The sequence below is a fragment of the Mycobacterium sp. NGS40 genome (assembly GCF_059812735.1).
The window spans coordinates 401,675-459,345 of record NZ_JCALDG010000002.1 but is presented as its reverse complement, the minus strand read 5'-3'; the positions used below and the strand labels follow the sequence as shown (position 1 = coordinate 459,345).

General features: G+C 66.4%; 48 protein-coding genes and 1 pseudogene (2 of these 49 running past the window's edge). 25 read left to right on the top strand and 24 right to left on the bottom strand.

Features of this window, described 5'->3' with window-relative positions; translation table 11 throughout:
* Positions 1 to 9,001, top strand: the 3' portion of a protein-coding gene (locus AC5Y5O_RS05530; RefSeq protein ID WP_500024105.1) for a type I polyketide synthase. It extends 2,015 nt beyond the left edge of the window; only the last 9,001 of its 11,016 coding nucleotides appear in the window; its start codon lies beyond the left edge, outside the window; its stop codon occupies positions 8,999 to 9,001.
* Between the two features lie 10 nt (positions 9,002 to 9,011).
* On the opposite strand, the pseudogene AC5Y5O_RS05525 reads toward AC5Y5O_RS05530, so the two are convergent.
* From AC5Y5O_RS05525 to AC5Y5O_RS05515, 3 genes and pseudogenes are all read right to left on the bottom strand, one after another.
* A pseudogene (locus AC5Y5O_RS05525) lies at positions 9,012 to 9,444 on the bottom strand (PPOX class F420-dependent oxidoreductase).
* Positions 9,445 to 9,447: 3 nt separating this feature from the next.
* The gene (locus tag AC5Y5O_RS05520) at positions 9,448 to 10,566 is read right to left on the bottom strand and encodes an acyl-CoA dehydrogenase family protein (RefSeq protein ID WP_500024102.1); all 1,119 of its coding nucleotides are present in this window, start codon (positions 10,564 to 10,566) and stop codon (positions 9,448 to 9,450) included.
* Between the two features lie 7 nt (positions 10,567 to 10,573).
* Positions 10,574 to 11,734 carry an acyl-CoA dehydrogenase family protein gene (locus tag AC5Y5O_RS05515; protein ID WP_500024100.1) on the bottom strand — a complete coding sequence of 387 codons (1,161 nt, stop codon included), beginning with the start codon at positions 11,732 to 11,734 and terminating at the stop codon, positions 10,574 to 10,576.
* Between the two features lie 198 nt (positions 11,735 to 11,932).
* On the opposite strand from AC5Y5O_RS05515, the gene AC5Y5O_RS05510 reads away from it, so the two are divergent.
* From AC5Y5O_RS05510 to holA, 3 genes are read left to right on the top strand one after another with little or no spacing between them, the layout of a single operon-like run.
* A complete protein-coding gene (locus tag AC5Y5O_RS05510; RefSeq protein ID WP_096291266.1) occupies positions 11,933 to 12,775 on the top strand; it encodes a ComEA family DNA-binding protein in 843 nt (280 codons plus the stop codon).
* Complete coding sequence (locus AC5Y5O_RS05505) at positions 12,768 to 14,378, top strand: ComEC/Rec2 family competence protein (protein WP_243394127.1); 1,611 nt, start codon at positions 12,768 to 12,770, stop codon at positions 14,376 to 14,378. The genes AC5Y5O_RS05510 and AC5Y5O_RS05505 overlap by 8 nt, the downstream gene beginning before the upstream one ends.
* A gap of 14 nt (positions 14,379 to 14,392) precedes the next feature.
* On the top strand, positions 14,393 to 15,343 hold the full coding sequence (gene holA / locus AC5Y5O_RS05500; protein ID WP_500024145.1) for a DNA polymerase III subunit delta: 951 nt from the start codon (positions 14,393 to 14,395) through the stop codon (positions 15,341 to 15,343).
* A gap of 8 nt (positions 15,344 to 15,351) precedes the next feature.
* On the opposite strand, the gene rpsT is transcribed toward holA, so the two are convergent.
* Positions 15,352 to 15,612: a 30S ribosomal protein S20 gene (rpsT, locus tag AC5Y5O_RS05495; protein ID WP_025736070.1), complete on the bottom strand. Its 261-nt coding sequence runs from the start codon at positions 15,610 to 15,612 to the stop codon at positions 15,352 to 15,354.
* A 150-nt stretch (positions 15,613 to 15,762) separates the two neighbouring features.
* Here rpsT and AC5Y5O_RS05490 point away from each other — a divergent pair, with 150 nt between their 5' ends.
* The 8 genes from AC5Y5O_RS05490 to AC5Y5O_RS05455 all read left to right on the top strand — a co-directional run bounded on the left by AC5Y5O_RS05490 (position 15,763) and on the right by AC5Y5O_RS05455 (position 23,694).
* Positions 15,763 to 17,481 (top strand): circularly permuted type 2 ATP-grasp protein, encoded by a 1,719-nt coding sequence (locus tag AC5Y5O_RS05490; protein WP_423790924.1) that lies wholly within the window; start codon positions 15,763 to 15,765, stop codon positions 17,479 to 17,481.
* Positions 17,481 to 18,458, top strand: coding sequence for an alpha-E domain-containing protein (locus AC5Y5O_RS05485; RefSeq protein ID WP_096289240.1), 978 nt, complete (start codon positions 17,481 to 17,483; stop codon positions 18,456 to 18,458). The genes AC5Y5O_RS05490 and AC5Y5O_RS05485 overlap by 1 nt, the downstream gene beginning before the upstream one ends.
* Positions 18,458 to 19,297, top strand: a complete 840-nt coding sequence (locus tag AC5Y5O_RS05480; RefSeq protein ID WP_096289238.1) for a transglutaminase family protein — start codon at positions 18,458 to 18,460, stop codon at positions 19,295 to 19,297. Before AC5Y5O_RS05485 ends, AC5Y5O_RS05480 begins: the two co-directional genes overlap by 1 nt.
* A gap of 157 nt (positions 19,298 to 19,454) precedes the next feature.
* The gene (gene espB / locus AC5Y5O_RS05475) at positions 19,455 to 20,894 is read left to right on the top strand and encodes an EspB family ESX-1 secretion system-associated protein (RefSeq protein ID WP_500024095.1); all 1,440 of its coding nucleotides are present in this window, start codon (positions 19,455 to 19,457) and stop codon (positions 20,892 to 20,894) included.
* 193 nt (positions 20,895 to 21,087) lie between these two features.
* A complete protein-coding gene (locus AC5Y5O_RS05470; protein WP_096289234.1) occupies positions 21,088 to 22,317 on the top strand; it encodes an EspA/EspE family type VII secretion system effector in 1,230 nt (409 codons plus the stop codon).
* A gap of 25 nt (positions 22,318 to 22,342) precedes the next feature.
* Positions 22,343 to 22,660 carry a type VII secretion target gene (locus AC5Y5O_RS05465; protein WP_096289232.1) on the top strand — a complete coding sequence of 106 codons (318 nt, stop codon included), beginning with the start codon at positions 22,343 to 22,345 and terminating at the stop codon, positions 22,658 to 22,660.
* A 41-nt stretch (positions 22,661 to 22,701) separates the two neighbouring features.
* Complete coding sequence (locus AC5Y5O_RS05460) at positions 22,702 to 23,319, top strand: hypothetical protein (protein ID WP_500024093.1); 618 nt, start codon at positions 22,702 to 22,704, stop codon at positions 23,317 to 23,319.
* Positions 23,320 to 23,331: 12 nt separating this feature from the next.
* A complete protein-coding gene (locus AC5Y5O_RS05455; protein ID WP_096289228.1) occupies positions 23,332 to 23,694 on the top strand; it encodes a YbaB/EbfC family nucleoid-associated protein in 363 nt (120 codons plus the stop codon).
* Between the two features lie 27 nt (positions 23,695 to 23,721).
* Here the strand turns inward: AC5Y5O_RS05455 and AC5Y5O_RS05450 are convergent, their stop codons facing one another.
* The 3 genes from AC5Y5O_RS05450 to AC5Y5O_RS05440 form a co-directional block, all read right to left on the bottom strand.
* Entirely contained in the window at positions 23,722 to 25,656 is a 1,935-nt protein-coding gene (locus AC5Y5O_RS05450; RefSeq protein ID WP_500024090.1) for an EspK C-terminal domain-containing protein, read from the bottom strand.
* A 199-nt stretch (positions 25,657 to 25,855) separates the two neighbouring features.
* Positions 25,856 to 26,893, bottom strand: coding sequence for a glycosyltransferase family 9 protein (locus AC5Y5O_RS05445; RefSeq protein WP_500024088.1), 1,038 nt, complete (start codon positions 26,891 to 26,893; stop codon positions 25,856 to 25,858).
* Positions 26,894 to 26,898: 5 nt separating this feature from the next.
* Entirely contained in the window at positions 26,899 to 27,741 is an 843-nt protein-coding gene (locus AC5Y5O_RS05440) for a ribonuclease Z (RefSeq protein ID WP_500024086.1), read from the bottom strand.
* A 149-nt stretch (positions 27,742 to 27,890) separates the two neighbouring features.
* On the opposite strand from AC5Y5O_RS05440, the gene AC5Y5O_RS05435 reads away from it, so the two are divergent.
* Positions 27,891 to 28,319 (top strand): CBS domain-containing protein, encoded by a 429-nt coding sequence (locus AC5Y5O_RS05435; RefSeq protein ID WP_096289220.1) that lies wholly within the window; start codon positions 27,891 to 27,893, stop codon positions 28,317 to 28,319.
* A gap of 91 nt (positions 28,320 to 28,410) precedes the next feature.
* Here AC5Y5O_RS05435 and AC5Y5O_RS05430 read toward each other — a convergent pair whose 3' ends face one another.
* Complete coding sequence (locus AC5Y5O_RS05430; protein WP_370495171.1) at positions 28,411 to 29,013, bottom strand: type II toxin-antitoxin system PemK/MazF family toxin; 603 nt, start codon at positions 29,011 to 29,013, stop codon at positions 28,411 to 28,413.
* On the opposite strand from AC5Y5O_RS05430, the gene lepA reads away from it, so the two are divergent.
* Genes lepA through AC5Y5O_RS05410 form a run of 4 tightly spaced genes read left to right on the top strand, consistent with a single transcriptional unit; the run spans position 28,990 to position 33,308 of the window.
* Positions 28,990 to 30,987 (top strand): translation elongation factor 4, encoded by a 1,998-nt coding sequence (gene lepA / locus AC5Y5O_RS05425; protein ID WP_500024141.1) that lies wholly within the window; start codon positions 28,990 to 28,992, stop codon positions 30,985 to 30,987. The two genes, AC5Y5O_RS05430 and lepA, sit on opposite strands and share 24 nt — an antisense overlap.
* Positions 30,984 to 31,712 carry a sensor domain-containing protein gene (locus AC5Y5O_RS05420; protein ID WP_096289216.1) on the top strand — a complete coding sequence of 243 codons (729 nt, stop codon included), beginning with the start codon at positions 30,984 to 30,986 and terminating at the stop codon, positions 31,710 to 31,712. Before lepA ends, AC5Y5O_RS05420 begins: the two co-directional genes overlap by 4 nt.
* A gap of 43 nt (positions 31,713 to 31,755) precedes the next feature.
* Positions 31,756 to 32,478, top strand: coding sequence for a sensor domain-containing protein (locus tag AC5Y5O_RS05415; RefSeq protein ID WP_207768554.1), 723 nt, complete (start codon positions 31,756 to 31,758; stop codon positions 32,476 to 32,478).
* Between the two features lie 59 nt (positions 32,479 to 32,537).
* Positions 32,538 to 33,308: a sensor domain-containing protein gene (locus AC5Y5O_RS05410; protein ID WP_500024083.1), complete on the top strand. Its 771-nt coding sequence runs from the start codon at positions 32,538 to 32,540 to the stop codon at positions 33,306 to 33,308.
* Between the two features lie 5 nt (positions 33,309 to 33,313).
* On the opposite strand, the gene AC5Y5O_RS05405 is transcribed toward AC5Y5O_RS05410, so the two are convergent.
* From AC5Y5O_RS05405 to AC5Y5O_RS05395, 3 genes are all read right to left on the bottom strand, one after another.
* Positions 33,314 to 33,883, bottom strand: a complete 570-nt coding sequence (locus tag AC5Y5O_RS05405) for a metallopeptidase (protein WP_096289212.1) — start codon at positions 33,881 to 33,883, stop codon at positions 33,314 to 33,316.
* Between the two features lie 83 nt (positions 33,884 to 33,966).
* Positions 33,967 to 36,006, bottom strand: a complete 2,040-nt coding sequence (locus tag AC5Y5O_RS05400) for a glycoside hydrolase family 15 protein (protein ID WP_500024081.1) — start codon at positions 36,004 to 36,006, stop codon at positions 33,967 to 33,969.
* A gap of 74 nt (positions 36,007 to 36,080) precedes the next feature.
* Complete coding sequence (locus AC5Y5O_RS05395; protein ID WP_096289208.1) at positions 36,081 to 37,325, bottom strand: FAD-dependent oxidoreductase; 1,245 nt, start codon at positions 37,323 to 37,325, stop codon at positions 36,081 to 36,083.
* A 37-nt stretch (positions 37,326 to 37,362) separates the two neighbouring features.
* Between AC5Y5O_RS05395 and AC5Y5O_RS05390 the strand changes: the two genes are divergently transcribed.
* The 5 genes from AC5Y5O_RS05390 (at position 37,363) to AC5Y5O_RS05370 (ending at position 41,697) form a co-directional block, all read left to right on the top strand.
* Positions 37,363 to 37,557, top strand: coding sequence for a hypothetical protein (locus AC5Y5O_RS05390; RefSeq protein WP_096289206.1), 195 nt, complete (start codon positions 37,363 to 37,365; stop codon positions 37,555 to 37,557).
* 320 nt (positions 37,558 to 37,877) lie between these two features.
* Positions 37,878 to 38,915 (top strand): sulfate ABC transporter substrate-binding protein, encoded by a 1,038-nt coding sequence (locus AC5Y5O_RS05385; protein WP_096289204.1) that lies wholly within the window; start codon positions 37,878 to 37,880, stop codon positions 38,913 to 38,915.
* Positions 38,912 to 39,793: a sulfate ABC transporter permease subunit CysT gene (cysT, locus tag AC5Y5O_RS05380; RefSeq protein WP_096289202.1), complete on the top strand. Its 882-nt coding sequence runs from the start codon at positions 38,912 to 38,914 to the stop codon at positions 39,791 to 39,793. The genes AC5Y5O_RS05385 and cysT overlap by 4 nt, the downstream gene beginning before the upstream one ends.
* Complete coding sequence (cysW, locus tag AC5Y5O_RS05375) at positions 39,790 to 40,608, top strand: sulfate ABC transporter permease subunit CysW (protein WP_096289200.1); 819 nt, start codon at positions 39,790 to 39,792, stop codon at positions 40,606 to 40,608. Before cysT ends, cysW begins: the two co-directional genes overlap by 4 nt.
* A 15-nt stretch (positions 40,609 to 40,623) precedes the next feature.
* Complete coding sequence (locus AC5Y5O_RS05370) at positions 40,624 to 41,697, top strand: sulfate/molybdate ABC transporter ATP-binding protein (RefSeq protein WP_096289198.1); 1,074 nt, start codon at positions 40,624 to 40,626, stop codon at positions 41,695 to 41,697.
* Between the two features lie 3 nt (positions 41,698 to 41,700).
* Here the strand turns inward: AC5Y5O_RS05370 and AC5Y5O_RS05365 are convergent, their stop codons facing one another.
* Genes AC5Y5O_RS05365 through AC5Y5O_RS05350 form a run of 4 tightly spaced genes read right to left on the bottom strand, consistent with a single transcriptional unit; the run spans position 41,701 to position 45,247 of the window.
* Entirely contained in the window at positions 41,701 to 42,027 is a 327-nt protein-coding gene (locus AC5Y5O_RS05365; RefSeq protein WP_096289196.1) for a hypothetical protein, read from the bottom strand.
* Between the two features lie 46 nt (positions 42,028 to 42,073).
* Entirely contained in the window at positions 42,074 to 42,823 is a 750-nt protein-coding gene (locus AC5Y5O_RS05360) for a sirohydrochlorin chelatase (RefSeq protein WP_096289194.1), read from the bottom strand.
* Positions 42,824 to 42,836: 13 nt separating this feature from the next.
* Positions 42,837 to 43,580 carry a phosphoadenylyl-sulfate reductase gene (locus AC5Y5O_RS05355; RefSeq protein WP_096289192.1) on the bottom strand — a complete coding sequence of 248 codons (744 nt, stop codon included), beginning with the start codon at positions 43,578 to 43,580 and terminating at the stop codon, positions 42,837 to 42,839.
* Entirely contained in the window at positions 43,577 to 45,247 is a 1,671-nt protein-coding gene (locus tag AC5Y5O_RS05350; protein ID WP_500024076.1) for a nitrite/sulfite reductase, read from the bottom strand. The genes AC5Y5O_RS05355 and AC5Y5O_RS05350 overlap by 4 nt, the downstream gene beginning before the upstream one ends.
* A 533-nt stretch (positions 45,248 to 45,780) precedes the next feature.
* On the opposite strand from AC5Y5O_RS05350, the gene hemW reads away from it, so the two are divergent.
* The gene (hemW, locus tag AC5Y5O_RS05345) at positions 45,781 to 46,953 is read left to right on the top strand and encodes a radical SAM family heme chaperone HemW (protein WP_096289186.1); all 1,173 of its coding nucleotides are present in this window, start codon (positions 45,781 to 45,783) and stop codon (positions 46,951 to 46,953) included.
* Positions 46,954 to 46,958: 5 nt separating this feature from the next.
* Here the strand turns inward: hemW and AC5Y5O_RS05340 are convergent, their stop codons facing one another.
* The 9 genes from AC5Y5O_RS05340 to AC5Y5O_RS05300 form a co-directional block, all read right to left on the bottom strand.
* Complete coding sequence (locus AC5Y5O_RS05340) at positions 46,959 to 48,191, bottom strand: sodium-dependent bicarbonate transport family permease (protein WP_096289184.1); 1,233 nt, start codon at positions 48,189 to 48,191, stop codon at positions 46,959 to 46,961.
* 282 nt (positions 48,192 to 48,473) lie between these two features.
* Positions 48,474 to 48,680, bottom strand: a complete 207-nt coding sequence (locus AC5Y5O_RS05335) for a hypothetical protein (RefSeq protein ID WP_096289182.1) — start codon at positions 48,678 to 48,680, stop codon at positions 48,474 to 48,476.
* Positions 48,681 to 49,229: 549 nt separating this feature from the next.
* Positions 49,230 to 50,174: a MerR family transcriptional regulator gene (locus AC5Y5O_RS05330; RefSeq protein WP_096289180.1), complete on the bottom strand. Its 945-nt coding sequence runs from the start codon at positions 50,172 to 50,174 to the stop codon at positions 49,230 to 49,232.
* A 14-nt stretch (positions 50,175 to 50,188) separates the two neighbouring features.
* The gene (locus AC5Y5O_RS05325) at positions 50,189 to 51,691 is read right to left on the bottom strand and encodes a flavin-containing monooxygenase (protein WP_500024072.1); all 1,503 of its coding nucleotides are present in this window, start codon (positions 51,689 to 51,691) and stop codon (positions 50,189 to 50,191) included.
* A complete protein-coding gene (locus AC5Y5O_RS05320) occupies positions 51,688 to 52,608 on the bottom strand; it encodes a ferritin family protein (RefSeq protein WP_096289176.1) in 921 nt (306 codons plus the stop codon). Before AC5Y5O_RS05320 ends, AC5Y5O_RS05325 begins: the two co-directional genes overlap by 4 nt.
* A 25-nt stretch (positions 52,609 to 52,633) precedes the next feature.
* A complete protein-coding gene (locus tag AC5Y5O_RS05315; RefSeq protein WP_096289174.1) occupies positions 52,634 to 53,494 on the bottom strand; it encodes an SDR family NAD(P)-dependent oxidoreductase in 861 nt (286 codons plus the stop codon).
* A gap of 2 nt (positions 53,495 to 53,496) precedes the next feature.
* Positions 53,497 to 54,507 carry an alpha/beta hydrolase gene (locus tag AC5Y5O_RS05310; protein ID WP_096289172.1) on the bottom strand — a complete coding sequence of 337 codons (1,011 nt, stop codon included), beginning with the start codon at positions 54,505 to 54,507 and terminating at the stop codon, positions 53,497 to 53,499.
* Positions 54,508 to 54,682: 175 nt separating this feature from the next.
* Positions 54,683 to 55,765: a GGDEF domain-containing protein gene (locus AC5Y5O_RS05305; RefSeq protein ID WP_096289170.1), complete on the bottom strand. Its 1,083-nt coding sequence runs from the start codon at positions 55,763 to 55,765 to the stop codon at positions 54,683 to 54,685.
* A gap of 136 nt (positions 55,766 to 55,901) precedes the next feature.
* Complete coding sequence (locus AC5Y5O_RS05300; protein WP_096289168.1) at positions 55,902 to 56,255, bottom strand: nitroreductase family deazaflavin-dependent oxidoreductase; 354 nt, start codon at positions 56,253 to 56,255, stop codon at positions 55,902 to 55,904.
* 143 nt (positions 56,256 to 56,398) lie between these two features.
* On the opposite strand from AC5Y5O_RS05300, the gene AC5Y5O_RS05295 reads away from it, so the two are divergent.
* On the top strand, positions 56,399 to 56,869 hold the full coding sequence (locus AC5Y5O_RS05295; protein WP_096289166.1) for a DIP1984 family protein: 471 nt from the start codon (positions 56,399 to 56,401) through the stop codon (positions 56,867 to 56,869).
* 255 nt (positions 56,870 to 57,124) lie between these two features.
* Positions 57,125 to 57,671, top strand: the 5' portion of a protein-coding gene (locus tag AC5Y5O_RS05290; protein WP_279304518.1) for a 3-hydroxybutyrate dehydrogenase. The gene runs 272 nt beyond the window's last position; the window shows 547 of its 819 coding nt (coding positions 1–547); the start codon lies at positions 57,125 to 57,127; its stop codon lies beyond the right edge, outside the window.

Below are 57,671 nucleotides of genomic sequence, written 5' to 3'. Positions count from 1 at the left end.
GAGCTTGCCCGAAGGTGGCCGGATGGTCGCAGTGTTCACCGCCGCCGAGCGTGTCGAGAACCTGACCAATGACTTCCCGAGCCTGTCGGTCGCCGCCTACAACGGCGCGAATACCGTATTGTCAGGGCCTGCAGCGGATTTGGAACTAGCCGTTGCGGGACTGGCTGCCGACGGTGTCCGGTGCGAGTGGCTCGACACCAGCCACGCGTTCCACTCGGCGCTGCTCGACCCGATTCTGGACGAATTCGAGTCGTTTGCGGATCGGTTCGATTACGGTGCACCACAACGGATGTTGATTGACAACCGAACCGGCGCCGCGCTCGGCCGCAGCGTGAAGCTCGACGGTGCCTACTGGCGGCGGCACGCACGCCAACCGGTGCAATTCGCCAAAAGCGCGCACACCCTCGCCGGGCTCAATTGCAAGGTCTTGCTCGAGGTCGGCCCACGACCGGTGCTCACCGCCGCGGCGCTGAGCTGCTGGCCCGAGCCGGCCACCGCGCCGCGGGCGATCGCATCGTTGCGGCGCAACACCGCCGACCACCGACAAATCACCGAAGCCGTTGCCGAGGCGTACGTGTTGGGCCACCTGCCCGAATTCGCCGCCTTGCGGCAGGCGCAGGCGCGCAAACTGGATCTGCCCACCTATCCGTTTGAGCGTCGCCAATATTGGTTCCGCGACGACCGCGACCGCCCCGACCACCAGCAGCAGCCCGGCGGCCCACCTACCGAAGCCGTCCGTCTGCTCGAGGACGGCCGGATCGAGGAACTGGCGGCCCTGCTCGACGCCGACGGCGACGATCCTCAAATCCTGCGCGTGCTGACGAAGCTTGCGGCACAACATAATCAAGAACGAACTACCCGATCTATCGCCGACGACCGTTACGAGATTCGGTGGGAGAAAGTGCCCGCTGCGCCGTCCCGCGCGCAAGCCGGCGAGGAGCTGCTGCTGATCGGTGAGGACTCTCCGGCCCTGCAGCCGTTGGTCGACGAACTCGTCGCCCGCGGACAGCGGTATCGGTTCCTCGGGTTGCCGATGTCCGACGCCGAGGAGGATCAGTTCGCCGATGCGTTGCGCGCTGCGGCACAGGCGGATTCGGCGCTGCGCATTGTCAGCGTTGCGGCGGTGGATGCGGATCTGGGTGGGCAGGCCGCGTCGTCGATGCAGTCACTGTTGCGGATGCAACACCGGATCCTGGGCGGAACGCGGCGCCTTTTCCGTGCCGCCGTCGCCGCCGACCTGCGCGCCCCCATTTGGCTGGTAACGCGCGGCGCGCAGCGGGTCACTGACGGGGACACCGTGGTGCCGGAGCAGAGCTCGCTGTGGGGATTCGGGCGTGCCGCGTCGCTGGAACATCCGCAGCTGTGGGGCGGACTGGCGGATCTGGCCGACGGCACCGTCGACGAGTGGGCCCGTCTCCTCGGCCGGATCTCGACGTCGCAGGATTCGGCGTCGCGTGAAGACCAAGTGGCGCTGCGCGATCAAACCGTCTACGTGCCGCGGCTGGTTCGACGGGACCCACAGCCGAGCGGAACTCCGCTGGAAATACGTGCTGATGCAACGTATTTGGTGACCGGAGGGCTGGGTTCGATCGGACTGGAGATCGCCGGCTACCTGGCCGCCCAAGGCGCCAAGCATCTCGTTCTGACCAGCCGTCGTTCGCCTGGCGAAGCCGCGCAAAAGCGCATCGACGCACTGGCTGCCCAGCATGGCTGCCAGATCCGAGCCATCGCCGCCGATGTCGCCGACGCGCACGACGTCACCCGGCTGTTGGCCGGTCTGCAGCCGCCGTTGGCCGGCATCGTGCACGCCGCCGGTGAGATCGGCACCACCCCGCTGAGTGACCTCGATGACGCCGAAGTCGACCGCGTCTTCGCCGGGAAAGTCTGGGGTGCTTGGCATCTGAGCGAGGCGGCGGCCGACCTGCGGCTCGATTTCTTCCTCAGCACGTCCTCGATCGCGTCGGTATGGGGCGGATACGGTCAGACCGCCTACGGCGCGGCCAACGCGTTCCTCGACGGGCTGGCCTGGCGCCTGCGCGAACGAGGCGTCTCGGGGACAAGCGTCAACTTCGGTCCCTGGTCGGCGGGTATGGCCGACGCCCAGTCCCGTGCGCGACTGGATAAGCGCGGGATCCGTACGCTGTCGCCCGCCGATGCGCTGGCGGGGCTGGCCGATGCCGCCGCGTCGTCGTCGGCGCAGGGCGTGGTGGCCCGGATCGACTGGGCCCGCTTCCTGCCGCTCTACGAGCAGGCCGGCCGACGGGCGTTTTTGACGGAGTTGGAGCGCGAGGTGCCCGGTGCGGTGCCGCCCGTGACGGCGTCGGGGAAGACCGAACTCGTCGAGCAACTGACCAACGCCCCACTGCAGCAACGTAAGCGGCTGCTCACCGATTACCTGCGTGACGCGGTCGCCGAGGTGACGCGGGTCGATGTCGCGGAGATCCGCGAGGACGCGGGTTTCTTCGACCTCGGCATGGACTCACTGATGGCCGTCGAATTACGGCGCCGGATCGAGCACGGGGTCGGCCGGGAGATTCCCATCACCCTGGTGATGGATCACCCGCGGCTGTCCGACGTGGCCGACTACCTGCTCGGCGATGTTCTCGAGCTCAGCGTGCAGTCGTCGCCTCGGCCGGTGGCAGCGGTGACGACGCGCACGGACGAACCGATCGCGATCGTCGCGGTGTCGTGCCGATTCCCCGGCGCGCCCGACCCGGAAGCCTTCTGGGAGTTGCTGTCCAGCGGTGTCGATGCGATCCGGGAAGTTCCGGAGGACCGCTTCGACATCGACGAGTTCTACGATCCGGACCCCGAGACACCGGGCAAGACCTACACGCGCTTCGGCGGATTCCTCGACGAGATCGACGGATTCGATCCGGAATTCTTCGGCATCTCACCGCGCGAGGCGGTTTGGATCGAACCGCAGCAGCGACTAATGCTCGAAACCGTTTGGGAGGGGCTGGAACGCGCCGGGTACGCGCCGGGTGCGTTACGTGGCAGCCGAACCGGCGTCTTCGCGGGGGTGGCCGCCAACGAGTATGCGCACCTGCTGTCCGCGGAGCCGATCGACAAGATCGAGCCGTACTTCATCACCGGCAATGCGCTCAATGCCATTGCCGGCCGGGTCGCCTTCGCGCTCGGGCTCGAAGGGCCCGCGGTGGCCGTCGATACCGCGTGCAGTTCGGCCCTGGTTGCCGTGCATCAGGCGTGCCAGGCATTGCATGCCGGTGACTGCGACCTCGCGTTGGCCGGCGGCGTGAACGTGCTGCTTTCTCCGGTGACCGTGATTGCGGCCTCGCGCGCCCGGATGCTGTCGCCGGTCGGCCGATGCAAGACCTTCGATGCCTCCGCCGACGGCTACGTGCGCAGTGAAGGCTGCGGAATTCTGGTGCTCAAGAGGCGCAGCGACGCGGAGCGCGACGGCGATCGGGTCCTCGCCGTCATTCCGGGCAGCGCGGTCAACTCCGATGGCGCTTCAAGTGGTCTGACGGTACCCAATGGTGGTGCGCAGCAACGACTCATCGGGGCGGCGCTGAGCCGCGCCGGTCTGGTGGGCGGGGATGTCGACTACCTCGAGGCGCACGGAACCGGTACCCCGCTGGGTGATCCTATCGAGGTGCAGGCGGCCGCGGCCGTATACGGAGGTTCGCGCAGCGCGGACCGGCCGTTGCTGATGGGATCGGTGAAGACCAATATCGGACACACCGAGTCGGCATCGGGCGCGGCGGGTCTGATCAAGGTCGTGCTGTCCCTTCAGCACGAATTGCTGCCGCAGAGCTTGCATTTCGACACACCGTCGCCGCATATCCCATGGGAGTCGTTGCCGGTGCGGGTGGTGGACGAGTCGACCCCGTGGCAGGCCAACGGCAGGCCGCGGCGCGCCGGCGTGAGCTCCTTCGGGTTTACCGGCACCAACGCACACGTGTTGATCGAGGAGGCGCCGGCCTGCACCGGATCGGCCGTCGAAGACCCGTCGGACTCGGCGGACGACGCCGCGGTCGTCGACAGCGGCGAGGTCAATGTGCTCGCGTTGTCCGCCCGATCACCGGAAGCGCTGGTGGCGTTGGCGCAACGCTATGAGGCGTGGCTGAGTGCCCACCCGGATGCGGACCTCGCCGATGTGTGCCTCACCGCGGGCACGGGTCGTTCGCATTTCGAGCACCGCGCTGCGCTGGTCGTCGATTCGATCGAGGGCGCGCGTGAGGGCCTGGCCGAACTGGCCGAGAACCGCCTGCGGCCCGGCGTAGTCCGTGGTGAGCACGCCCACCACCCGACAACGGCGTGGTTGTTCACCGGGCAAGGCAGCCAATATCCCGGTATGGCACGCGAATTGTTCGACACCGAGCCAGTTTTCGCCGACACCGTGACACGGTGTGCGGCCGCGATCGAGGATATGCTGCCCCGCCCGTTGCTGGAGGTGCTGTTCGCCGCGGATAGGGAAGCCGGAGAAGCGGTGCGGCACACGTCGTTCGCCCAGCCGGCGCTTTTCGCCATCGAGATGGGCCTGGCGAGGCTATGGCAGTCCTGGGGCGTCGAGCCTGACGTGGTGCTGGGGCATAGCGTGGGCCAGTACGCGGCGGCCTGTGTGGCCGGCGTCTTCAGCCTCGAGGACGGCGCGCGGCTGATGGCCGAACGTGGCCGGATGTTCGGCAGTCTGCCCGAAGGCGGGCGAATGGTGGCCGTGTTCACCGACGCCAAGCAGGCCGAGCAGATCGCCGGCGAGTTCCCGCGGGTGTCGGTCGGCGCTTACAACGGACCCAACACGGTGCTCTCGGGTCCGGGCGACGATCTCGAACAGATCGTCGCCAAGTTCAGCGACGAGGGGGTTCGCTGCACCTGGCTGGACACCAGCCACGCCTTCCACTCCGAACTGCTGGATCCGGTGCTCGACGAATTCGAGTTGTACGCAGCGCAATTCGAATTTGCCGCACCGACGTTGCCGTTGGTCTGCAACCGCACCGGCGCCGTGCTCACGGCCCAGACCCCGCTCGATGCCCAGTACTGGCGGCGACATTCCCGCCAGCCGGTGCAGTTCGCCGAAAGCGTGCGCACCGTGGCGGCGCTCGGCTGCTCGGTGGTGATGGAGATCGGCCCGCAACCGGTGTTGACCGCGGCCGCGGTGCAGGTCTGGCCGGAGCACCTGGCCGCACCGCGCGCGATCGTCTCGCTGCGTAAGGGCGTGGCCGACCGGCGCCAGATCGCCGACGCGCTGGCCGCGGCGTACGTCGGTGGGCACCGCCCCGATTTCGCTGCGCTGCATCGGCCGAACGGTCGCCGACTCGAATTGCCCACCTATCCGTTCCAGCGCCGCCGGTTCTGGCCCAAGTCGTCCGGAATCGCGATCGATGGACCGGCCGTGTCCGGAATTCTGGGTAGTGCGAAAGACCTCGCCTCCGGTGACTCCGTCTACACCAGCAGGTTGTCGGTGAAGTCTCAGCCGTGGCTTGCCGACCACGTCATCTACGGCACCGTCGTCGTCCCCGGGGCGACGTATGCCGCGATGGCGTTGGCCGCGGTCGGTACTCCGGCGCGGGCGAAGGATGTCTTCTTCTACGAGCCGATTATCCTGCCCGAGAAGAGTTCTCGTGAGGTCCAGCTGACACTGCACCCGCACGAGGACGGTGACGGGTGGAAATTCCAGGTACACAGCCGACCGTATGGTGAACGCGGCGCCGAATGGTCGCTGAACGCCGAAGGTGCGGTGGTCGCCGGTGCCGACGGTGAGCCGGAATCCGAAGATGATCCGGTCGACGAAGCGCTCGAGCGGTTGAACCGGATGCGGCCGCAAGAGTTGTTCGAGACCTTCGCCGACCTGGAATTGTCCTGGGGCCCGACCTGGTCGGGTTCGCTGAAGTCGCTGTGGCTCGGTGACGGCGAGGCGATCGGTGACATCGTCGTCGGCGAACAGCTCGCCGAGCAACTCGGGGCCGAGCCGATGCACCCGGTGCTGATGGACCTGTGCACCGGCGTCGCTTTCCCGGCATTCCCGGCACTTCTCGCGGCCGAACAGGGTGTCAACGATCTGTTCCTGCCGCTGCGGTACGGGCAGGTGACCCTGCGGGAGAAGATGCCGCGGCGGTTCTACTGCCGGGCGAAGTGGCATGCCAGCGCGCTGGACAGCGAAACCCAGGTATTCGACCTCGAGTACCTGGACCGAGATGGCCGGCACCTGGGGGGAATTCGCGAGTTCACGGTCAAACGGGCACCCCGCGAAGCCTTGCTGCGCGGCCTGGGTGGCGACGCTACTCGGCTGCTCTACACCCTCGGCTGGCACGAGGTGCCGCTGCCGGTGCCGAGCGACGATGCCGGCAGTGTCAGCGGCACCTGGCTGATCGCCGGATTCGAAGAACTGGCGGGCAAAGTCGCGGGCTGCATTCCCTTCGACCGGAATACTGATCCGGAGCTGCTGGGTGAGCTGTTGGCACAGGCCCACGAGCGTGGTCTGCCGTTCGCCGGAGTCGTCTGGCGCAGCGCCGCGCCCACCGGAACGGAGTCGAGTCCCGAGAGCGCGGCGCGGCTCGAGACGGAGATCGCCAACCTGCTCAGCGCCGTACACACGATGCAACGCGGCGAGGTGAAACTGCCCGGCGGACTGTGGATCACCACCGAACGAGGTGTGGCCACCGAATCCGGCGAGCCGGTTGATCCGGTACAGGCGGCGCTGTGGGGCTTCGGGCGCACCACCATCAACGAGGAACCGGCTCTGCACTGCAAGCTCGTCGACTGTGACGGATCCGAGGAAGCCGTGCAAGCGTTGGCCGGTCTGTTGGCCACCCCGGGCTCGTCCCTCGAGGAGCCGGAACTCGCTTTGCGCCAAGGCAAGCTGCTGGCGTCTCGGTTGTTGCCATGGTCGCGCAGCGGTCATCTCACGGTGCCTCGCTCGTCGGACTATATCCTGGCGCCCACCGAACGCGGCGCGATCGACAACCTGCGGCTGACCGAGGCGGAGGTATCGGCGCCGGACGAGGGCTACGTGCAGGTTCGGGTGGAGGCCGCCGGCCTCAACTTCCGGGATGTGCTCAACGTCCTTGGCCTTTACCCGGGTGATCCGGGCCCGATCGGCGGCGACTTCGCCGGGACGGTCACCCAATTGGGCGGCGGCGTCACCGGACTCGAGGTGGGCCAGCGCGTCTACGGCTTCATGCAGGGTGCGTTCGCCAGCCGGTTCAATGTGCCGGCCCAGTTGCTGGCGCCGATTCCCGACGGGGTGGGGGCGGTGGCCGCGGCGACCATTCCCGCTGCGGCATTGACGGTCCGGCTCGCGTTCGACTGGGCGCAGGTGCAGCCCGGCGATCGGGTGCTCATCCACGCAGCCAGTGGTGGTGTCGGCTTGGCAGCGATCCAGATGGCACAGCAGTGCGGTGCCACCGTCTTCGCCACCGCCAGCACCTACAAGCGCGCGACGCTGCGCAAGCTGGGCGTGCAGTACGTGTACGACTCGCGCACTACGGATTTCGCCGACCAGATCCTCGCGGACACGGACGGTGCCGGGGTCGACGTGGTGCTCAACAGCCTGACGAACGAAGGATTCCTCGAAGCGACCGTGCGGGCCACCGCGCAGAATGGCCGGTTCGCCGAGATCGCCAAGCGTGACATCTGGACGCCCGAGCAGATGGCGCAGGTCCGCCCCGATATCGCCTACGAGATTGTGGCGCTGGACACGGTGACCTTCCAGGAGCCCGAGCGTATTCGTGGCTTGTTGACCGAGGTGTCGGAGGGACTGGGCAAGGGGGAGTGGGCGCCACTGCCCGCCGAGATCTACCCGCTCACCGAGGCGAGGGCCGCGTTCCGGCGCATGCAGCAGGCCCGGCACATCGGAAAGATCGTGGTGCAGATACCGAATCCGCTTGCGCCACGGACAGATCGAAGCTACCTGATCACCGGCGGACTTGGAGCCATCGGCCTGCACACGGCGTCGTATCTGGCCCAACTCGGTGCCGGTGACATCGTGTTGACCAGCCGGCGCCAACCCGATGTGGACGCACAACGCGCAATCGAGGAGATCGCCGAGCGCTTCAAATGCCGCGTCCATGTCTTCGCGGCCGACGTCAGCGACGAGTCCGAGGTTGAGAAGCTGCTGGAGCGGATTCGCGCGGAACTGCCACCGCTCGCGGGTGTGGCGCATCTGGCCGGGGTGCTCGATGACGCGCTGCTGTCTGCACAGAGCCTGGAGCGATTCCGGACGACGTTGGCGCCCAAGGCGTTCGGTGCCTGCCACTTAGACAGGCTGACGAAGGACGACGAGCTGGACTTCTTCATCGTGTCCTCTTCGGTGTCCAGCTTGTTCGGGTCGCCCGGTCAGTCCAACTACGCGACGGCCAACGCCCTGCTCGACGGTTTGGTCGCGCAACGAAGGGCGCAAGGCCTGCCCGCCACGGGTGTCAACTTCGGCCCCTGGGCCCAGGGCGGCATGGCCTCGTCGGAGGCCGCAATCGCGAATATCACCGCGCAAGGCCTGATTCCGCTGGAACCCTCGGCGGCGCTGAGCGCGCTGGCCGAAGTCGTCGCGAACGGGACCGGCCAGGCCACCGTCCTCAAAGCCAACTGGCAGCGTGCCGCGAAGGTGCTGGGCAGTTCGCGCCCACCGATTCTCGACCTCGTATTGCCCAGTGCCGTCGGGGAAGTCACCGGTGACAGTGAGCTGCTCAAGCAGCTGATGGAGATACCCGTGCCGCAGCGCGCGGGCTTCGTGACCGAGTTCCTGCAACGCGAGGTGCAGCATTTCCTGCGGCTCGCGCAGCCGCCGGCGGCGACCAGTCGGTTCCTGGACCTGGGCACGGATTCGCTGATGGCGATCGAACTGCGCAACCGACTGCACAGTCAGTTCGGTGGCAAGTTCACGATCAACGCCACCGCGGTTTTCGACTATCCGACCATCGGTGGTCTCGCCGAGTACCTGGTGGCTCAGCTGCCCGACGCGGAATCGCCGGTCGGACAGGCGGAGTCGAGCACCGAACAGGTCGCGGGGGCAGAGGCGGTCGCGGGGCCGGAGGCGAGCTGAGTCCGGCGGGTCAGCCGCTGATATCGAATCCGGCGACGACCCTGGTCGGGTTGACCCGCACCACCAGTTCGCCGGCCGAGGAGTTACGCCGACCGAGCTCCTCGGCACGCTCGGCGCCCATGTAGCGGCCGCCGGTGCGGGTCGCGATGTCCAGCACGTCGGCCGGATCCTCGCTCACCGTCGCTTCTTTTATCCCAGCCCTGCACCTGTACGAAGGAGTAGGGCTGGTGCGGATCGTCGACACAGATCACGACGCGCGAATCACGAGCCAGCGCTAGCCCTTTCGACGTGTCACGGCCGGTGTTGGACGCCAGTTGCCCATCGTCGACGACGAACCACACCGGGGCGACCAGCGGCCTGCCGTCGGCGGCCACATACCCCAGCATCCCGGTGCGGGTGCCGGCGGAGAGGAACTCGACGACTCTGTCGGACAGCTCGGCCATCCGCTAGAGCCGGGCCAGGTCGTAGTCGCCGAGGTGGTCGATCAGGTTGTGCATGTGATCACCCGAGGTGCCCAGGGTGTGCTCGATGGCAGTGAGCCGAGCGGCGTAGTGGCTCACCGGATATTCGGCGGTAACTCCGATTCCACCGTGCATCTGGATCGACTCCTGCGCGATGTGTCGGCCCGACCGGCCGATCTGCACCTTGGCCCGCGACGCGATCAGCGGGTCGAGGTTGCCGTCGGCGATCGACATCGCCGCGTACAGGCTCATGCTGCGCGCCATCTCGAGCGAGACGTACATGTCGGCGGCTCGCTGCGTAAGCGCCTGGAACTTGTTGAGCGTGACGCCGAACTGCTTGCGCGTCTTGAGGTAATCGGTGGTCAGCCGCACCGCTTCCTCCATCGCCCCGACCGCCTCGGCGCACAGCGCCGACTGGATGCGAACGAGGGCGCCGCTGATGGCACCCGACGCGTCGACGGCGTCACCCAACGGCTCGGCGGCCGCGCCGTCCAAATCGACCTGCGCACCGCGCTGTCCGTCGAAGGTGCGGTAGGGATGACGGGTGACTGACGTGTTGTCTGAGCCGGCGTCGACCAGGAACAGGCCGGTGCCGCCGTCCGGCAATGCGGCGCTGACCACCAGCGCATCGGCGCAGTCACCGGCAAGAACCGGGTTCTTGCGTCCGGTCAACGTCCACGAATCACCTTGCCGCGCAGCCTGAGTCGTGACCGTTGCGGTCGGCGTGCGATGTCCCGGCTCCAGGTGGGCGAAGGCCAGTAGCCGTTGGCCCGCCGCGACGTCGTCGAGTTGTTCTTTCTGTGCGTCGGTGCCCAGTTCGGCGATCAGCGCACCCGGCGCCAGCGCGGCGTGCAGGATCGGTTCGGGGGCCAACCGGCGCCCGGCCTCGGCGAGCACGACCATGATCTCGATCTGGCCGGCTTCGTCCGGGTCGAAGCCCAGGCCCAGGATCCCGGTGTCGGCGAGCTGACTCCAGACCTCACGGCTCCAGCCGAGATCACTGCCGATGACCTTGATGCGGCTCTCCGGGTCGTAGGTGCGGGACAGCAGATCGCGGGTCGTGTCGCGCAGCAGGCCCTGCTCGTCGGTCAACTGAAAGTCCATGGCTGCCTCACAATCCCAGAATGGTGGACGCGATGATGTTGCGCTGCACCTCGCTACTGCCGCCATAGATCGACGTCTTGCGGTAGTTGAGGTAGCGCGGCGCACTGTGTTGTGCCCAGTCCGGAGACGCGATGCCGTCCCCATCGGCGGGCAGCGCGTCCGGGCCGGCGACCTCGACAAGGAGCTCGGTGGCGATCTGCTGCAACTGGCTGCCGCGCAGCTTGAGCACCGACGACGCCGGGTTGGGTTGGCCGTCCGCGGAATCCGTCACCACTCGCGACTGCGTGAGTTCCAGTGCCAGCAGCTCATTTTCGGCCTCCGCCAGCCGGGCCGCGAACAGCGGATCGGCGATGATGCCGGTCTCGGTGGCGAACTTCTTCACCTCGGCGAGGCGCACTTTGGTACGTCCGACGCCGGCGATGCCGGTGCGCTCGTTGCCCAGCAGGAACTTCGCGTAAGTCCAACCCTTATTCTCTTCTCCGACAAGCTGATTGGCGGGCACCCGGACATCTTCGAAGAACAACTCGTTGACCTCGTGGCCGCCGTCGATCGTCTTGATGGGCCGTACGGTGATGCCCGGCGTCTTCATGTCGAAGAGCAGGAACGAGATGCCGGCCTGGCGCTTGGGCGCCTGCGGGTCGGTGCGGACCAGGCAGAAGATCCAGTCGGCGTACTGGCCGAGCGTGGTCCAGGTCTTCTGTCCGTTGACGACGTAGCTGTCGCCGTCGCGCACCGCAGTGGTGCGCAGCGACGCGAGATCGGAGCCGGCTTCGGGCTCGGAAAAGCCCTGGCACCACCAGATGTCGAGGCTGGCCGTGGGCGGCAGGAAGCGCTCCTTGATCTCCTGAGACCCGAATTCGGCGATCACCGGGCCCACCATCTTGGTGTTGAAGTTCAACGGCTCCGGGACACATGCCAGCTGCATCTCGTCGGCCCAGATCTGGTGCTGGGTGGGCGTCCAGTCCTTGCCGCCCCAGTCCACCGGCCAGCTCGGTACGGCCAGACCGTGCTCGTGCAGGATCTTGTGGCTGGTGACCACGTCGTCGTGCACCACCTCCGCCGAGCCCCGGCGTACCCGGTCGCGCGCGTCTTGCGGGATCTTGGTCGTGAAAATGGTGCGGAGCTCGTCGCGGAACGCGGCTTCCTCCGGCGTCAGCGCCAGTTGCATGCAGACTCCTTTGCCTGGGTTGAGCGTGGCGACCGCTGTTCCGACGGAATGGGCGCCCCGTCCGGTCGTGCGCTCCGAGTTCCATCTTGACCCATCCGGGGCTGTGCTTGTGCACAGCCTCCGGTTAATCCACAGCGTGCGGTGGAGACGGCGCCGGGCGGAACCGTGCGGGCGGTCGGCGCACCTACCGTCGGGCGCATGCGAACAGAACTTCCCGCCGAGCGGTTACACCGGCGCCTCGGCGCCGACCCCGATGCCGATTCGGATGCCGAGGAGCCGGGCCAGGACGAACCGGACGAGGACCAGAACTCGTTGCTGCCGCGTTGGCTTCCCGCCGTGTCGGAGAGCGGGAACTGGCGGGCCCGGCTGCGTGCCGATCCGGGCCGCGCCGGTGCGATCGCGTTGGCCGTGATTGCAGCCCTGGCCGTGCTGATCACGATATTCACGCTGGTTCGCGACCATCCCACACCGGTGATGTCCGCAAAGCTGCCCCCGGTCGAGAAGGCGTCCACGCCGAGCCCTAGGTCCTCAGCGACTCCCGGTCCGGACCGGCCGGTGGTGGTCAGTGTGGTGGGCCTGGTGCACAAGCCGGGTCTGGTGACGTTGACCCCGGGTGCGCGGATCGCCGATGCGTTGCAGGCCGCCGGCGGTGCCCTGGACGGCGCCGACACGATCGGCCTGAACATGGCCCGCCCACTCGGTGACGGTGAGCAGATTGTCGTCGGGCTGGCACCGGTGTCCGGGCAGCCGACCGCGCTGGGCAGCTCGGTCACGCCCGGCTCGTCGCCGTCCGCGAAGACGCCGGTGCCGACGGGGTCGGTCAAGGCCTCCGGGCGGCCGAAGGCGGGCGAGGTGCTCGACCTGAATACCGCGACCGTGGAGCAATTGGACGATCTGCCCGGGGTCGGCCCGGTCACCGCCGCCGCGATCGTGAGCTGGCGGCAGGCCAACGGCAGGTTCACCAGTGTCGACCAGCTCGCCGACGTCGATGGCATCGGGCCGTCTCGGCTGGATAAGCTGCGCGCCCTGGTTCGTGTCTGACGCGCCGGTGCGGGCGCTGTCGGAGCTCGCCCGCCTCGATGTACGGTTGGTCCCCGCCGCACTCACCGGCTGGATCGTCACCGCGTCGGGCATCGTGTGGCCCGTCGGCCGTGTGCTGGCGTGGTGCTGCGTCGCACTGGTCGCCGCGGCCGCAGCGCTGGCCTGGCGAGGGGCACGACAAGCCGCCCGCCACCGGCGGCTGCGGGCCGTCGCTGCCGGTCTGGTGGCGATCGGAGCGGTCGGCTCCGGATTCGGATTCGCGATCGCACTGCGCGCCGACGCGGTGGCTCGGCATCCGATGACCGCGGCGTTCGGGACGGTCGCCCCGGTGACCGTGACGCCCAGTGAGAGCGCGCTGTCGTTGGGCGCGGGCCGGCTGATGTTTCGTGCCACCCTGCAACGGCTGCGCGACGACGCGATATCGGGCCGGGTAATCGTTTTCGCGCGAGCATCGGACTTCGATGTGATGGTGGGCCAACCGGTGCGGTTCTCCGCGCGGATCAGTCGCCCCACTCGCCACGACTTGACCGTCGCGGTGCTCAACGCGGCGGGCCGGCCCGTCCCGGGCCGGGCGGGGGCGGTGCAGCGGGCCGCGCACGTGGTGCGCGGCCGCTTTGCCGCCACCGCGCACGAAGTGCTGCCCGCCGCGCAGGCGGCGATGCTGCCGGCGCTGGTCCTGGGCGACACCTCGGCGCTCACCGCCGACACCGGCCGCGAATTCCGGGCGGCCGGCATGACGCACCTGACGGCCGTCTCGGGAGCCAACGTCACGATCGTGTGCGCCGCGGTGCTGTTCTCGGCGAGGCTCATCGGTCCGCGAGCGGCGGTGCTGCTCGCGGGTGTGGCATTGGTGGCGTTCGTGATCGTCGTCCAACCGACCGCCAGCGTGTTGCGGGCGGCGGTGATGGGCGCCATCGCGCTGGCGGGGATGTTGACTGCACGCCGGCGGCAAGCGATTCCGGCGCTGTCGGCCACGGTGCTGCTGTTGCTTGCCCTCGCTCCCCAGCTCGCTGTCGATGCCGGCTTCGCGCTGTCGGTGCTGGCGACCGGCGCGCTGGTGGTCATCGCGCCGGTCTGGTCGCGTCGGCTGGCGGCCAAGGGTTGTCCCAAGCCGCTCGCGGATGGACTCGCTGTTGCGGTCGCCGCGCAGCTGGTCACCGCGCCCCTGGTTGCCGGCATCTCGGGGCGCTTCAGCCTGGTGGCCGTGGCCGCCAACCTGGCCGCCGCGCCGGTCATCGCACCCATCACCGTGCTGGGCAGCGCGGCGGCCGTCATGTGCGTGTTCTGGCTGCCGGGGGCGCAGCTGCTGATGCGTTTCACCGGCCCGGAGGTGTGGTGGGTGTCCGCGGTGGCGCACATCGCGGCCGGGGCGCCCGCGGCGACCGTGCCGGTACCCGATGGCCTGGCCGGCGTGCTGCTGGTTGGCTGCGCCACCGCGCTGCTACTCGCGCTCGCGGTGCTGCTGTGGCGACGGCCCTGGTTTCGCGCGTCGACCCGGGTGGCCGGGCTGCTCGCGGTGCTGTGTGCGCTGGCCTGGTCGGCGTCGGAGCTGCTGGATCCCCGAGCGGATTGGTCGGCCCTTCGTGACACCATCGTGGGGTGAGTGAGGCGTCGCCGTTGCACCTGGTCCTGGGAGACGAGGAACTACTGGTCGAGAGGGCCGTGGCGGACGTGCTGCGGGCGGCACGCAAGCGTGCCGGTAGTGACGACATCCCGGTCAACCGCATGCGGGCCGGCGACGTCAGCACCTTCGAGCTCGCCGAGTTGCTCAGTCCGTCGCTGTTCGCCGACGAACGCATCGTGGTGCTGGAGGCCGCGGCCGAAGCGGGCAAGGACGCGGTCACGATGATCGCCGCGGCCGCCGCGGACCTGCCGCCGGCCACGATGCTGGTGGTGGTGCATTCGGGCGGCGGGCGCGCCAAGGCGCTGGCCGACCAGCTGAAGTCGTTGGGCGCCGAGGTGCATCCCTGCGCACGGATCACCAAGCTGAGCGAACGCATCGACTTCATCCGCAAGGAGTTCCGCGCGCTGCGAGTCAAGGTCGACGAGGACACCGTCACCGCCCTGTTGGACGCCGTCGGCTCCGACGTTCGCGAGCTCGCCTCGGCGTGCTCGCAGCTGGTTGCGGACACCGGCGGTGAGGTCGACGAGGCCGCGGTGCGCCGCTACCACAGCGGCAAGGCGGAGGTGAAGGGCTTCGATATCGCGGATAAGGCCGTGGCCGGCGATGTCGCGGGCGCTGCCGAGGCACTGCGGTGGGCAATGATGCGCGGCGAGCCGCTGGTGGTGCTGGCCGACGCACTGGCCGAAGCCATCCACACCATCGGTCGGGTCGGGCCGCTTTCCGGCGACCCGTACCGGCTGGCCGGGCAGCTGGGGATGCCGCCCTGGCGGGTGCAGAAGGCTCAGAAGCAGGCCCGGCGCTGGTCGCGCGACAGTGTGGCAACCGCGATGAAAGTGGTCGCCGAACTCAACGCCGACGTCAAGGGTGCCGCCGCGGACGCCGACTACGCGTTGGAGTCAGCGGTCCGAAAGGTAGCGGAACTGGTCGCCGACCGGGCCCGATAGCCCAGGGCTCAGATCTTGTTGAGGGAACGCGCCAGCGCCGACTTCTTGTTCGCGGCCTGGTTCTTGTGGATTACGCCCTTGGTGGCCGCCTTGTCCAGCTTGCGGTTGGTCGACACCAGCAACTCCGCGGCCTTGTCCTTGTCACCGGCTTCGGCCGCCTCGCGGAACGCGCGCACGGCGGTGCGCAGCGACGACTTCACCGACTTGTTGCGCAGTCGGGCGCGCTCGTTGGTCTTGATGCGCTTCTGCTGCGACTTGATGTTGGCCACGCGGAACTTTCCTTCGTCGTCTCTGGTGTTTGCAAGTATTCGTCTCGGGGGGCGCCCCACACCCGATTGCGACTGCTCAGGTTAGCAGTCGGTTACGTTTTCTCCCAAAACGGGAACTCGTGGCCTGCCATAACGTCGATTTGAGGCAGCATCCTAAAAGTGAGTCTTGCGAACCAGGTTGAAACAGCCAGGCGGGGTTCGCGCGGCGCTGCACAGGCGCCGGCGCGGTCCGAGCGCATCTTCCGCGGGTACAACTCGTCGGACGCCTACGAAATGGCCTTCGACGAGATGTTCGACGCGCAGGGCAACGTGCGTGGCCCGTATAAGGGCATCTACGCCGAACTGGCGCCGTCGGACGCGTCGGACCTGCGAGCCCGCGCCGACGCGCTGGCCCGAGCGTTCATCGACCAGGGCATCACGTTCTCCTTATCGGGCCAGGAAAGGCCGTTTCCGCTGGACCTGGTGCCGCGGGTGATCTCCGCGGCCGAATGGAACCGACTCGAGCGTGGCATCGTCCAACGGGTCAAAGCCCTGGAGATGTACCTCGACGACATCTACGGCGATCAGGAGATCCTCAACGACGGCGTGATTCCGCGCCGTCTGGTCACCTCCTGCGAGCACTTTCACCGTCAGGCTGTCGGCATCGTCCCGCCCAACGGTGTGCGTATCCACGTCGCCGGCATCGACCTGATCCGCGACGAGAAAGGCACCTGGCGGGTCCTCGAGGACAACCTGCGCTCCCCGTCGGGCGTGTCGTATGTGATGGAGAACCGGCGCACGATGGCGCGGGTCTTCCCGAACCTGTTCGCCACCCACCGGGTGCGTGCGGTCGACGACTACGCTTCGCACCTGTTGCGAGCACTGCGCAATTCCGCGGCGACCAACGAGGCCGACCCGACCGTGGTGGTGCTGACCCCCGGCGTCTACAACTCCGCCTACTTCGAGCATTCGCTGCTCGCCCGTCAGATGGGCGTCGAACTGGTCGAGGGCCGCGACCTGTTCTGCCGCGACAACCAGGTGTACATGCGCACCACCGAGGGGGAGCGCCAGGTCGACGTCATCTATCGGCGCATCGACGACATCTTCCTCGACCCGCTGCAGTTCCGGGCCGACTCGGTGCTGGGGGTGGCCGGCCTGGTCAACGCCGCCCGCGCCGGCAACGTCGTGATCTCCAGCGCGATCGGCAACGGCGTCGGCGACGACAAGCTGGTCTACACCTACGTGCCGACCATGATCGAGTACTACCTCGGCGAGAAGCCGCTGCTGGCCAATGTGGACACCTACCGGTGCTGGCTGGACGACGAACGCGAGGAGGTGCTCGACCGGGTCGACGAGCTGGTCATCAAGCCGGTCGAGGGATCCGGGGGTTACGGCATCGTGTTCGGTCCGGAAGCTTCCGAAAAAGAACTCGCGGCGGTCAGCAAGAAAATCCGTGACGAGCCCCGCAGTTGGATCGCGCAGCCGATGATGGAGCTGTCCACCGTGCCGACGCGGATCGGCAACGCGCTGGCCCCGCGCTACGTCGACCTGCGACCGTTCGCGGTCAATGACGGCGACGAGGTGTGGGTGCTGCCGGGCGGGTTGAGCCGAGTGGCCCTGGTCGAGGGCTCGCGGGTGGTCAACTCCAGTCAGGGTGGCGGCTCCAAGGACACCTGGGTGCTGGCGCCGCGCACATCCGGCGCCGAACGCGAGCTGGGCGCCGCCGAAGTCGTGCGGTCGTTGCCGAAGTCCAGGTCGGATCACGAGGCCGACGACTCGTCGGCCTCGTCGCATCAGCAGCCGCTGCAGGGTGAGCAACCGCAGGAGGAGAAGCGGCCGAAAAAGCAGAAGCAAAAGCAGCAGCAACAACAGCAGAGGACGGTCCGCTGATGTTGGCCCGAAATGCCGAGGCGCTCTACTGGATTGGCCGCTATGTCGAGCGGGCCGATGACACCGCGCGCATTCTGGATGTGGCGCTGCACCAACTGCTGGAGGATTCCAGCGTCGACCCCGACCAGGCCTCCCGGCTGCTGTTGCGGGTGCTCGGCATCGAGGCGCCGGACCACGACTTGGACGTCTGGTCGTTGACCGACATGGTGGCCTACAGCACCGACAACAAGGGCGGTTCCTCGATCGTCGACGCAATTACGGCGGCGCGCGAGAACGCCAAGTCGGCCCGCGAGGTGACGTCCAGCGAAATCTGGGAATGTCTCAACACCACCTACCACGCCCTGTCCGAACGCCAACGTGCCGCCAAACGCCTTGGGCCCCATGAGTTTCTGTCGTTCATCGAGGGCCGGGCCGCGATGTTCGCCGGCCTGGCGGATTCGACTCTTTCGCGTGACGACGGATACCGATTCATGTTGTTGGGCCGCGCCATTGAGCGCGTCGACATGACGGTGCGGCTCTTGCTGTCTCGGGTGGGGGACAGCGCCTCCTCGCCGGCCTGGGTCACCCTGCTGCGCTCGGCGGGCGCTCACGACACCTATCTGCGTACCTATCGCGGGGTGCTGGACGCCGGCCGGGTGGTCGAATTCATGATGCTCGACCGGTTGTTCCCGCGTTCGGTGTTCTACTCGCTCAAGCTCGCCGAGGAGAGCATCGAAGAGTTGGTGCGCAACCCGATGAGCCGGGTGGGGGCCACCGCGGAGGCGCAGCGACTGCTCGGACAGGCCCGCAGCGAACTGGAATTCCTGCCACCGGGCGTATTGCTCGACACGCTCGAGACGCGGCTGGACGGCCTGCAGACAACCTGCCGAGATGTCGGAGATGCGTTGTCGCTGCAGTACTTCCATGTCACGCCATGGGTGGCATGGTCGGATGCGGGCAATAGCGCCAGCCTGGTCGCCCGGAACGGGGATACCTGATGTGGCGGCTGCGCGTGGTGCACACGACCGGGTTCGCCTACCAATCGCCGGTGACCGCGTCCTATAACGAGGCCAGGCTGACCCCGAGTTCGGACACCCGGCAAAACGTCATCCTCAACCGGGTCGAAACCATTCCGGCAACCCGGTCTTACCGCTACATCGACTACTGGGGCACCGCCGTCACCGCGTTCGACTTGCACGCGCCGCACACCGATCTGACGGTGACGTCGTCGTCGGTCGTCGAGACCGAGCAGCCGGAGCCGGCCGCCAAGGACGTCAGCTGGACGGACCTACAGTCCGCCGCGGTGATCGATCGGTTCGACGAATTGCTCCAGCCCACCGACTACACCCCGGCAAGCAAGCGGCTCAGCTCGGTCGGCAAGAAGATCATCAAAAGCCACGAGCCACAGGAAGCCGTGATCGCCGCGGCCAACTGGGTGCACGGCGAGCTGGAATACCTTCCGGGGACCACCGGGGTGCACTCGCCCGGGATCGAGGCGCTCCGGGCGGGCAAGGGCGTCTGTCAGGACTTCGTTCACCTGTCGCTAATGCTGTTGCGCGAGATGGGAATTCCGGCCCGTTACGTATCGGGGTATTTGCACCCCAAACGGAACGCCGTCGTCGGGGACACCGTGGACGGTAGAAGCCACGCGTGGCTCCAAGCCTGGACGGGTGGGTGGTGGAACTACGACCCGACCAACGACACCGAGATCAGCGAGCAATACGTCAGCGTCGGCGTCGGGCGCGACTACACCGACGTGTCCCCGCTCAAGGGCATCTTCTCGGGGCAGGGCGCAACCGACCTCGACGTCGTCGTCGAGGTCACCCGCCTGGCCTAGCGGCATCGGATCGGCGATCGCACGATCGCGCTGCGACTCCGACCTTGCTGCATTACGATGAGCCTCGCCCGCACGGCGCAGCAAAGCTGACGAGTGCAGTTTCAGCCGGGCGATTGGTTCTCGTGATGATCGCTTCGGCGCCGAAGGAGAGTCGTTCATGGCCGAGATGCTCAAGGTCGAGTACGACGAGCTGATGGCCCGGGCGGCCGAACTCGAGGTGCCACTGCCCATTCCGCCGCAGCAGAACGCCCGGCCCCCGTGCGCCATTTCTTTTGTCGAGGATTCCGGCACCCAGCTGGATTATTCTGCCGCCGCGATTCGCGAAAGCATCAAACGTGCCGAGCAGGAATACCTGATACTTGCGGAATCGCTGCGGAACGCGGCGCTGGCCTACGAGGAAGCCGATCAGGCGGCCGCGGACGCGCTCACCGCGGGGTCATCCACCACGCCCGAGTCCGCGAGCACGCCTGCTGCGCAGAAAACCGGCAGGGACGACCAATTCCCGCCACCGCCGGAAACGCCGGGATATGACGGTTATTACGACCTCAGGAAAGCGATCGCGGATATCGAGGCGCCGGATCAAGGCATCGCATACGCCAGATTCGAGGCCGAGTGGAACAACTATGTTTTGGTGCTGCAATCCGCTGCCGTCATGCAGCGGTTCCGGCCATTCGAATATTGGGAAGGCGAGTCCGCGGCCGCGGTCGAAGCCAATTTCGAACAACAGAAGAAATATTTGATCCAGCTGGGCGGCGGCTCGTGCTATCAGATCACCGGTCAATCCAGAGCTGTTTTAGACGCCCACAAATGGGCCGTCACGGTCCACCCCACGTCCTACGACCTCTACATCGCCGACTTCTGGTACGACGAGTACGGAAGGAGGGGAGACATCAACCGGCAGAACGAAATTCTGACGTGGTACGTGGATATGCAGGAAAGGTCGGAGACGGTGCTGGCCGATTACAATCAGCGCGCCGCGTTGCCGCTGGCGCTCGTGTATCCCTCCAATCCGCCGGCCGCGGTCACGATCAAGGCGCCGCTGCAAATACCGGATAACGCCGGGGAAGTCATCCGTGGCGCTATCGGTGGTGTCGTCGACTCGGGGACCGGTGTCGCCAACCCCGGTGCGCTCGCGTCGCAGCTGGGCAACACCAACATCGCGGACACGGTGAGCAGCCTCAGCAACATGGCCTCCAGCCAAACCGACCCGGCCGGTGACCCATTCGCCCAGGCGGCACCGCCACTGCCGACGGGAGTGCCCGGACTCTCGACCGGCGGTGGGGTCAAGCCGGCGTCGTTCGGCGGCGGCGGCATGCCGTCGATGCCGTTGCAGGGCTCGTCGGACGCGGAAGCGGGTTCGGGTGGTTCGACACGACCCGCGGCCGGCGGGGTTGGCGTTGGTCCGGGTGCGGGCGGCGCGGCGGCCGGCCGCGGCGCGATGGGCGGCGGGATGCCGATGGGCGCCGGCGCTAATCAGGGCCAGGGCAAGGACTCCAAGGCCAAGCGCTACGGGGACGAAGAGGACATCTACACCGAGGATCGACCGTGGACTTCGTCGGTCATCGGTGTTCGCCGACGCAACGACACACCCGAGTAATCGTGCGCCGGCGTGGCTGAGATGGCGTTGCCAGCAAAGGTGAACAACAGTCGACCAACGAGCGTCGCACAAGTGTCGGTAGGCGAAAGTGCCTGCTGCGCAGCAAGATTGGTGCACACTTCATCCAGTGCGCTGTTAGACTCCATTCGAATTACGGCCGCCGGGTTCCGGTGAAATTCGGAGGAAATCAACGATGCCCAAGATTTCGGATACCTGGAAGCCCGGCTTCAGCGCGGTCGCGGCCGGCAAAGCCTTCGCGACGGGCAATTACGCCGACGGCGCCCTCAACCTTTTCCTGGCGCTGGGCCAAGGCGGATATGCGATCGGTAAGAACTACCTGCCCAAATCCAAGGGCCTCGACTTGCTCTCGGGCAACTGGGGTAGCGAGGAATCGTTAAGGGACGCCTTCGGGGTCGAGGCCGTCATCCTGGAACGCGGCATACAGATCGTGACCGCTTTGACGCTTCTCCTCGGCAGCGGCAAGGAGCAGGGTCAGACGTACGAATCGGCTTCCAAAGACTTCGACCTGGCGTGGCAGAACCTCAAAGATGCTGCGGTGGACAGTGAATCCTGGTCGGGCGCGTCGGCCGACGCCTACAACGCCCGCAACGCCGAACAAATGCAATGGGCGTCAACGGCGGCGGATCTCGATCTCCAGGTCGCGGCGCTGCTCTTGCAAAACTCCGACATGCTGGGAAATTGCAAAATCACCCTGACGAGTGTCAGGGCCTTTTTCACCGTGTGTATCCCGATAGCGGCGACCCTGAGATGGGCCGCGGGCCCGGCCGGCCCAGCGATTTCACGCTGGTTCCAGTGGGCGGCCTTCGGGATAGGTATGGCGGTGGCGCTCCCCACGACCGGTCTGGCTGCTCTCAAAGCCGGGCAAAACGCGAATCAGCTCCAGCTCATCAACCTCGAATACACCGGGATCGCCGCCAGCGCGGTTGTCACGGGTTCGGAGTCGACGACGCCGGAGGTGGCGCCCGCGCCGAAGTCCAGCGTGAGCGGGTTCGACCAGATCAACGCGGGGTCCTCGGCCGCGGTATCGGGTGGTTTCGACGGGCCGGCATCGCAATCCGCCGGGACACCTTCCCCGGGCGCGGCGAGCACCGGCGAAGGTGAAAGTCCGCAGGGTGTTTGGGCCGGCGAGCCGTCCGAACGGGCTGTCCCGCAGACCGGTACCGCGGCGGCATACGCCATGCCCCCCGTCGGTCAGGTGTCGGGCCGACAGTCGGGCTCGCGGGCCGCGTCGGGGTCGGCCGCGTCCTCGGAGAAGTCGCCTGTCCGGGAGAGCGCCGCCGCCGAGGAAGACGTTCTCAGTCGGGACTTCGAAACGGCGGCCACGGGCGCCGGAGTCGGAGAACGTGCCCCCGTCGATACCCCCGCGGCCGGCGCCGAACAGGCGCAGGAACGCGTCCGCTGAGACACCAAGGTCGAGGAAAGAATCCATGACAGACAATCTGCAAGTCGAGCCCGCCGCCCTGGAAGCGGCCGCTGTCGAGCAGGATGAATCCGCCGTCGCAATCGGCAACGCGATGGCAACGGCCAATGGGTTGGCCCAAAAGCTGATCTGGGACCACGGTTTGATCTCGGCGGCGTTCTGGGGCGTCATGTTCGTCACGGAGCGAGAACGAGAAGCCGCGTGCACCAACATGATCAGCGTGTGCGAGGACCTGGCCCAAAAATTGCGTGACAGTGCGACCGCGTATGGCAGCACCGACACCCAGACCGGCGCGAACCTCAAACGGCAGGTGTTACCCGGCTGATCGGCCGCTTACCGTTATCAGTTCGAAGGAGAGACGCCAGAGTGGACACCACACAGCACGGGCACGGCGACGACGGAAATTACGCCGCCTGGGATTTCGGCGATAACCCCGCACCCGAAAGCAGTGACGGTTTCGGACAGGAGAGCGGCGCGTTCCTGGATTTCGGGGACGGGGTCGATGCCGCCGAGCCGTCGGTGATCGACTCATTGGTGGTCAGCGAGCCGGCCCCGCCCCTGCACACCGGGGACGAATTGATCGATGCGCTGGCCGAGAACGATGGTGACCCTGACGCCGCCGGCGCTGAAGATGACGATGCCGTACCGACGGCCAAGGTGACCAATCCCCCCGAGACCGTGTCGGTAACGGCGACCATGGACGGCAGAGTTTCACTGGTCGAGCTGTCGGCGGATGCGGCGAAGATGACCGAATCCGGGCTTGCGGCAGAGATATTCGCCATCGCGGACCTCGCTCGGCAACGGGCACTGTCGATTCAGCACTCATTCGTGCTCGACGCCTTCCGGCACTTGGGGATAACAGATCAAGAGGATGAAGAGTTTATTGCCGAAGCACTGGAGACCGGCGTAACGCAGTTGCGATCGCCTGATCAGGCTATTCGCGCACAGGCGGATGTGTTCGCCACGCGCTACGGCAACGATTAGTAAGGACGTCAGATGAGTACCGAGATGCACCCCGTCGTGGCCGAGGTGCTGCGCACCGCGCAGCAGATCCAATCGATGGCAGACGCGCAGACGGACAATCTGAAAGCCGAATCCTTCAGTGGCTCAGATGAAACCGAAACCGTGCGGGCCACGGTCGACGGTCACCAATGGCTTACCGGCTTGCACATCGACGACGGCCTGCTGCGACTGGGTATCGAAACCGTGGCGCTGCGGGTCAACGAGGCGATACAAAACGCGCAGGCCACCGCGGCGCCGGTGGTCGATGCCGAACAGGAGCAGTTGATCGAGTCGCTGGGACAGATGGCGGACTCGCTTACTGCGGCGACGAGCTCGTTTCAAGCGAAACCGGAGTAGCAGCAAGGCATTTGATGGCCGTTGGGATTAGGGCGTGGTCGCGGGCTGCGCCGGTGACGGCGCGGTTGCGGCATCGAGCAACGCGGTGACGTGCTTCCAGTAAAGCCAGTCGCTGACGGCGCAACGCTGGGCAACCGGATCGGCCGCCACGCGCGCTTCGCCGAGGATCACTTCTTGGGCGTGCGCGGCGTAGCCGCGGAAGGCCCGCAAGTGGGCCTTCTCGCGGCCACTGGCACGGCTCGCCAAGGGACGCATCACCTCCAGCCACAACTTCGAGCGCCCGTCCGTGGGCGCGCTGGCCGGCGGCGCCGGCAACAGGGCAAGCAACCGCGAATCGGGAGTACCCGCCAGGCGCTCTGCCGACGAAGGATCGACCACCTCCAGCCGGGACCGCCCGGCCATTGCGCCGCTTTCCGGGATGTCCTCGGGCTTCAGCACGACCTTGGCCACGCCCGGATCGGAATCGCCGAACTGCTCGTCGGTCGCAATCACCGCTCGCAGCTTGGTGTTTCGGTGTGCTGCCCAACCCTGCACGGCGACCACCGGGTAGGTGGCCCAGCGTGCGCGCTCGGTGGCCGGAATCGCCGTCTCGGCACTGGCCAGGTGAACCTGTTCGGGTAGCCGCACGCCGTCGGGGAGGTAGGCCAGTCCGTAGTTGTTGGCCACCACGATGACGCCCTCGGTGGTCACCGCGGTCACCCAGAAGAACTTCAAATGGCCGGCGCCGCCGCTGTCGGGTGCATTCAGCGCAGCCGCGATGCGCCGCGCGAGCACCAGGGGATCGGCCCCGCCGCGACGCGCCGCCGCCGCAGCGGCATCGCGTTCGGCCCGCGCCGACGAAACCGGAATCGCCGCGGCCGCATCGGATTCGGTGCGCTGAGCCTGGGCCGCAGCCGCCTTCGGGCCGGCCGCTGCGGCACTGCGCGGCGACGGATGGGCCGCAGCCGGTCGCATACCGGCCGATGAACCGGGCGAGTTTTGCCCGACCGGCGCACCGGACCCCGTGCTCGAACCCGCGGCGGCACCGCGCGATCCGGCGGGTGCCGCCGGTGCGGCAGGCATTCCGGTCGCCGACGCCGGCGCCATCGCGGGACCCGTGTCGCGCGGCCCCGCCCACTGCGCGGCCGGCGCGGCCGGCATGGCGGTGTTGCGGCCGCCGGCGCCCAGGGGTGGCGCGGATTCCGCCGGGCTCAACGGTTTCGGTGCGCTCGGTGGCACGGCCGCAGCGGTCCCGCCGGTGGTTGCCGGCGCTACCGGCGCTGGCGGTGCCGGGGCCATAACAGTTGTCGGCGGTGTGGCGGTGGTGGCCGGCGGGGGAGCCGCGGTCGAGGGCGGCGCGGCGCCGTCCGGGGAACCCTGTCCCCAGGAACGGCCACCCCGGTCACGATCGCCCAGCAATGGGTCCGGGGACGAGGAGTCCGGCGGTGCCTTCTGGTCGAGCAGATCCTGCAGCGCGCGCTCAGGCGGCTTCCAGTCCTTGCTCTCCAAAATCTGCTCCGCGGTGCCTTGGACCACGCCGACATTAGCGGTATGCGTCGCGGCGACCACCGAATTGATGGCGGCGGTTCGTTCGGCGGGCTCGAGCTTGGCATCCTGCTCGATCAGATTGATCCGCCGGTGCGCGGCCTCCACGTTGTCGCCGATGTCCGACTTCGCTTGCTCGATCGATCCGGCGACCTTCCGCTGCCAGGTGATCGCGGTCGCCAAATCGTCTTGCAACTTCACCAATTCGTCGATATTCGATTCGACCCGGCCGTTGGCGGCTCCCGCTGCACCGCCCGACCAGAGTCCACTGGCGAAGATCTCGCCCTGCTGCCGGCGGAAGGTGTCCAGCACTTCGGTTACCTGCCGCAAGACCTGCAGGTACTGCTGGGCTCGGTCGTAGAAGGCGTCCTCGGCTACGTCGGGCCATCCGCCACCGTCGAGCATGGCCTCGGCAAACCCGCCCGTCGGCTTGACCATGCCCATAACCTAGGTCCTCTCCCGTTGCCGAACCCCCCGCATCAGGGTTGGCGGCCAGCAACCTAACGGTCGCGGGCTTGGCGTGCTTGGTCAATAAGCTTAATCGAGTTGAGGCCAAGGTATTTCCGCAAAATTGCGCCAGCGGACGCCTTGCCACAAGCCGGATTTCGGTTAACGGGAGCTGAGCAGTGGCCATCGTTCAGAAATGTTCGTCGGCAATGTCGTGCAATGCGGCGAACACCTCTTCGACGCTGATGTCGGCCATCCGCAGTTGATCGAGGTGCCGGTGCGGCCCGAATCTGAATCCCCACGTCAGCGATCGCGTCGGGCCGAAGAGTCCGACGCCCGGCACCCTCGCCAGGTCGGCGGCATGCAGCATGCAGGAGTCGATGCCCAGGAATAGGTCCGCGTGGGCGACCATGCTCATGCTCAGATCCAGCGGGAGCCCGAGATGGGGGACGATGCGATCCCGTTCCCGCCCGACGGTGAGGTCCTCGAGTCCCATCCCGACGACCCATGCCACGAAGTCGGGCCGACTCGACAGGAATCGGTTCAGCAGATCGATGAATCGTGTGACGGGCCAACGCTTTTCCTTCCAATCGGTGTCCGCGTGCACGACCAGTACCTTGGTCCCGGGCCGCAGCGCCGCACGCATCGACCGGGCTTGCTCTTGCACCGACGACGGAATGGACACCGGCTGGGCGTAGTCCTCGATCCGCAGCGACCGATCGAACAGACGCGCCAACTTGAACAGCAGGTCGCAGGCGTGCCACGCCTGTTTGGGAACCGTGACGTCGTATTCGGCGTAGTCGCCGGCGAAGCCGATGGTCGTGGTAGGGCCGAGGCGCCGCCGGAGGTCCCGAAAAGCGTCCATCGGCAAGTTCGTGCTCACGGCGTTGATGAGCACGTCGACGGGACCGAGCTGTGCGGCCAAGGCCGCACAGTCGGGGGACCGAACGGGAAGAGCGGACGGCCCCGTTTCCGGCACTCCGGTGACGTCGACAAGGCGGGGGCTCACTTCCCGGAAGCAGAGGTCGAAGGACACCTTGGGGGAAAGCACCGTCAGTGGGGCGTCGAACATGTCGCTTAAGGCGCGCACCGTCGGCAGCGTCAGGACGGCGTCGCCGATGTTGGCGGCGAAATATAGCGCGGGTCGAGGCACCTGCAGCAGATGACTCAGCGCGCCGGGTTCGATATCTGCCCAATTCTCGTCCTCGTGGACTGCGACGTCGTTCACCCCAGCTACGACCGCGGCGGGACTTCGACCCGGTGCAAGTCGTCGCCCAGCTCGATGCGGCCGCCGAATTCCTGGGCGGCCAGTGTCCGCCACTGTTCTTCTTGTCCGGGCACCAGCGCGGGCACATAGTGCGTCATGACCAGCGTGCCCACCCCGGCGCGGGCCGCGGTGGCCGCGGCTTCCTCGACCGACGAGTGGTAGTCGCAAATGTCCTGCAGCCGCTGCTGCGGGATCTGGGTGACGATGTCCTTGCGGATCACGGTGTGCACCAACGCGCCTGCCCCGGCCGCCAGCTCGTCCAGGCCCGGGCACGGCACCGTGTCGCCGGCCAGCACCACCGAGGCGCCGTCGGCGTCGACCCGGAACCCGATCGTCGGTGCGACCGGCCGATGGTCGGTCGGAGCCACCCGAATCGAGACGCCGTCGCGGTCCCACACCGGGCCGTGCGTGTACTCGTGCACCTCGACCGCTGGTGGGGTGTTCAGGTCGTCGTGATGGGCGATCCGGTAGCTGATGTCGTGGCCGAACGCCTTCAGCGTCGCCTCGACCGTCTCCGCCGTGCCCGGTGGCCCGATGATCGGGAACGGCGCCGGATCGGGTGTGAACGTGGTGATCCATCGCGTGATCAGCAGGTCGCCGAGATCGCCGATGTGGTCGCTGTGCAGGTGGGTGAGCAGCAGGGCCGACAACCCGGCGGCGCCCACACCGATGGCCGCGGCGCGCTGCAGGACACCGCGCCCGCAATCCACCAGGAACACCTGCCCGCCGGCCCGCACCAGCGTCGCCGGTCCCGCGCGATTCGGGTCGGGGATGGGACTGCCGGTGCCCAACAGGGTGATCTCGATCATGGCCCTTATCCTTCAAGACGCGTCGGCGGAGTGTGGCTCATTTGCCGGTATCGACGGGTGATCGGGCCGCCGGTTTTCGCGTTGGCTTTCCCACCGCGCGAGTTGGCCGTAGCCTGGTGTGAAGCAGATCACAACCAGCTGGAGGCTTGATGCGGATAGCGGACGTTTTGCGGAACAAAGGCGCGGCGGTCACCACGATCAATCCCGACGCGTCGGTCCGGGAATTGCTCGCGGGCCTCGCCGAGCAAAACATCGGCGCCATGGTGGTGGTCGGCGACGAGGGAGTCGTCGGCATCGTGTCCGAGCGCGACGTCGTGCGCCAATTGCACGTGCATGGCCCCGGCATGCTCACTCGCCCGATCTCCAAGATCATGACCGCGACGGTCGCGACGTGCACGAAGTCCGACACGGTCGACGAGATCAGCGTGCTGATGACCAAGAACCGGGTGCGTCACGTGCCCGTGCTCGACGGCAAGAAGCTGATCGGCATCGTCAGCATCGGTGACGTCGTCAAGACGCGCATGGAAGAGCTCGAGGCCGAACAGCAGCAGCTGCAGTCCTACATCACCCAAGGCTGAGTGCGGGAGACTTCACCGCGAGCGTAGGCACACTGCGAAATCCGACGCCGCGAATGGCCGTGCGCTTACGCTCGCGACACAACGCCAGGGCCTACCGCCAGGCGTAGTCGGTGCGCAGGCGTGCGGCCACCACGTCGAAGACCTCGCGCTGCAGGATCGCGCCCTCGCGGCGAATGCCCTCCTCGGGCACATCGAGCACCCGATCCAGCCGCACCCAGCTCGGCCTGCCCTCGTAATCCCAGTCGCCGGTGCCGATCCCGACCCAATCCGGGTCGGCGGCGTAGCGCTCCTGGCTGGACAGCATGAGTCCGAGCAGGACGCCGCGGTCGCGGCCGACGACGAGGACCGGGCGGTCCTTGCCCTGGGTGGGGTCGTCTTCGTAGACCACCCACGTCCAGACGATCTCCCCGGGATCGGCCCGCCCGTCGAGGTCTGGGGCGTAGACCACTTTGCGGGCCCGTTGCGCGGTCGGAAAGCTGTCGCTGGTCACCGGCCGTCCCTCGGTGATCGACGGCGCCTGTGAGTCGCCGCTGGACGCCCGCGCGTTCGCGGTCGTTTTGACGACTTGCTCGATTTCGCGGTAGACCGCGTGCGCGGTCTGAACCTGCTGGATGAAACGCGGAACCCCGTAAACGACGACGTTCTGGGCAAACCGCTGGAAGGTCTTCCACTGCGATTTCCGGCTGGACGCCATAGTCGCAGCATAGTCGTCGGTACCCGGGCGCCTCTGTGTCCGAGTATGTCCCGACCAGCTTGCATAGATACCCTGGACGTAACCGCGAACCGCCGGTCAAGCAGCATCAACAGCACCCGCCAGGAGATCCCCATCAGCAGTTTCGCCGACAAGACCTTCACCGCGCCGGCGCAGATCAGGAACTTCTGCATCATCGCTCACATCGACCATGGCAAGTCCACCCTGGCCGACCGGATGCTTCAGCTCACCGGCGTCGTCGACGAGCGCTCGATGCGTGCGCAATACCTGGACCGGATGGACATCGAGCGGGAGCGCGGCATCACCATCAAGGCCCAGAACGTCCGGCTGCCCTGGAAAGTCGATGGCACCGACTACGTCCTGCACCTGATCGACACCCCGGGCCACGTCGACTTCACCTACGAGGTGTCCCGCGCGCTGGAAGCGTGCGAGGGTGCGGTGCTGCTGGTCGACGCGGCGCAGGGCATCGAGGCCCAGACGCTGGCAAACCTCTATCTGGCGCTGGACCGCGACCTGCACATCATCCCGGTGCTCAACAAGATCGACCTGCCGGCCGCCGACCCGGACCGCTATGCCGGCGAGATCGCGCACATCATCGGTTGCGACCCCGGCGACGTGCTGCGTGTCTCCGGCAAGACCGGCGAGGGCGTGGCCGACCTGCTCGACCATGTGGTGCGCGAGGTGCCGCCCCCGCAGGGCGACGCCGACGCTCCGACCCGCGCGATGATCTTCGACTCCGTCTACGACATCTACCGTGGCGTGGTGACCTACGTCCGCGTGGTGGACGGCAAGATCGTGCCGCGTGAGCGCATCCTGATGATGTCCACCGGCGCCACGCACGAGCTGCTCGAGGTCGGCATCGTCTCGCCCGAACCGAAGCCCAGCGCGGGGCTGGGTGTGGGCGAGGTGGGGTACCTGATCACCGGTGTCAAGGACGTCCGCCAATCCAAGGTCGGGGACACCGTGACGACGGCGCGCAACGGCGCCAAGGAGGCGCTGACCGGTTATCGGGAACCCAAGCCGATGGTCTACTCGGGCCTGTATCCCGTGGACGGCTCGGACTACCCGGACCTGCGCGACGCCCTGGACAAGCTGCAACTCAACGACGCGGCGTTGACCTACGAGCCCGAGACCTCGGTCGCGCTGGGCTTCGGATTCCGTTGCGGCTTTTTGGGTTTGCTGCACATGGAGATCACCCGCGAACGCCTGGAGCGCGAATTCGATCTGGACCTGATCTCGACGTCGCCCAACGTCGTATACCGGGTGGTCAAAGAGGACAACAGCGAGATCGTGGTGACCAACCCGTCGGACTGGCCCGAGGGCAAGGTCCGCGAGGTGTACGAGCCGATGGTCAAGACCACCGTCATCGCGCCCAGCGAGTTCATCGGCACCATCATGGAGCTGTGCCAGTCACGCCGCGGTGAGCTGGGCGGCATGGACTACCTGTCGCCGGAACGTGTCGAGCTGCGCTATTCGATGCCGTTGGGCGAGATCATCTTCGACTTCTTCGACTCGCTGAAGTCACGGACCCGCGGCTACGCCAGCCTGGATTACGAGGAGGCCGGTGAGCAGCTGGCCGACCTGGTCAAGGTCGACATCCTGCTGCAGGGGGAGGCCGTCGACGCGTTTTCGGCGATCGTGCACAAGGACGGGGCTTCCACTTACGGCAACAAGATGACGACCAAGCTCAAGGAGCTGATCCCGCGTCAGCAGTTCGAGGTGCCGGTGCAGGCCGCGATCGGGTCGAAAATCATTGCGCGCGAGAATATCCGGGCAATCCGCAAGGACGTGCTCTCCAAGTGCTACGGCGGTGACATCACCCGTAAGCGCAAACTGCTGGAAAAGCAGAAGGAGGGCAAGAAGCGGATGAAAACCATTGGGCGCGTTGATGTTCCGCAAGAGGCATTCGTCGCGGCGCTGTCCACCGATGCCGCGGGGGACAAAGCCAAGAAATGAGTTACCGGTGGTGCAGCGTGGCGCCGCTGATAGCAGTCCTGCTGGCCACCGGGTGCACTTCCACGATCGGCGGCAAAGCAGTTCCAGCGCCGGCTCCGCCCCTGCTACGGCTCCTGCTCGACGGCGCAACGCTGAGCAAGCTGCTTGACCAACCGTTCCAGCGTGCACCGTACCTGCCGCCGTCGTACGGCGGCAGCGAGAAGCTCGGAACGGCTTGGGAAGACTCCCGGCCGGCCGAGTGCATCGGCGTCAGGTTCATGATGCAGAAGATGGCGTACGCATCCGTCCCGGTGAAGGGCGTGGCCGACGAGATCTGGGCCAACGACGGCCACTCGGTGCGGGTGGATGACGTCGACGAGGGCGTCGTCTCGTTTCCTTCCGCGAAGGACGCCGCCGCCGCGTTCGCAACCTTGTCCGCCCAATGGCAGGGATGCGACGGCGCGACATTGACCACCAGCGATCGCACCTTTCCGACCGCCGCCATCTCCGACGTGCGCGTCGCGGATTCTGTTGTCGCAGCAAGCATTCTGATGAACCCGCACGCACAGTCGATTCTGGCCGGGATACCGATTGCTCGGGCTCTGGGTGTTCGGGGCAACTACGTGTTCGAGGTCGCGGTGCGCTTCTACGGGGTAGACAATCCCGGTGCCCAGGGCACCGCGGACCCCAAGACCAGCGCCGTGGACATCGCACACGCCATGATGGACCGGCTCGCCCTGAGCTGACATGTTAGAAGTAACCATGCGCACGGTAAAGCTGGCGGCGGCGGTGCTGGCGGTCGCGGCCGCGGCGGCCGGCTGTGACGCGGTTGTCGGGGGTACGGCCAAGCCTGCGCCGAATCAGCTGCCGCATCCGCTCATTGGTGAAACAGTCAGGCAGGTACCGCTGGATGCCACCACCTTGTCGAAACTCCTCGACCGACGGTTCCAGGCCATCTCTCAGTTCCCGCCGGTCTTCGGCGGTGCCGACATATTGGATGACGCCTATCCGGACGTTTCACCCACCGAGTGTCTAGGGGTGATCTACATGACACAGAAAAGCGTCTACCAGTCCGCGGGGGTGAAGAACATCGCGACGCAGCTGTGGCAGCAGGAGGGCGACACGGCCACGGCCGCCGACATCGCCGAGAGCGTCATCGCGCTGCCGACGCGGGCGGACGCAAACGCGTTGTTCGCACAATTCAACGACCAGTGGCGGCACTGCGATGGCAAAACGGTGTCCGTGCCGTCCAGCAGTTTCGTCGAGAACGTCGTCACGAATGTCCGCGTCGCGGATTCCGTTGCCGTGGCCAATGTTTCGAAAAATCCTGATGCGCAATCGATCTTGCATGCCGTCCCGGAAGTGCGTGCCCTCGGGGTGCGGGGCAACTGCCTGGTCGAGGTCGAGGTCGCCTATGTCGGCAGCAGCGAGTTGTCGGACCAGTCGCCCGCCCAGACCGAAGCCGTTACCATCGCGCACGCGTTGATGGACAAGGTCAGCGCGTTGAGTTGAGTTGCGCGCACTGCCCACCGCCGTGCTGTCCGTCGATGCCGAGAAGGTAAGAGGTTGTCATGCGTCTATTCCGGCTGACCGCTTCGTTGGTGATCGTGGCCGCTGTGGCCGGGGGTTGTAGTGCGGTCGTCGACGGGGTGGCCCGGCCCGCGCCGAATCTGAAGCCACGACCGCTCACCGGCCAAGCGGTCAAGCAGGCGCTGCTCGACGGCCCCGCATTGTCGCGGATGCTCGACCAGCCACTGGTTGCGCATGATCCCGCCGACGTCGGCGGCCCCGGCAAGCTTTACCGGGTTGACAGACATGTGTCGCCGGCCGATTGCTTGGGCGTGACGGAAATGCTGCAGGCCAGCGTTTACGATTCCGCCTCCCAGCCTGCCCAAGTCACCGACGTGACGTCGGAATCGTGGTGGAACAACGGCGAACCCGCGCAAGTGATCACGGTCATCGAGGGAGTGGTCGCGCTTGGATCGGTCGCGCAGGCCCAGGGGTTGTTCCGGCAATTCTCGCAGCAGTGGCAACAGTGCGGCGGCGTGACGGCGTCGGAACGGAATGGCCCGATCGCAACGACGAATCAGATCGGTACCGTTAGCGTTACGGATTCCATTGTCGCAGTGACCAATACCGCGACATCGGTGCTGCCCAACATGCCGGCTCTGCGGCCGACGCCGCAGGCCCGCGCCATCGGCGTCCGGTCCAACTGCCTCGTCGAGGTCCAGGTGGTGTTCTTCGGTGAGCGACGCTCTTCGGACCCGGGATCGGGCAACATCGACACCAGTGGTGTCGACATCGCGCACGCGATAATGGACAAGGTCAGCGCGCTGAGCTGACGCGGCTACACCTGTTTGTTGGCGATCACATCGCCCGACACCGCATCGATCGTGACCCGGTGCTCGACGATGTAGCTGTCCCAGGCCACGGCTTGCCACACGGTGGCGCCGTTGCTGTCGCCCAGGCTCAGCTCGCTGATCGATGCGCCCGCGATGATGGCCAGGATCTTTTGCGCCGCGGCACGGTAGTCCAGTTTCGCGGCCTGCACCCAGGCGCGGGTCTGGGCTTTGTCGGCGTCGCTCTGGTTCGCCGGGGTCGGCCCGACCATCAGGGTGACACCGTCACTGGACACGTCCATCGATTGGTTTGTTCCGTCGGGGGTGGCCACCAGGACCCGCCACGATCCGGCCTCCTGGGATCTGATCAACGTCAGCTTGCCGTTCGGAACCGCTGCCACCGCAACGGATCCGGCATGCAGCAGGGTCTGCGGGTCGGGCGGTGCTGCCGGACGTGTCCAATTGGAATGCGGCTTGGTGGTCGTCGCCGAGGTCGACGTCGCGGTCGAATCGCCGCTGTGGCCACCGCACCCGGCCAGCCACGCGATCGACGCGCAGACCAGGGCCACCGTTTTCACCGCTGCTCTCATCGCCCGCCCATCGTGTCAGGTGTGTTCCGTTGTATTTCCAAGCCGGGTAATAGCTTTCGCTACCAGAGTGTTCACATGGGCGCGTTGGCGGGCTGGAACATGCCAGAACCGTCGGATTCCTCCTCGGCGCGAATCACGTGCACGACCGCGTTGATCAGCGCCAGATGGGTGAACGCTTGCGGGAAGTTGCCCAGGTGCCGGCCGGTGCGCGGTTCGATCTCCTCGGCGTAGAGATGCAGCGGGCTGGCGTAGGACAGCAGCCGCTCGCACAGCCGCTTGGCCCGTGCCACCTCGCCGATCTCGACCAGCGCGGACACCAGCCAGAACGAGCAGATCGTGAACGTGCCTTCCTCGCCGGACAGCCCGTCGTCGGTCTGCTCGACCCGGTAGCGCAGCACCAGGCCTTCCTCGGTGAGTTCGTTGGCGATCGCCAGCACCGTGTTACGCACCCGCGGATCGTCGGGCGGCAGGAATCGCGTCAGCACCACCAGCAGCAGCGAGGCGTCCAGCGCGTCACTGCCGTAGCGCTGGGTGAAAACACCGCGGGAGTCCACGCCGTTCTTGAGAATATCGGCCTTGATCTCCTCGGCGATGACCCGCCACTGCTGGGCATAGCTCTTCTCGCCTTGGCGCTCAGCCAGTTTGGAGCCGCGGTCGAGTGCCACCCAGCACATCACCTTCGACGACGTGAAGTGCTGCGGCTCCCCGCGCACCTCCCAGATGCCGCGATCGGGCTCGCGCCAGTGCGCGATCGCCTCTTCCACCTGCTTCTTGAGCACCGGCCACAATGTCTCCGGAACCTGTTCGCGTGACTTGGCGTGCAAATAGAACGAATCCAGGATCGAGCCCCAAATGTCGTGCTGGATCTGGTCATAGGCGCCGTTTCCGATCCGCACCGGCCGCGCGTGGTCGTAGCCGGACAGATGGTTCAGTTCCTCTTCGACCAAGCTGCGCTCGCCACCGACGCCATACATCACCTGCAGCGGATGACGCTCGTTGTTGTTGGCGCCGGACACGTCGGCGATGAACGCGAAGAAGTCGTCGGCCTCGCGATCCAGGCCCAGCGTGTACAGACCCCACAACGCGAAGGTCGAGTCGCGGATCCAGGCGTAGCGGTAGTCCCAGTTGCGCTCGCCCTGCGGCGTCTCCGGCAGCGACGTGGTGCTGGCGGCCAGCAGCGCGCCGGTCGGTGAGTAGGTCAAGCCCTTCAGGGTGAGCGCGCTGCGCTGCAGATAGGCCCGCCACGGATGGTCGGGGAAGTTGCCGATGTTGATCCACTGCCGCCAGCACTCGGTGGTCTGCCACATCTTCTCGGCGGCCTCTTCATAGGTCTGCGGCGCCGGGTGCTTGGTCCAGCTGAGCGCGACGAACACGTCGTCGCCCTCCTTCATCCGGGTGCGCGCCCGCGCCTCGCGGCCCTCCAGCCCGATGTTCAGGTTGCTGGTCAGGCGCAGCTGCGGGTGGTCGTCGGGCTGCTTGCTGGCGCGCGCGAGCACCTCGCCGTACGCGTGGGCCGAGTATTCCCACGCGGGGCCGATGCGGTGGTAGTCGAACGCCGGTTCGCAGCTCATGACTAGCTCGACGGTGCCGCTGACGCAGCGCACCGTGCGCAGCAGGATGTGCTCGGCATCCCAGTCCATCGGCGTACGGCGGTGGGTCTTCGACCGGCGCTCGATGTCATGCCAGGGACCCATCACCAGCGCGTCGCGCACGATCAGCCAGCCGGTATGGGTCTGCCAGGTGGTTTCCATGATCAGGCTGCCGGGCAGGTAGCGGCGCGCCGAGGGAACCGAGACGCCGTACGGTCCGAGCCGGAAATGGCCCGCGCTGCGGTCCAGGATCGCGCCGAACACGCTGGGCGAGTCCGGCCGGGGCACGCACAGCCACTCGACCGAACCGGCGGGGGAGATCAGGCACGTCGTTTCCCAGTCGGACAGGAATGCATAGTCGGCGATCGGCGGAAACGGGTTGCGCAGCGAGCTGCTGGAGGTAAACGGAGCCGCGGCGCTGAAATCGAGCGGCGAAGCCAGCGGTGGTTGGCGCGCGGAAGGAAATGACTGCTCGGACTCCCCGTTGGCGGGCTGGTCGGCGGGTTCGGCGTGCATGACCATCCCGCCATCATCATCTGTCGAGGTGCCCGGCGTCCATTTTTTGTCCAGCCGCTGGCGCGGCGGCGATCGGCGGGTCAGCCGGTTGACCGGGCAAACTTCGGTGCGTGCTCGGGCAGTGGACCGATCGCCACCAGGTAGGCGAGGAATCGCCGCAAAGACGGCAGCCGGGCGGCCAGTCGCACGCCCCGGGGCGCTTCGCCGTCGCTTCCGGCCACCACGTCGGCGACCACCTGGGCGTGGATTGTCCGCTGTACCGCCTGGATGATCGCCGTGGGTACCCAGCGGCGCACCTGCACCCGCAACAGCTCCAGCGTCGAAACCCGGCCGGCTCGCAGCGGATCGGCCAGCAGGCGCGCGGCGGCCACGGCGTCGGCGACCGCGAGGTTGATCCCGACACCGCCGACCGGCGACATCGCGTGCGCCGCGTCGCCGATGCACAGGGCGCCGTCGGTGTACCACCGGCGGAGCCGATTGAGTTGCACGTCAAGCAGTTTCACGTCATCGAAAGAAGTCAGCGTGCCGACTCGGTCGGCGAGCCAGGGCACCAGATCCACCAGCACCCGGTGCAACGCCTCGATGCCCTGGCCTCGTAGGTCGGCATCGGCGCCCTTGGGAATGATGTAGGCGATCTGGTAGTAGTCGCCGCGGTCGATCATGATGATCCCGTGTCCGGCCACGAACATGCCGGCAAGCCCGCTCGGGTCGTCGGCATGACGAGGCAACCGGAACCACCACACGTCCATCGGGGCGCCGAACCGCCGCGGTTGGAATCCGAGCGCGGAGCGCACCGTGGATCCGCGCCCGTCGCAGGCCACCGTCAGCAAGGCGCGCATCTGCTTGCTTTCGCCGTTCGAGTCGCGATAGGTAACCCCGGTGACGCGGTTGCCGTCGCGCACCACCCCGGTCACTTCGGTACTGCGCAGCAACCGGAAGCTGGGTTCCGCCTCGGCCGCGGTGGCCAACATCTCCAGTAAGTCCCACTGCGGCACCAGGGCGATGTGCTGGTGCGCGCCCGGCAGCCGGGACAAATCGAGGTTCAGCGGTTGGCCCTGCATCTCCAATGTGATGCTGTCGATCAGGCGATGCGGGAGCTGGGTGAAGCGCGAGCCCAAACCGAGTTCGTCGAGCAGGCGCAACGTGCTCGCGTGCACGGTGTCGCCCCGGAAGTCACGCAGGAAGTCTGCGTGTTTTTCCATCACCGTGACTCTTACACCGGCCCGCGCTAAGAGCAGGCCAAGCACCATTCCGGCCGGACCGCCGCCGGCGATGACACACGTAGTTTCCTCGGATGCGACAGGCACTTGCCGATCTTCACACATTGGTGTTTCCACAGCTCGGACGAATAGTGTGAGCCGGGTGAACGGGTTTCTCAATTGGTGGGACGGAAATGAGCTCTGGCTTTCCGGACTTCCCTTCGTGCTGCAGGCCATGGTGGTGATGCCCGTCGTGCTGGCGGTCGCCTACCTCCTGGCGGTGGCGCTGGACGCCGTGCTCAGCAAAGGCCTCGAATTGATGCAGCGCGCCCGCCAGACCGACGGGACGCCCAGGTAACCTGCGATGCCTCGTTCTCACGTGACGCTGGTTCTCGTCACGCTCGTGGTGTTGGTGATCGTCGCCTGGTGGGTGACGCACTGAGGCGGGCGCGCCGACTTGCGATGCCACCCGGTCCGGTGGCGGGTCAGCGAATTCCTGTTAGGCTTCGCGCCATGCACCTGACATCCGAAGCCCCGGAATGTGATGTCTTCGTGCACTGTTGTCGCTGACTACCACCCGCGCGCGGTTTGGTAGGGAGTTCGCGAATTCCCCTGACGTTTGATCGCCTTTCCGCAGCAACGGACCGAAATCCGTAAGCCCGCACCGAAAGGCCGTCAATGCTTATCGACAACGCCGGCGCACCGCGCTGGCGGCCTCTTGTTGCGCTCGCACTGATCGTCGGTGTCGTCGCGGCCTGCGGCGGCGGTCCCAGCGATGTCGTTGGCGGCAGCGGGCCCTCGGGCGCGCACACCACGATCACCCTGGTCGCCTACTCCGCTCCAGAACCCGGATGGAGCAAGGTGATTCCCGCGTTCAACAACTCCCAAGAGGGCAAGAGCGTGCAGGTGATCACCTCCTACGGCGCCTCGGGTGACCAGTCCCGCGGCGTTGCCGAAGGCAAGCCGGGCGACCTGGTGAACTTCTCGGTGGAGCCGGACGTGACCCGATTGGTCAAGGCGGGCAAGGTTTCCAAGGACTGGAACACCGATGCGACCAAGGGCATCCCGTTCGGGTCGGTGGTGACTTTCGTAGTGCGCAAGGGCAATCCGAAGAACATCAGGGATTGGGATGACCTGCTGCGGCCCGGCGTCGAGGTCATCACGCCCAGCCCGTTGAGTTCCGGCTCGGCCAAATGGAATCTACTGGCCCCGTACGCCGCCAAGAGCGAGGGCGGCCGGAATGGCCAAGCGGGAATCGACTTCATCAGCCGGTTGGTGCGCGACCACGTGAAATTGCGGCCCGGGTCGGGGCGAGAGGCCACCGACGTGTTCGTCCAGGGCAGCGGCGACGTGTTGATCAGCTACGAGAACGAGGCCATCGCCACTGAGCGACAAGGCAAGCCGGTCGAGCACATCACCCCACCGCAGACCTTCAAGATCGAAAACCCGCTGGCGTTGGTGACAACGAGCCCGCACCTCGACGTCGCCACCGCGTTCCGCAACTTCCAATACACGGCCGCGGCGCAGAGGTTGTGGGCCCAGGCCGGTTTTCGGCCGGTCGACCCGTCGGTGGCCGCCGAATTCGCCGACCAGTTCCCGTTGCCGCCGAAGCTCTGGACGATCGCCGACCTGGGCGGCTGGGCCACGGTCGATCCGCAGCTGTTCGACAAGAGCAACGGCAGCATCACCAAGATCTATACGAAGGCCACCGGATGACCGTGACGACGCCCCCGGACCCGAAAGCTGTTCGGCCCGACCTCGACGCGCCCGGTGGGACCCAGCCGGTCGCGCGGTCTTTCGGGCGCGGCGGCACCTCGTCGCTTCGCGTCGGGGTGGCGACGCTGTGGCTCTCGGTGATCGTGCTGCTGCCGCTGGCCGCCATCGTGTGGCAGGCCGCCGGTGGCGGCTGGCGCGCGTTCGGGGAGGCCGTCACATCGCGTGCCGCAATCGAGTCGTTTCGCGTAACGCTGACCATCTCCGTCGGGGTCACGGTGGTCAATCTGTTATTCGGCCTGCTGATCGCCTGGGTGCTGGTGCGTGATGACTTCCCCGGAAAGCGTCTCGTCGACGCGATCATCGACCTGCCGTTCGCCTTGCCGACGATCGTCGCCAGCCTGGTCATGCTGGCTCTGTACGGGAAAAACAGCCCGGTCGGGCTGCATCTTCAGCACACCGCCTGGGGTGTGGCGGTGGCGCTGGCGTTCGTCACGCTGCCGTTCGTGGTGCGCGCGGTTCAACCGGTGCTACTGGAGATCGACCGGGAAACCGAGGAGGCCGCCGCGTCGTTGGGTGCCAGCGGGCCCAAGGTCTTCACCTCGGTCGTGTTGCCCGCGCTGCTGCCGTCGTTGTTGTCCGGTGCCGGCCTGGCGTTTTCGCGGGCCATCGGCGAATTCGGTTCGGTGGTCCTGATCGGCGGCGCGGTACCGGGCAAGACCGAAGTGTCGTCGCAGTGGATACGCACGTTGATCGAGAACGACGACCGCACCGGGGCGGCAGCGATATCGATTGTGCTGCTGCTGCTTTCGTTTGTGGTGTTGTTCGCTCTGCGCCTAGTCGGCGCGCGGGCGGCCCGGCATGAGGAGCGGGCGCAGTGACATCGTCACGCTGGGTTCGTTACCTCACCAGGTATGTCGCGTTGGCCTATGTCGGGGTGCTGCTGATCATCCCGGTGGCGGTGATCTTGTGGCGGACGTTCGCGCCAGGGTTCGGTCAGTTCGTCGACTGGATCAGCACCCCGGCGGCGATATCGGCGCTGGACTTGTCACTGCTGGTGGTGGCCATCGTGGTGCCACTGAACGTCTGCTTCGGCATTCCCACAGCGCTTGTCTTGGCGCGCAACAGATTCCGCGGTAAGGGCGTGCTGCAGGCGGTCATCGACCTGCCGTTCGCCGTCTCGCCCGTCATTGTCGGCGTCGCGTTGATCGTGCTGTGGGGGTCGGCGGGTGCGCTCGGCTTCGTGGAACGAGACCTGGGTTTCAAAATCATCTTCGGCCTGCCCGGCATCGTGCTTGCCAGCATCTTCGTCACGCTGCCGTTCGTGGTGCGCGAGGTCGAGCCGGTGCTGCATGAGCTGGGAACCGACCAGGAGGAGGCGGCGGCCACCCTGGGTTCTGGCTGGTGGCAAACCTTTTGGCGGATCACGCTGCCGTCCATCCGGTGGGGCCTGACGTACGGCGTCGTGTTGACCATCGCTCGTACTCTCGGTGAATACGGCGCGGTGACCATCGTGTCGTCCAACCTCCCGGGCAAGTCGCAGACACTGACGCTGCTGGTCTCGGATCGCTACAACCGTGGGGCCGAATACGGTGCCTACGCATTGTCGACGTTGTTGATGGGTGTTGCCGTGGCCGTGCTGATCGTCCAGGTGATTCTGGATGCCCGCCGGGCACGAGCGGCGAGCAAGGCCTGACAAGGAGATTCGGACATGACCGACGCCAAAACCGCCGACCTGGCGATCACTGTGCGCGACGCCAACAAACGCTACGGTGATTTCGTCGCATTGGACCACGTGGACTTCGTGGTCCCCACCGGCTCGCTGACGGCCCTGCTCGGCCCCAGCGGTTCCGGCAAGTCGACCCTGCTGCGCACCATCGCGGGTCTCGACCAGCCCGACACCGGCACGATCACGATCAACGGCCGTGACGTCACGCGGGTGCCACCGCAGCGGCGCGGCATCGGATTCGTGTTCCAGCACTACGCCGCGTTCAAGCACATGACGGTCCGCGACAATGTCGCGTACGGATTGAAGATTCGCAAGCGACCCAAAGCCGAAATCAAGGAGAAGGTCGACAACCTGCTGGAAGTCGTGGGGCTCAGCGGATTTCAGGGTCGCTACCCCAACCAGTTGTCCGGCGGTCAGCGACAGCGCATGGCGCTCGCGCGTGCTTTGGCCGTCGATCCGCAGGTGCTGCTGCTCGACGAGCCGTTCGGGGCGCTGGACGCCAAGGTTCGCGAGGATCTGCGCGCGTGGCTACGCCGGCTGCACGACGAGGTCCACGTCACCACGGTGCTGGTCACTCACGACCAGGCCGAAGCGCTGGATGTCGCCGATCGGATCGCGGTGCTCAACAAGGGCCGTATCGAGCAGATCGGGTCCCCGACCGAGGTTTACGACGCCCCGGCGAACGCGTTCGTGATGTCGTTCCTCGGTGCGGTCTCGACCCTGAACGGCAGTTTGGTTCGCCCGCATGACATTCGAGTCGGTCGCAATCCCGAGATGGCGATCGCCGGTGGTGACGGCACCGCCGAATCCATCGGAGTCGTCCGCGCTACCGTCGACCGCGTCGTGGCACTGGGATTCGAAGTGCGCGTCGAGTTGACCAGCGCTGCCACCGGTGGCAGCTTCACCGCCCAAATCACCCGAGGCGACGCCGAGGCGCTGGCCCTCAAGGACGGGGACACCGTCTACGTGCGCGCCACCCGGGTGCCCTCCAGCGTCGCCGCCGCGGCGCCGTCGGGCGGGGCCGACGAAGAGCAGAGCACGTTGACGTCGGCCTGAGAGTTATTGCAGCGACCAGTAGGGCGGTTGCTGGGTCAGTCGCTCGATGTACTCGGTCACCGTCAGCTCGTCGGATTCAGCGTTGTCGTCGCCGTGGGCGAATGGGCACCTTCGTGGATCGGTTTCGACGATCCACACCGCTTCGAGTTCGACTTCGGGGACGGGGGCGCCCGGCGCCGGTGAGATCAGGTCCGCGGCGAATCCTTCTGCGCCGGGCCACGTCAGGCCGTCGCTGTAGATGACCTCGTTGTTCCGGTTCAGGGCGACGACGTGGAAGTGCGGCAGGCCGGCCAGATGCTCGGCGAGCCCACGTGGTTCGTAATCGCCCATTGCGCCATGTTAGTGCCGCAAGCGATTTGACGTACCGTCAGCCTGCTCAAGCCGCGATCTGGCCGGCGGCCGTCGCGGTGAAGCGATCCAGCACCGTCTCGGCCACCAACCGGTCGGCTCCCAGCGGGGCCGCCATCTCGATGCCGGCCTTGGCGGCGAATCTCTCCACCCGATCGGGGATGCGTCCCGGCGCCAGGAACCACGGCGCGACGACTACCCGCTGGGCGCGCTGGCGGCGCAACCTGCCCAACGCTTCGGAGAGCGAACGTTCCTGTTGGGTGGCGAACGCGGTCGTTGCCCCCGCCCAGGACGTGCCTGCCAACAGCTTTGGCGCTACCCGGCCGGTGCGTGCGTTCACTGCCAAGTCCGAGGTGCCGATCGCCACGACGAGGACACCGACGCTGTCGTCGCGGGGCGAGACACCCAGCTCGGTCACGCGCCGGCGCAGCACCGCCACCATCCGGTCATCCTCGCCGAGCACCGGTGCCTGCCACACTTGTTGGTTCGTAACGCAATTGGCGATCTGGGCGGGGATGTCGACGCGGGCGTGGTACGCGTTGGCCAACAGCAACGGGGTGACGACCGCCGGGCCATCCACCGACGTAAGTACATCGGCCAGGCTCGGTGAGCTGTGTTCCAGGAAGGCCAGTCGCACATCGAGGTTCGGCCGCAAGCACACCACCTGGTCGGCGACGGCCCGTGAGTTGGCCCCCGACCGTGGATCCTTGCTCCCGTGTGCGGTCAGGACGAGGGCAGGCTTGATGGCGCCACTCCTGCTCATCGCTACGCTCTGCATCGTCGCCGGCGCGTCACGACGCGTGCAGTCCGCATTCGGTTTTGGCCTGCCCCTGCCAGCGTCCGCTGCGCGGGTCGGCGCCCTCGGCGGGCTTGGCCGTGCAGGGGGCGCAGCCGATCGACGGATAGCCTTCGTAGACAAGGGGATTGACCAACACATCGTGCTCGTCGATGTAGTTCTGCATATCCTCGTCGGTCCACGCCGCCAGCGGGTTGATCTTCACCAGCTTGAATGCCTCGTCGAAGCTGATCAGCGGCGCGTTCGCGCGGGTCGGCGCCTCGACCCGGCGTATCCCGGTCACCCATGCGGAGTAACCGCTGAGCGCTTTGCTCAGCGGGGCGACCTTGCGCAGCCGGCAGCATTCGCCGGGGTCCCGCGCGAACAGGTCCTTGCCCTTCAGCTTGTCCTGCTCGGCCACCGTGTGCTCCGGCGCGACATTGAGAACCCGTATGTCGTAGACGGATTCGACCGCGTCCCGGGTGCCGACGGTTTCGACGAAGTGGTAGCCGGTGTCCAGGAACAGCACCGGCACACCGGGGCGAACCTTGGACGCCAGATCGACCAGCACGGCGTCTTGCATGTTGGAGGCGACGATGTAATTGCACGTCGCCCAGCCGCGCGGGCCGTTGATACCGCCGAAGTTGTCATCCGTCCAGCGCAGCAGCTCGGTGGCGCTGGCGCCCTCGAGTTCGGCCGCGCCCCGGGCGGCCAGCTCCCGCAGTGCGGCGTATTCCGGGTCGGTCGTTTCGGTGCTCATCGCAACTCGCCTTCCTCGGCGCGAAGTGCCCACTGCGCGAACCGCTCTCCCTCGTTGCGGTGCTTGACGAAGTTGCGCACCACCCGATCGATGTAGTCGCCCAGCTCGTCGCTGGTCACCTTGTGCTGGCGCAGCTTTCGGCCGAAACCGCTGTCCAGCCCGAGGCTGCCGCCCAAATGCACCTGGAAGCCCTCGACCGAGTTTCCGTCGCCGTCGTCGACCATCTGACCCTTGAAGCCGATGTCGGCGACCTGAATTCGCGCACACGAGTTGGGGCAGCCGTTGATGTTGACGGTGATCGGCACGTCGAGGCGCGAGTTGATGTCATCGAGCCGCTTTTCCAGCTCTGGCACCAAAGTCTGTGCCTTGACCCGGGTTTCGGCAAAAGACAACTTGCAGAACTCGATCCCGGTGCAGGCCATCAGGTTCCGGCGCCAGTGTGAGGGGTTCGCCTGCAATCCGAGGGCATCGAGGCCGGCGACGAAGCCGTCGAGCTTGTCGTCGGGAATGTCGAGGATGACCAGCTTCTGGTAGGGGGTGAACCGGATCCGGTCCGAACCCGCCTGCTCGGCCAGGTCGGCCACCGCGGACAGGATGGTCCCGGAGACCCGGCCCGCGATCGCGGCGACACCCACCGCGTTGAGTCCGTTCTTGAGCCGCTGTACTCCGACGTGGTCGATCGGGTGCGTGACCGGCTCGGGGGCCGGGCCGTCGATCAGCGGCCGCTTGAGGTATTCCTGTTCGAGAACTTCACGAAATTTTTCTACGCCCCAGTCCTTGAGCAGGAACTTCAGCCTCGCCTTGGCGCGCAACCGCCGGTACCCGTAGTCGCGGAACACCGAGGTGACCGCGGCCCAGACCTCGGGCACTTCCGCCAAAGGCACCCACGCGCCAAGGCGCTGGCCCAGCATCGGGTTGGTGGACAGCCCGCCGCCGACCCACACGTCCAGCCCGGGGCCGTGCTCGGGGTGGTTGACGCCGATGAACGCGATGTCGTTGACCTCGTGCACCACGTCTTGCAGACCGGAGATGGCCGTCTTGTACTTGCGCGGCAGGTCGGCGAACTCGGGCTTGCCGATGTAGCGCTTGACGATCTCGTCGATCGCCCAGGTCGGGTCGAGTACCTCGTCGAGGGACTCGCCGGCCAGCGGTGAGCCCAGGATTACGCGCGGGCAGTCACCGCACGCCTCGGCGGTCTGCAATCCGACCTCGGCCAGCCGCCGCCAGATCTCCGGGACATCCTCCACCCGGATCCAGTGGTACTGCACGTTCTCCCGGTCGGAGATGTCAGCGGTGTCACGGGCGAACTCGGTCGAGATCTGGCCCAGCGTGCGCAGTGCCGCGGCCGACAGGGCGCCGCCGTCGCAGCGCACCCGCATCATGAAGTACCGGGCCTCGAGCTTGTCCATGTTCTCGTCGCCGGTCCAGCTGCCGTCGTAACCCTGCTCGCGCTGGGTGTACAGACCCCACCAGCGCATACGGCCACGAAGATCGTTCTTCTCGATGCTGTCGAAGCCTTCTTTGGAATAGGTGTCCAAAATGCGGTCGCGCACCTCGAGTGGGGGACCGGCTTGTTTGAACTCCTCGTTGGGGTTCAGCGGTTCGCGCTCTCCCAGCGCCCATTGACCCTCACTTCGAGGAGCCTTGGCGGGGCGGGCTGTGGTCATTCGAAGATCTCCTTCGCGGGCTGTGCAGGCGTGGACGCGCGACTCACCGGTTCCTACGGCAGGCGCAGATCCGGCGCCAGCTGGACGTACAGGTGGGCGGGTCTACGGAATCAAGCCGGACAGCTACAGCTGCAGACACGCTTGAGATCGATGTGCCGCCGAACCACTAGCGCAATGCGCTGGCTGGGCTGGGCGACGGTCACGCGCCCATTCTGCCATGGATAGAGGCGGCAGTCGCCACCAGGTCAAATTTGCCCTCACGGTGAGCAAAACTACCGGGTAATCCTGGGTAATTCGACATACAAAGCCGAGAAATCCCTGAGAGGTGAGCCTGGCCGCGTCTGACGTGCCCAATCGCCCCACCGTGCGTTCAGGCCTACGTCGATCCCGTCTGACCCTGCGGCTGGAACTTTCGCGTCGACCGTGGGTGCTAGGTACCAGAACCGTCTTGAATTCGTCCATAGGCCCCACGCTCGGCGATGGCCTCCCCGTCGAGAGGGCGGCTGGGTCCGGCGAACGTGCAATCATTTGGCATGGCCCTTCGCGCGGCACCGGTTGAGCTTCCCGGCATACAGCGCAGTCCTGGGCAGTCGTTCGGGGTGTACGTCCACGTCCCGTTCTGCATAACGCGTTGCGGGTATTGCGATTTCAACACCTACACGCCCGCCGAGCTCGGCGGCGTCAACCCGGACGCCTGGTTGGAGGCGCTGCGCACCGAGTTGGCGCTGGCCGCGGCGCGGCTGGATGCACCGACGGTGAACACGGTGTTCGTCGGCGGCGGGACGCCATCCCTGCTGGGGCCCGCGCGCATCGTCGCGCTGCTCGACATGGTCCGTGAACACTTCGTGCTCGCCCCGGACGCCGAGGTCACCACGGAGGCCAACCCGGAATCGGCCTGGCCGGACTTCTTCGAGGCCGCCCGAGCGGCCGGGTACACCCGGGTGTCGCTCGGCATGCAGTCGGTGTCGCCGTTCGTGCTGGGTGTCCTCGACCGGATCCACACGCCGAACCGGTCGGCGGCCGCGGCCCGCGAGGCGCTGCAGGCGGGCTTCGAACACGTGAGCCTTGACCTCATCTACGGCACGCCGGGGGAGACCGACGACGAGCTGCTGCGCTCGGTCGATACGGCGATCGCGACCGGCGTCAACCATGTGTCCGCGTATGCACTGGTCGTGGAGGAGGGGACCGCGCTGGGGCGCCGGGTCCGCACCGGTGAGCTGGCCGCACCCGACGACGACGTGCTGGCGCACCGTTATGAACTGCTCGACGAGCGCCTGTCCGCGGCCGGGTTCGATTGGTATGAGGTGTCGAACTGGTCGCGGCAGGGTGGGGAGTGCCGGCACAACGTGGGCTACTGGGACGGTGGCCAGTGGTGGGGCGCGGGGCCGGGTGCGCACGGGTATGTCGGCGCGACGCGGTGGTGGAACGTCAAGCACCCCAACGCATACGCCGAGATATTGTCGGATTCGGCGTTACCCGTGGCGGGCTTCGAGCAGCTGGACGCCGAGGCGTTGCACACCGAGGATGTGCTACTGAAAACCCGTATGCGTCAAGGGCTTCCGCTGGAGGTGCTGAACGCCGCCGAACGCGAACGAGCCAAAACCGTTGTCGCCGACGGCTTGTTGGTGGACGGAGGCGACCGGCTGGTCCTCACCCCCCGCGGCCGGTTGCTGGCCGACGGGGTGGTGCGGACCCTGCTAGGGTGACGGCGTCAAACGCCGAACCACCCTTCGACGAGGCGGGCAATCTCGATGTAGAGCGGGATCCCGATCGTGACGTTGTAGGAGAACGTCAGACCCAGTGACGCGGCCAACGGCAGCGTCGGACTCGCTTCCGGGATCGCCAATCGCTGGACCGCCGGCACCGCGATGTAGGACGCCGCGCCGCACAAGACCGCGAACAGCACGTAGGTGCCCGTCTTGAAGTCGGTGTGGGTCAGGCTCGCGTAGGAGCAGGCGACGATGATCCCCAGCGTGGCAAAAACATTCGGCGCGAGTACCGCGAAGAAGATGAACCCGGGCCCCGCCGTTCGCAGGTCCTTCAACTTGCGCGAGGCCGTCATGCCCATCTCGAGCAGGAACAGGCACAGCACACCCTGGAACGCCATCACGAAGAACTTGTCGTCGTCCTGCACGACCTTTTGACCCTGCAGGCCACTGATCAGGCCGATCACGATCCCGCCGATCAGCAGCACCAACCCGGGGTTGAGGAACACCTCCTGGAACAACTCGCGGGAGAAGATGGACGGCTTCTTCTTGGTGAGCTGCGCGCTCGGGCTGACGTCGAGTTCCTCTGTGCGCTCGCGCTTTTCCAGTGAGAGTTCGAGTTCGTCCTCGATCGCGCGCTCGGTCTCCAGGCTCTGGCCCTGCGGAGGCCGAGCCGCGGTGCCAGGCCCGATGCCGACCTTCACCGGCGCGTAACCCGGCTCGTCGGCCATGTTGCCCGCGGCGTCGATTCCCCGGTGTCGCAGGTGCGCCACCAGGTAGAGCGCCACCAGGCAGCCGGGAATCTCCATCACGGCCAGCATCACCGGCATGTACGCGTTGAAGGCGATGTTCACCGCGGCCAGGACCGCCACACAGGTGGCGAACGTACCGGCAGAGTCCGACCCGTAATAGCCGGCGATCGTCGCCCGATCGATCCTGCGCAATTTGGTCAGCCAGCCGAGCAGGTAATAAGCGACGATGCCGATCACGAAGTTGAGCGCGAAGCCCAACACCATGAATCCGATGATCGCCCCGACGCTGGAGGCATTGACCTCGGCGAGTTCCTCACCACCGTGCCAGCCGATAGCCAGCAGCAGGTACATGGTGAGGCCTTGATAGATCACATAGGGGAACTCGAATCGCACCTTCAAGATCGGGATCAGGAATCCGAAGTAGAAGAAAAGCAGAAGCGGCTTGAACAGGTTATGCGTGAAGTTATGCCAGAACTCTTGCAGCATTGGTGCCTCTCTTTTTCCGTCCGGTGGCCCGGGGGAAGCACCGTCCGCAAGCGGGGGCTACCACGAACGTCCCGACGACCGTGGAAAATTTAGCTCTGCCGCTGCCAAACCGCCACTCGGATCTGACCCGAATTGTGCATGTCGTTCCAAGCCGCGCCGAAATGGCTGGGAATCCCAAAACCCGTGGTCACAGCGATGCTGGTAGGACGGGGTAAGGTGGGATTAGCGTGAATCTGGTGTGAGTTCGCTGTGCATTTCCTGTCAGGATTAGCGTGTCGCAGCTCAACCAGAAATTAGCGAGGGCCGGACGCCGGCGCCCCGTTTGCGGTGGGTCACCGACAGCCAGGCGGACGGCGAGTAATGCGTCGTAATCTCTTCGAATCCGTCGACCCGGGAAACCGTAAGGACGCCTGTTTCCTGGTTTATTTCGAGTTCGTCGCCGTCCGAACCGTGGACTTCCTCACCGTTCGCGAGCCTGATCACGAACATAATGTTCCTCTCAGTGGATGGGTTTTAATCGCGATCGGGCATTTGCTGGGTCATCCGCACCGGCCGGATTAAACCTTTGTTACGTTTTTCTGTCAGGGTCCGTGGAAAACGTCCGGCACGGTTCTTCCGGCCCCGAAATGCTTCCGTGGTACGAATCCCTTAGGTAGCGATTCACCCGGGCTACCCCCTTCTCCGCGCCGGTCACTGGCAAGCCCCCCATGCAGTCCGCGTCGGAGCCAATGATGGTACGGGGAACACAGCCATGGACAGCCATGGTAGCCCTTTCCTATTCGCCAAGCAGGTGAACGAGGGGCAAACGTTTTGGCCTACCGGTGCCTCCGGGTGGACCGCTCGATCGGCCCTCATGCGATGAGTTCGCGGCTGCTGCCTGGGAAAACGGAACTCGGGCGGCCGACCGCCCGGCTGCTCCGAAGAGGCGACGCCCGATTAATTCCAGGAGCGATCGATCGGTGCGCGGCGCCCCGGGGGACCCGAATGGCAAACCTGCGTGAAGCTGTCGACGTCGGCCGCGCCCCAACTGATTGCGCGCTAATTGGCTTTGCGCCGGCGTGCCGACAATTCGTCGGGCGGCGCCTCGGTCCCGGCTTCCGGTGAGCGTTCCAGGTAATCGGCCAGGATGCGGCTGGTCAACGATTCGATGTTCGACTCGATCGACGACGCGAGCGTTGCGGTGACGGTCGCCACCGCCTGAGTGCGGAACCGAACCAGCATCGTGATCAACTCGGCGATCTCGGCATCCGCGGGCAGCGCCTGGCCGGGTTTGATCTTGTCGATGACGTGTTCGGCGCCGGCGCGCACCAACAGGTCGCTGATCTTGTCGATCTCGGGCACGATCTGCTCGTGCAGGTCGACCAGCTTCTCCAATTCGACGCCGTAGCCCCGGATCTCGTTGAACGCTTCGATCAGCTTGGGCCGGGTCACGGTGGCCTGCGCGCCGTCGACGCGGATCACCTGCAAGGCGACCAGCCGGTCGAACGCGGTCGGGTCGTCGACGAGCGCCTGGGCGTCGGCGAGCGGCATGGTCTCCGGCTTCTCGGTGGTCCAGCTGCCCACGATGGCCGTCTCGAGGCCCAGCACGTCGCCGAGGCTCTTGCCTTCTTCCCAGGCGCCCAGCATTTCCCGCACATGGGCGATGTTGTAGCCGCGGTCGAGCATCGAGGTGATCAGCCGCAGCCGGGTGAGATGCGTGTCGTTGAACAACGCGATGCGCCCGACCCGTACTGGCGGCGGCAGCAGTCCGCGATCCCGGTAGACCCGGATGTTGCGGGTGGTGGTGCCGGCCAGCCGGGCCAGGTCGTCGATCCGGTACTCCCCGGACGCCGCATCGCCGTGCGGGTGCCGCACCGCCGCGTCGAACAGCTGCGACACCGCGGTGTCGATGAAGTCCCGCGATTGGCGCCGAACGCGTTTGGGCGCCCGTCGCACGTTGTACAGGACGCTGGCGATCGTGCCGGGTTCCGGTTTCTGTGCCATCTCAGTGCGCCGGCTTAGGCCGACGACGTGACGCGCGCGGTCACTCCGCGCGCCACCGCCTGGTAGTCCGCATAGCGGAAATCGCTCATCTGGCGAAGATACTGGGTCGCGAAACCTGGGTACATCGAGCCGTTGAACCCGTCCTTGGTGAGATACCAACTGCGACAACCCGACATCCAGGTCGTCTTGGTGAGCCGGCGCTGAATGCTCTCATTGTGGCGCCGTTGCACGTCTTCACGTACGTCGAGATAGCGCAGGTCGTCGTCGAGAATGGTGCGGATGCCGCGCACCGCGTAGTCGAGTTGGCCCTCGATGTAGACCAGCAGCGAGTTGTGCCCCGGCCCGGAGTTGGGGCCGGTCATGAAGAACAGGTTCGGATAGCCGTGTGCGTTGATGCTCTTGTAAGCCCGTGCGCCATCGGCCCATTCGTCGGCCAGCGACCGCCCGCCGAGGCCGGTGACGGCGAACGGCGGGCCGGTGAGGTGGACGTCGTACCCGGTGGCGAACACGATGCAGTCGAGGTGATGCTCGATACCGTCGCTGGTGCGGACGCCCACGGGGCTCAGCGTCGCGATCGGCCAGGAGATCAGCTTGCAGTTGTCGCGCTGCAGCGCGGGGTAATAGTCGCTGGAGACCAGCATCCGCTTGCAGCCGGGGGCGAAATCGGGGGTCAGTTGCCGGCGCAGCCACGGGTCCTTGACGGTGGCGCGCAGATGAGCCTGGCCGAGCCGAGCCACCACCGAGGTCAGCGGGGTATCCCACACCAGGGCGGTGGCGCTGGCTTCGTGGCCCCAGAACAGCGCCTGGCGGGCAAGTTGTTGGGCGGCAGGGACTTTGGCGAATAGGGCTTGCACGGCCGATGGGGTCGCCACATCGAGGCGGGGCAGCACCCAGCCCGGGGTGCGCTGGAATACCTTGACGAATCCAGCCTGTTTGACCAGTTCGGGGATGATCTGGATCGCGCTGGCGCCGGTTCCGATGACTGCGACGCGCTTGTCGGTGAAGTCGTAGTCGTGATCCCAGCGGGCACTGTGGATCTTGTGCCCCCGGTAGGTGTTCAGACCACGGATGTTCGGGAAGCTGACATCCGAGAGAGGACCGGAGGCCACAACGACGGTGCGGGCGCGAAATTTCTTGCGGTTCTTGGTCTTCACCGTCCACACGCCGGCGGCCTCGTCGAAGGTCAGATCGTTGACCTCGTGTCGGAAACGGATGTGCGGACGGATGTCGAACTTGGTCGCCATGTCTTCGAGGTGGCGACAGATCTCGGGGGCGGGGGAGTACGTCCGCGACCATCTCGGGTTCTTCACGAACGAGTAGGAGTAGAGCAGCGACGGCACGTCGCAGCTGGCCCCCGGGTAGGTGGTGTCGCGCCAGGTTCCGCCCACCCGGTCGGCGCGCTCTAGGATGATGATGTCGGTAATTCCGGCTTCGGCTAGCCGAATTGCGGTACCAAGCCCGGTGAAGCCGGCTCCGATGATCAGCGCTGCGTAGGTGTGGTCGTTTGCCATGGTCACGCTGCCGGCTCGTGGGTGAGTTCCTTCGACCAGCTCGGTGCCGGCCTCAGCAGCGGCTTGGGATAGAAATCCGACAGCCACACCATGGAATTGGCCAGCAGTTGATAGGGGTGCCGGGGGTTGACCACCCACATGCCGTGGCGCTTGAGCAACTTGTAGGTGGGCACCCGCCGGGTGCGTTCACCCCGGTCGCCGAGTTGCTTGAAACGGTTGACCGCGTTGAACAACCGCTCCGAATCCATCCCCATGCCGGCCATCTCGTTGCGGACCCGATTGAGCAGCGGCACGTACATCAGCACGCCGATGATCAGACCAGGGGACGCGAAGCGCCCGACGAATTCGATGGCGAGTCGACGCGCGCTGGCGTTGCCGATCATCTCCAGCACCTCGAAATCGACGGCGATGTGCCGTGATTCGTCGTTGTTGATCTTCTCGAACACCTGATGGCAGACGGGGTCCTGCACCGTGTCGAGGAGGAACTTCAGCAGCGCGCCGTCGAGTGCGACCTCCAGCATCGGGATCACGGTGCCCAGCACCGACAGCGGCATATCGTCGGCGAATGTGTCCAGCCACTCGATGGCCAACCGGATGTTGACGTTGGGCTTGGGGATCTCGCCGTCGTCGAGCATGCCCCAGCGCTTCATCAGTGCCAGTTCGGCGTTGGCGTGCCGTTGCTCCTCGGCGTGGAAATACCGGTAGATCTCGGCGATGGTGGGGTTCGGCGCCTTCTTGGCGAGCGCCGCGAATCCCCGGGCGCCGATGTTCTCGATCCAGCACAGGTCGGCCATGAAGGCCCGGAGTTTGGGCCGGAACTCGGGCTTGATCGTGTCGGCCCCCGGTGCGTCCCAATCGATATCGGCGAGCGCCCACTGGCGATCCTTGATCTTGGCAAGCATGGCTTCCATGTCGATGGCCACCAGCAGCCCCCTTCTCTTTAATTTGTCAGTGCATGTTAGCCCGCGACACAAGGCCAACCGCACGGGTATAGGCTTGCGGCGCAAGGCGTTTGACGTTCCAGCCGATCTTGGCGTCGAGTTGTGGCAGGCAGTAGAGCTCACCGCGATCGTGAGCGTCCAGGCAGGTCCGCGCGACCTTCTGTGCCGAGAACCCGGTCCAGCGCATCAGCGTGTTGGCGAGGTTGCTGGATTGCTCGCTGATCCGGCCCGATGCGACGATATTGGTCTTGACGAACGTCGGGCACAACACGGTGACCCGGATGCCGGTACCGGACAATTCGGCGGCCAGCGTTTCGGAAAGCGACAGCACGCCGGCCTTGCCGACGTTGTAGGCAGCCATGCCGGGAGCGGCACCGAACGCTGCCGCCGAGGCGACGTTGATGATGCCCCGTGGCGCGTGCGCGGGCCCGGCCTCGCGCAGGATCGGGGTGAACACGTGGCAGCCGTGAATCGGACCCCACAGGTTGATGCCCAGCGCCCACGCCCAATCATCCAGGGACACATCGCCGATGGCTGCGCCGCCGGCGCCGACACCGGCGTTGTTGATGATCAGCGTGGGCGCGGCTCCGAAGAAGGACCGTGCTTCTTCGGCCAGCGCGCGAACGTCGTCGATTCGCGAAACGTCGCAGCGGTTCGCGATCGCCTTCGCGCCGTGCTCGGCGATGGCGTCCGCGGTCTGCTGCGCGGCGACCTCGTCGATGTCACTGCATACCACCGTGCCGCCCCGGCGAGCGAGTTCGACGGCGAACGCCGCGCCGATCCCGCTGCCGGCCCCGGTCACCACGGCCAACGCGCTGTGGCTGGTGGTCTTCGACGTGCCGAGCAGTTTATCCAGTGGTCCGAGCATCGTCAGCCCACCTCGTCAACCACGGCGCGGGCATCCTGCAAGGCGTGGGCGATGAACCGCGCAACGTAGGCCATGGCCTTTGCCGCTTCGGGTGTCATGCGCGGAAGTGCTTGGAACACATGGACTTGGTGTGGCCACACCTGCAGTTCGCAGCGGCCGCCGGCGGCTTTGATGTCGGCGGCCAACTGCCGAGCATCGTCCTGCAGCATTTCGGCCCCGCCGGCCTGAACCAGGGTCGGCGGCAGCATCGCACCGCCGGCGACGTCGAGTGTCAACCGAGGATGGGTGAGATCGATTTCCGGGTGGTAGAGCGCGACGAGACGGGCCGCGTCGGCGACTCGGATGGCGGGATCGGGACGAATCTTCTCGCGAGCGAGTGCGAGCGCGAAGGTCATGTCGATCAGCGGCGAGAACAGCACCAGCGCGGCAGGAGAGTTCGCGGCGACCTCGGGCTGCAGCAGCATGTCGACCGTCAGGTGACCACCCGCCGAATCACCGGCTATCACAATATTTTTCGTCGGCACGTCACACGTTTGCACCAGCCAGTCCCAGCCCGCCCGGACATCGTCGGCGGCGGTCGGAAAGCGATGACGCGGCGCCAACCGGTAGTCGATGCTGAACACCGGCAAGCCGGTCAGCGATGACAGCCAGGATGTCAACCGGCGGTGAGTCTTTGGCGAACATATGGCATAACCGCTGCCGTGCACGTAGTAGATCGCGCCGGCTTTGCTGGACGAATGCCTGGTTTCGCTCGTCGGCGTCCGGGGCCCGTACACCCATTCGCCCTTGACCCGGCGACCGTCGGGCAGTCTCGTGTCGACCAGTTCAACGCGGGTGCCCGACAGTGAGGGGCCGAAGGTGGCCATCACACGCGCGATCATCTGGCGCGACAGCCAGATTCCCCACGCGCGTTCGGGCGGCACCAGCCCGCTGAACGGTCGCAGGGTGTAGGTGCTTACTGCCGCTGCGCCGCGGGACCGCAATGACCCGCGGGCCGGAACGATGTCCGCCATGCAACGCAGTCAACAGCAAATGGTGACATTCGTCAATGGCAGCTTTTGGCCGGAGCGGCGGTCAGCCTGCCCATTGCGTCGTGAAGGCGGCAACCGACTCCGCGGTGCGACGACGGGCCGCTGCGGGATCGGGAAACGCGGCGGCCAGGCCGTCGACGGCGCGGCAGCCGCGTGGCTAGTCCAGCGGGTAGCGGTATCCGGACAACCGAACCTGGTTTCCGCCAGCGCGTTTCGCCTCGTACATCGCGGCGTCGGCGGCCTCGACCAGGCTTTCGATGATCTGGCGCCCGGGTCTTTCGACCACCATCGGCAGACGAGCGCTGCTGACACCCAAGCTGGCGGTCACGTACCAGGGGGTCGCGGCAATGGCCACCCGCATGGCCTCGGCCGCCTGGAGCGCTTCCTGCTTCCCGATGCTCTCGGCGACCAGGAATTCTTCCCCGCCGACGCGAGCGATCACCGTCTTGCCGCCGCGAATTCGGCGGAGGCTGTCGGCAACGGCCACCAAGATCCGGTCTCCGGTCGCGTGACCGTAGGTGTCGTTGATGCGCTTGAAATTGTCGAGGTCGATCATCAACACGCTGATGCACAGCGGGCGCTCGTCCCCGGCGAGCAGCTTGGGCGCCGTTCGATAAAAGCCCCGCCGGTTGCGCAGCCCGGTGAGCGGATCGGTCGAGGACTTCAGGGCGTCCACCGACAACCAATGCACGAGGACCTGTCCGCAGAACGGTACTGCCAGCAGCCCCGCGCTGAGCACCAGCCAATCCGCTGTGGCGATCAATGCATCGCTGTTCGCGGCGATGCGGGCGGCGCAGATTGCTGCCGCACCTGATGCGGTGCCGAGCGTGAAAACCAACACGCGAGCCGAGTGAAAGAACGCGACGTAACCGGCCAGGCCGCCGAATGCCGCACACCCGAGCATTCCGTTACGCGGGTCGGACTGCACAATGCAAACCACCGCGATGCCCAGCGCGCCGACCGCTGAAAAGACCTTGGATTGCGCCCGGGTCGGCCAGCACCGCCCGTATACCAGCGCGAACCCCGCGAGGATGACGATGGCCGCCACGGCGGCGGCGCGCTGCGCGGGTGCGTGCGGACCTGATGGGCTGCTGAGCATCAACACCGTCGCTGCCACCAGGGTGGTCAGGATCGCGACGAGCAGGAAGCGGACAAACGGCTTCAGTCCGCGCGCGGCAAGGTATTCCGACAGCCAGTCATAGTGGTCGGGCTGCCGCCACCACGCGCTGATCCACCCCATTTACCGACGCCCCTCGCCCCCGGTGACGTCGGAAATCGACGGCGCCGACCAAACCTCGGTCGTATGCTACTTACCGGTTGCTGAAATGCGGGGCTCTTCGCGCAAAGCGGGATCGCGGAGCGGACGTGCAGGCCGACTATTTGCCGCGCTGGAGTGCGAACACCGGGATGACACGCGTGGTCTTGGTCTGATACACCCCGAAATTCGGCGACCGGGACACCACCTGGTCGAACAGGGAATCGCGCTCCTCGCCCAGCGCCTCGCGGGCCGTGGCCTCGAACGATTCGGTGCCTATCTCCAGGCGCACCCGTGGATTGGCGCGCAGGTTGTGCACCCATGCGGGGTCGTTCGGTGCGCCGCCACGCGAACCGATGATCACCAGGGCGTCGTCGATCGGGAAGTACGCGAGTGCGGTCAAGCGCGGCAGGCCTGACTGGGCGCCGGTCGTGGTCATCAACAGCACAGCAAGTCGTGATCGGTTGGTACGCATAGCTTCTTGCCCGTGAGGTGGCGCTTTGGGCACTGCGTGGAAGGTGAATTGCCAGCCGCCCAAGCCGGGTTCATGATGCTAGTGGCCCGGGCTACCCGACGCGGTCACTTGGCCGGGCCGGCAATCACAAAGGAGTTGGAATCGTGAAGCTCGCAGAGGCTTTGTCGCTTCGCGCGACCGCGGCGCGGCGGATCGAGCAGTTACGCACTCGCATCGTGAACAACGCTCGATACCAAGAAGGCGAAGAGCCCGCTGAAGACGCGTCAGCCCTGCTGACCGAGGTCGGCGAGGTGCTCGATGAGTTCGAAACTCTGATCCGGCGTATCAACCGCACCAACGCTGCCACCACCATCGACGCGGACGGCACCCTGACCGATGCGTTGGCCCGCCGCGACGCGTTGCGCCACCGTCACTACGTGTTGACCGTGGCGGCGGATGCCGCCGCGGGCACCAACCAGCCCAGCTACTCTCGGCAGCTGCGGTCTGAGCTGAAAATGCAGTCCGCGTTGCCTGTCGCCGAGTTGCGCGCGCAGGCCGATGTGCTGGCGCGCGAGCTTCGTGAGCTAGACGTGCGGATCCAACGCTCCAACTGGGAGGTAGATCTGCTGGATTAAGAGGTGGAGCAGGTAGTTGTCGTGAAGGCGTGCGCAAGCCCTGATCGGCGGGCGAAGTCCGGTCTCTCCTGGCGCACGAAGGGCAGTGCAGAGGGTCCGATTCCCTCATCACATCGCAGCCCAGCATTGCGCACCGGTGACAGCACACAGCACACAGCACATCACCACGTGCAGATTCGTGACGATGAGGGCGGGCAAGGGGCATCCACCTCAGGAAACGCCGGCCGGGAAGCTTTCGGCGGATAATCACCTCCGATGGCCGAGATGCGGCCCCAAGGGGAGAGTGTGGCGATGATCCACGGAAAGTCGGTCGTTGTAACGGGTTCCACGTCGGGTATAGGTCTTGCGATCGCACGGGCTTTCGCCGCCAAGGGAGCGAACGTGACCCTCAACGGCTTCGGTGACCCGGACGCCGTCGAGCAGCAGCGGTCCGATATCGAAGAGGCTTTCGGGGTGACGGCGGCCTATTCGGGCGCCGACGTGACCAAGCCGGCCGAGATCGCCGAGATGATCGGCGACGCCGAACGGACCTTTGGATCGGTCGATGTCCTCGTCAACAATGCCGGCGTCCAGTTCGTGGCGAAGCTGGAGGACTTTCCGGTCGAGAAGTGGGACGCGGTGATCGCGACGAATTTGTCGGCGGTGTTCCATACGTCTCGGTGCGCACTGCCCGGGATGAAACGGCGCGCCTGGGGCCGAATCATCAACATCGCCTCGGCGCACGGCCTGGTCGCGAGTGCGGAGAAGTCCGCCTATGTCGCGGCCAAGCATGGCGTTGTGGGGCTGACCAAAGTGGCGGCGA

Bases quoted from the DNA above. Each gene is read 5' to 3' on its own strand.
- AC5Y5O_RS05330 (WP_096289180.1), bottom strand. From the start codon at position 50,174: ATGGCACAGAAACCGGAACCCGGCACGATCGCCAGCGTCCTGTACAAC.
- AC5Y5O_RS05520 (WP_500024102.1), bottom strand. From the start codon at position 10,566: ATGGACTTTCAGTTGACCGACGAGCAGGGCCTGCTGCGCGACACGACC.
- AC5Y5O_RS05305 (WP_096289170.1), bottom strand. From the start codon at position 55,765: ATGGGGTGGATCAGCGCGTGGTGGCGGCAGCCCGACCACTATGACTGG.
- AC5Y5O_RS05430 (WP_370495171.1), bottom strand. From the start codon at position 29,013: ATGGCGTCCAGCCGGAAATCGCAGTGGAAGACCTTCCAGCGGTTTGCC.
- AC5Y5O_RS05510 (WP_096291266.1), top strand. From the start codon at position 11,933: ATGCGAACAGAACTTCCCGCCGAGCGGTTACACCGGCGCCTCGGCGCC.
- AC5Y5O_RS05315 (WP_096289174.1), bottom strand. From the start codon at position 53,494: ATGCTCGGACCACTGGATAAACTGCTCGGCACGTCGAAGACCACCAGC.
- AC5Y5O_RS05300 (WP_096289168.1), bottom strand. From the start codon at position 56,255: ATGCGTACCAACCGATCACGACTTGCTGTGCTGTTGATGACCACGACC.
- AC5Y5O_RS05350 (WP_500024076.1), bottom strand. From the start codon at position 45,247: ATGACCACAGCCCGCCCCGCCAAGGCTCCTCGAAGTGAGGGTCAATGG.
- AC5Y5O_RS05480 (WP_096289238.1), top strand. From the start codon at position 18,458: ATGTGGCGGCTGCGCGTGGTGCACACGACCGGGTTCGCCTACCAATCG.
- AC5Y5O_RS05400 (WP_500024081.1), bottom strand. From the start codon at position 36,006: ATGGTCATGCACGCCGAACCCGCCGACCAGCCCGCCAACGGGGAGTCC.
- AC5Y5O_RS05515 (WP_500024100.1), bottom strand. From the start codon at position 11,734: ATGCAACTGGCGCTGACGCCGGAGGAAGCCGCGTTCCGCGACGAGCTC.
- AC5Y5O_RS05485 (WP_096289240.1), top strand. From the start codon at position 17,481: ATGTTGGCCCGAAATGCCGAGGCGCTCTACTGGATTGGCCGCTATGTC.
- cysT (WP_096289202.1), top strand. From the start codon at position 38,912: ATGACCGTGACGACGCCCCCGGACCCGAAAGCTGTTCGGCCCGACCTC.
- AC5Y5O_RS05410 (WP_500024083.1), top strand. From the start codon at position 32,538: ATGCGTCTATTCCGGCTGACCGCTTCGTTGGTGATCGTGGCCGCTGTG.
- AC5Y5O_RS05435 (WP_096289220.1), top strand. From the start codon at position 27,891: ATGCGGATAGCGGACGTTTTGCGGAACAAAGGCGCGGCGGTCACCACG.
- AC5Y5O_RS05440 (WP_500024086.1), bottom strand. From the start codon at position 27,741: ATGATCGAGATCACCCTGTTGGGCACCGGCAGTCCCATCCCCGACCCG.
- AC5Y5O_RS05420 (WP_096289216.1), top strand. From the start codon at position 30,984: ATGAGTTACCGGTGGTGCAGCGTGGCGCCGCTGATAGCAGTCCTGCTG.
- AC5Y5O_RS05335 (WP_096289182.1), bottom strand. From the start codon at position 48,680: ATGTTCGTGATCAGGCTCGCGAACGGTGAGGAAGTCCACGGTTCGGAC.
- espB (WP_500024095.1), top strand. From the start codon at position 19,455: ATGGCCGAGATGCTCAAGGTCGAGTACGACGAGCTGATGGCCCGGGCG.
- AC5Y5O_RS05365 (WP_096289196.1), bottom strand. From the start codon at position 42,027: ATGGGCGATTACGAACCACGTGGGCTCGCCGAGCATCTGGCCGGCCTG.
- AC5Y5O_RS05470 (WP_096289234.1), top strand. From the start codon at position 21,088: ATGCCCAAGATTTCGGATACCTGGAAGCCCGGCTTCAGCGCGGTCGCG.
- AC5Y5O_RS05340 (WP_096289184.1), bottom strand. From the start codon at position 48,191: ATGCTGCAAGAGTTCTGGCATAACTTCACGCATAACCTGTTCAAGCCG.
- AC5Y5O_RS05455 (WP_096289228.1), top strand. From the start codon at position 23,332: ATGAGTACCGAGATGCACCCCGTCGTGGCCGAGGTGCTGCGCACCGCG.
- AC5Y5O_RS05360 (WP_096289194.1), bottom strand. From the start codon at position 42,823: ATGCAGAGCGTAGCGATGAGCAGGAGTGGCGCCATCAAGCCTGCCCTC.
- AC5Y5O_RS05450 (WP_500024090.1), bottom strand. From the start codon at position 25,656: ATGGTCAAGCCGACGGGCGGGTTTGCCGAGGCCATGCTCGACGGTGGC.
- hemW (WP_096289186.1), top strand. From the start codon at position 45,781: ATGGCCCTTCGCGCGGCACCGGTTGAGCTTCCCGGCATACAGCGCAGT.
- AC5Y5O_RS05465 (WP_096289232.1), top strand. From the start codon at position 22,343: ATGACAGACAATCTGCAAGTCGAGCCCGCCGCCCTGGAAGCGGCCGCT.
- AC5Y5O_RS05385 (WP_096289204.1), top strand. From the start codon at position 37,878: ATGCTTATCGACAACGCCGGCGCACCGCGCTGGCGGCCTCTTGTTGCG.
- AC5Y5O_RS05310 (WP_096289172.1), bottom strand. From the start codon at position 54,507: ATGGCGGACATCGTTCCGGCCCGCGGGTCATTGCGGTCCCGCGGCGCA.
- AC5Y5O_RS05395 (WP_096289208.1), bottom strand. From the start codon at position 37,325: ATGTGTGAAGATCGGCAAGTGCCTGTCGCATCCGAGGAAACTACGTGT.
- AC5Y5O_RS05370 (WP_096289198.1), top strand. From the start codon at position 40,624: ATGACCGACGCCAAAACCGCCGACCTGGCGATCACTGTGCGCGACGCC.
- AC5Y5O_RS05355 (WP_096289192.1), bottom strand. From the start codon at position 43,580: ATGAGCACCGAAACGACCGACCCGGAATACGCCGCACTGCGGGAGCTG.